We start from the raw sequence: 47,938 nt of genomic DNA on the forward strand, positions 1-47,938 counted from the left end.
CGCTCGCACCCTCTGTATTACCGCGGCTGCTGGCACAGAGTTAGCCGGTGCTTATTCTGTGGGTAACGTCCACTTAGCCCAGGTATTAACCAGGTAAGCCTCCTCCCCACTTAAAGTGCTTTACAACCAAAAGGCCTTCTTCACACACGCGGCATGGCTGGATCAGGGTTCCCCCCATTGTCCAATATTCCCCACTGCTGCCTCCCGTAGGAGTCTGGGCCGTGTCTCAGTCCCAGTGTGGCGGATCATCCTCTCAGACCCGCTACAGATCGTCGCCTTGGTAGGCCTTTACCCCACCAACTAGCTAATCCGACTTAGGCTCATCTATTAGCGCAAGGCCCGAAGGTCCCCTGCTTTCTCCCGTAGGACGTATGCGGTATTAGCATCCCTTTCGAAATGTTGTCCCCCACTAATAGGCAGATTCCTAAGCTTTACTCACCCGTCCGCCGCTAGCTCAGTTACCGAAGCAACCTCGCCCGCTCGACTTGCATGTGTTAAGCCTGCCGCCAGCGTTCAATCTGAGCCATGATCAAACTCTTCAGTTAAAATCATTTTGTCACTTTATTCGAAGTGACCAAATCTGGCTCATCAATTTTCTGACTTAAATTTCGCTCAAATAAACTTCGAGTAATTTAAACCAATCAATCAATGAAAATAATTTCGATCAATCAACCAGTAAAAATCCACACAAGTTGTTCTTCATAATCTCTTAATGATCTTATTTTCACTTCGTCAGTGAAAATATAACGCAAAACTTTCTCTGCAACTTAACCCTGTGAGCTAAGTTCGTAGGCTGTTTCGCGTCGGGATGGGTGCATTATAGGGCAATTTCCTACACGTGCAAGTGCTTTTAACTACTTGTTTTCACGAGTGTTGGATTTTTACGCACCATTTTGGTTCAAAAACACACAAAACTCATAGTAACCCTATAATTTTAAATTAAAAATATGTTTTTCATATTTTTGTAATCTAAATTCGCTTATTTTGTTGGAGCAGCCTCTTTCACTTTCACACTGAGTATTTTTACCGCTTGTTTCGGTACATTCTGGTGCATACCATAGTTTCCAGTGGGTACTTTCACAATCTTATCGACAACATCCATCCCTTTGATGACTTGTCCAAATACCGCATAGCCTGCGTTACGTGGACTTCGATTTAAGAAATTGTTATCTACCACATTAATAAAAAATTGGCTGCTAGCAGAATCAGGATGATTCATACGTGCCATCGCTAAGGTACCACGGGTATTTTTCAAACCATTACTTGATTCATTACGAATGGTCGCTTTGGTTGGCTTTTCTTGCATATTGGCATCTATACCACCGCCTTGCACCATAAAGCCCGGAATGACACGATGGAAAATCGTACCATTATAGAAGTTTGACTTAGCATAGTTTTCAAATTTCTTTGCAGAAATTGGGGCTTTGTCATTAAACAACTCGATTTCAATGTTGCCCATACTGGTTGTCATTTCTACCACGGTGTTGGCTGCCATGGTATTGAAGCTGATAAGCATTGCCGACATGGTGAACATACTTTGTTTTAACATTTGCTGACCAATCCATCAGTGTTGTATTTGCATTGCTCTATATTAATTAGATTATGTGAATAAATCAGTGGTTATTTTTTATCATGCTGGAAAACTTATGTATAAAAATAATTCAGATCAGATCCGACTGTGTCCCACACCTTGGCAACTGCAAGGTGAAGCCTATATTTTAGATTGTTGGCTCAATCCAGAATTTTTACAACAGGCATTATTTTTGGCTTAGCACCTTCTTTTTTTAGGTCGTCCTATTCAAGTCATGTAGGGACGTTACACGCTAACCCTATTGGTACTGATGATGAGCTGCTGATTTTAGATCATCCTTTATTTACGTAGCGTCGTTTATCTACCATTGCTAAAAATATTCGTTCCATCTGAGTCTTCTTTGTAACACAGACTGCAGCTTTGGGGCATTCCGAAAGAACTGCAAGCTTTGATTGGGATATCAAGATCGGCAGATGAGTTGCAAAATACAACACTCAACCTTGCAATTCGCCATTCAACTTAAAAATGCTTTCCGCAACGTAGCTTTCAGATGAATACTCGTTACATCCCTACTGCACTTTTAATAACAATTTAGCAAATATGGCAAAGGAAATCCTATCAATTTAATTCTTCTTTTCGCGGCATATTAATCCCGTTCAAACACGCGTCCTAGCAATAGAATCCAGGTTTCTTTCCTGATTTAATCAGGCACGCTTCATCAACGGTTTTTTACATACCTGAATTGGAGCTGACTTTTACCGAAGCAAAAATCGCTGCTCTAGTTTCATTGTTCCACGTGAAACAGCTTAAAACAGACAATCCAAGATTTAGCTACGTGGTCGATCCCAGAATTTTCTAAAGTTTTTGCACATTTCAATGCTGATTTTTTTAGCGCGTCGCGACACAAAGGTCATGCTAATAAAACCATGAGTTTGATCTAAATATTCTACATATTTTACCGTGACAGCATTCTGACGTAATTTATGTGCATAAATTTCAGCTTCATCATGCAACACATCATGCCCTGCTGTGACCACAAAGGTAGGTGGCAGTTTTTTCAATTTGCCATAAGTTGGTGAAATGATTGGATCATCCAAAGCGACCTGATGCTGTGCGACATAGTGTTGGGTGACAAAATCAATATCTTGTCCCGTCAATACTAAACCATCTTTATAAGCAAAAAATGAAGGATGTCGGCTCTTAAAATCTAAGGCTGGATAAATTAAAAATTGTGCGTCAGGTGCATAAGCTGAATGAGCACTACGCTGAGCAACCACCGCGGCAATATTGCCGCCTGCGCTATCGCCTGCCACCGCTATACGATTTTTTAAAATTTTCATTTCGCGACGATGTTGATACGCCCATGCCAAAGCATCTTCACAGACTTGAATAATCTGCTGTGGGCTGGCTTCAGGCGCGAGAGGATACGCTACACTCAATACTTGCGCATTGGCGTGCACTGCCATCAAACGGCAGAATTCATCATGGCTGTCTAAACCACCCACCACAAATCCACCACCATGATAAAACACGATTAAAGGCAATTTTTTATGGGGTGCAGGATGATAATAACGCGCTGCGATATTGCCACTGGCCAAGTTTAAACGGATTTCTTCAACCCTTTTGACCGCAGTTGGAGTACTCAGAATTGATTGCATTTGTCGATCAAATGCTTGTCTGGACTGCACAGGGTCAGCACCAATAAAACCTATTTTCCCTTGCTTTAATTGTGCTGCCATCATGCATTTAATAAATGGATCAAGGTCTGGATAATGATATGGATAACCCAAGGCGTGAGCCAAAGTATGATGCACTCGACTTGGTAACTTATTTAATGCACGTGCAGCAGCACCTTGTCTTTTGTGCAATTTATTTTTGAGAGAAGAATTCAAAATTTGCATGCCTATTCCTTTTTATATATCTGCATGATTTACCTAATGCTTCATAATTTCTTCATGATCAACAGTAAAGTGACCATTTTGTTATACAAGTGCTTCAATCGTTATACACATTCAAATTACCTATACGCTACCCTGCTTTTATGACGCTGTCATTGACAGTTTAGCTGACCATTATGCATGTTTCTTGCAAATTTATAGATTGGCTCAGGAGGTGGAACATGGCTAAAAAACTGATATTACTCTCATGCGCTACTGCTTTTTTAGCCGTAGGCTGTGTCGCATTTCCTGAAGATGGTTACTACGATGGTCGCTATGATCCTCGTTATGAACGTCGCCATGATTATGATGATCGACGTTATGACTATGATCGTCAGCGTTGGGAATATCAACAGCGCCAACAACGGGTAGAATTAGAACGTCGCAAGCGCGAAATTGAGCGTCGTGAATGGGAACAAAACCGACAAAAGCAATTGCAACGGCAAAAACACGAGCAAGAACGCCAGCGTTTAGCTGAGCAACGTAAACGACTTTCGGAACAACAGCGCAAGCAGCTTGAACAAAAACGTAAACAGCGAGTTGAAGCTCAACGTAAAAAACATGAGGAAGCACGTAAACGCTGGCAGGAAAATCGTAAAGACCGTGAACAAAGACGGGATCGTGATTAAGTCTTGCAGCTATGCTAAACAAATGAAGTAAAAAAAGGCTTATCTAGAGCTTGGATAAGCCAGAAAACACTTTTAACAATACACTAGAAACTACAGCAATATAGCATCTATGCACAAAGAATAAGCAGCGTATAAATTATTGTAAAAAAATAACTCTAAAATAATTTGTTTAGCTCTTACTTAACACGTCCTTAGCACGGCTATTCAATGAAAGCTAAAATAAAAATCCTGAGCTACAGGTCAATTCCCATATAAATCAAATGCTTTTTAGGCTTTAAATTCATTTTTTAGCACCAAAATGCCGCATCTTTTTGCTTTAAACTAGCCTTCACTTGCAACATTAAAGTGCAGCAAAATTGTTATTTTTAGTTAAAGTAAAAAGCAAATTAAAATTAATCTGCAAAGACGCTTGAATTTTATCTACCCTGCCCCGATTTCTTAACTAATTACGAACTTCTCGAACCATGGCAGTTCAGCAATAACGCAGTTTGCATTAGCACTGACGCCAAAGGACTGTACATGTTTAAAAACCCATTTAAACGGAGTAAATCAATGGCAACTGAGCAGAACGAACAAACTCAAGACCTTGAGCAAGCGCAAACGGAACAACAAACAGCGCAAGATACTGAGCAAGCAGAAGTTTCCGTTGAGTCTTTACAAGAACAACTGAGCAAACTTGAAGAAAATCTAAAATTGGAAAAAGCACGTACTGCCAATGCAGTTTACGAAGCTGAAAAAACCAAAGAGCGTTTAGAACGCGAAGCAGATACCGCTAAAAAGTTTGCTTTAGAAAAGTTTGCGAAAGAATTGTTAGATTCAGTAGACAACCTTGAACGTGCCATTGCCGCCAATGGTGATGAAAAAACGGCCTTGTCTGAAGGTGTGGAACTCACATTGAAATCACTACTGACCACTTTAGAAAAGTTTGGTGTAGTGGTGATTGATACAGCCAATGGTTTCAATGCAGACCTGCATCAAGCCGTAGGGATTGATCCAAATGCAAAAGCCAACGAAATTGGCAACGTATTACAAAAAGGCTACACCATACATGGTCGCTTACTCCGCCCTGCAATGGTGATGGTTGGCGCTTAAGCCATATAAAATTGAGAGTTGAAAAAAAATTTCATCTAAACAACTTGAAAAATTTTGATTGGCTCTCATATCGAATAACAAGTGAAAACATTACAAAAGAATTTTTGAGGAAACATCCAAATGGCTAAAATTATTGGAATTGACTTAGGTACAACTAACTCATGTGTAGCGGTACTTGAAGGCGACAAAGTTAAAGTAATTGAAAACGCAGAAGGTGCACGTACAACGCCATCTATTATTGCTTATAAAGATGGTGAAATTCTTGTAGGTCAATCTGCAAAGCGTCAGGCTGTAACTAACCCGAAAAATACATTATTCGCGATTAAGCGTTTAATCGGTCGTCGTTATGAAGACCAAGCGGTACAAAAAGATATCGGTCTTGTGCCTTACAAAATCATCAAAGCTGACAATGGTGATGCTTGGGTTGAAGTAAACGATAAAAAATTAGCTCCTCAACAAATCTCTGCTGAAATCTTGAAAAAGATGAAAAAAACTGCAGAAGATTATTTAGGTGAAACAGTAACAGAAGCAGTTATTACTGTTCCTGCTTACTTTAACGATGCACAGCGTCAAGCAACCAAAGATGCGGGTAAAATCGCTGGCTTAGACGTTAAACGTATCATTAACGAACCAACTGCTGCGGCACTTGCGTTCGGTATGGACAAAAAAGAAGGCGACCGTAAAGTTGCAGTTTACGACTTAGGTGGTGGTACTTTTGACGTATCCATCATTGAAATCGCAGACCTTGATGGCGACCAACAAATTGAAGTGTTATCAACCAATGGTGACACCTTCCTTGGTGGTGAAGACTTTGACAATGCCTTGATCGAATACTTAGTTGAAGAGTTCAAAAAAGAGCAAAACTTCAACTTGAAACAAGATCCATTGGCATTACAACGTCTGAAAGAAGCGGCTGAGAAAGCAAAAATTGAGCTTTCATCTTCAAATTCGACCGAAATCAACTTGCCATATATCACTGCAGACGCAACAGGTCCGAAACACTTGGTAATGAACGTGACTCGCGCGAAGCTTGAAGGTTTGGTTGCTGATTTAGTCGCTCGTACCATTGAGCCATGTAAAGTTGCCCTACAAGATGCGGGACTTTCGACTTCTGACATCTCTGACGTAATTTTGGTAGGTGGTCAATCACGTATGCCACTTGTACAACAAAAAGTACAAGAATTCTTTGGTAAAGAGCCACGTAAAGACGTAAACCCAGACGAAGCTGTAGCAATTGGTGCAGCAATTCAGGGTGCGGTATTGTCTGGTGACAAAACTGACGTATTGCTTTTAGACGTAACGCCATTAACGCTTGGTATTGAAACCATGGGCGGTGTGTTGACGCCAATCATTGAGAAAAACACCACGATTCCTGCGAAGAAATCTCAAGTGTTCTCAACTGCGGCAGACAACCAGCCTGCGGTAGACATTTCGGTGTACCAAGGTGAGCGTAAAATGGCTCAACAAAACAAATTGTTGGGCAACTTCCAATTAGGTGACATTCCACCTGCGCCACGCGGTGTGCCACAAATTGAAGTTTCGTTCGACATTAACGCTGACGGTATCTTGAAAGTATCTGCAAAAGACAAGAGCACAGGCAAAGAACAATCAATTCAAATTAAAGCAAACTCTGGTTTGAGTGATGCTGAAATTGAAGCGATGATTAAAGATGCTGAAGCGAATGCTGAAGAAGACCGTAAGTTTGAAGAACTTGCAAAAGCACGTAACGAAGCGGATGCTTTAGTTTCTTCTGCTCAAAAAGCAGTCAAAGATCTTGGTGAACAAGTGACTGCTGATGAGAAAACTGCGATTGAAACCGCAGTCACTGAGCTTGAAGCGACGACTAAAGAAAATGATGTAGATGCAATCAAAGCGAAAACTGAAGCATTGCAAAACATCATCATGCCAATCACGCAACGTGCGTATGAAGCTGCGCAAGGTCAAGGCGGTGCACAAGGTTTTGATCCGAATGCCTTTGGCGGTGACGCAGGTCAGCAAAAAGCCGATGATGGCGTTGTAGATGCTGAATTCACCGAAGTCAAAGATGACAAAAAATAATTTGTCGCTTTAACGCACATCAGAAACCGCGCTGCAAGCAATTGCAGCGCGGTTTTTCTTTTCAATACTCGTTACACTGACTTTAAGATTTAAATTAAAGAAAACAGACAATTACAAACTCAACCAAATACAGCAGACAAAATGATGCGCCAACCGCAAATCGATTGAGTTACTGCCCTATTTTCAGCTACAGTTAATCCAAAAGAGGATGTCACTAGCAATGCGTTTGTTTCTGTTGGGTGCAATCATACTATTTTCTATCTTGATAATTTATCAAAATATTCAGCATCCGCATACACGGCACAATACTGCACTGGATCGTTTGCAACACCCTTTAGATAATCGCTTACGTTATCGTATTGGAGAAGTCGATCCTCGTTTTGGCTTAAGCCATGCCGATGTACTACAACTGAGTCAGGAAGCCACCCAGATCTGGACACAAGGAACGGGACAGGATTATTTTGTATATGATCCAAATGCCAAGCTCACCATTCACTTGATTTATGATCAACGTCAAGATGAATCGAATCAACGTCAGCAACAACTTACAGCCATTCAACAACGCCAACAACACTGGAACAATCAAAACCAAAACATTCAAGTACTCAAACAAGAAATTGAAGATAAAAATCAACAACTAGATGCAAAAAAATTGTTATTTGAACAACAACTTGAACAATACAATCAACAAGTACAGCAGATTAACCAAAGTGGTGGGCTGCATCCCTCGCAACGGGAAATTTTTGCAGCCAAAAAACAAGAAATCCAGCAACACCTGAGGAGTTTAGAACACGAAATAGCGCAATTTAATCAACACATTCACCAGCTCAACCAACAAGTCGATGCGCTCAATCAACTCAATCAAGACATTGATGTATCCATCCAGCAATTTAATGCACGTTTTCAGCCACGTTTATTTGATAAAGGTAGCTTTGATGGTCAGGCTATTCGGATTTATGAGTTTCAATCTAAAGATGATTTACGCTTAACTTTGGCACATGAATTTGGTCATGCTTTGGGTTTAGCACACCATAACGACCCTTATGCCTTAATGTATCCGATGTTAAAAGAGCAGCAGTTGCAGAACTTCCAACTGCGCCCTGCCGATCTCGATTTACTCCATGCACGGCATTGAGCAAACTAGATTGACTCAAAGCCAGAATTCCTCTTAGCTCGTACGAGCGTTGCATAGCCATTACACGTGCAAAGGCAGCAAATTTACTCATTTCATGTTATTGTGAAGCTCTTGTATAACCCCGAACGATCTGTGGAGATTCATGTGAGTTACTACCATATCCTGATTGAAGTAAATGACCACATCAGCACGATTGAACAAAGCCGTGATATTGAAATTTTTGATATTGTTGAGCTTCAACCTTGTCTCCACTCGATTTTATTGCCGTATTTTAATGAGCAAGTAATTGAACTTGAAGATGAAAATATTGAATACAAAAATATTTTGCATCTTGAGGTTAGACAGACTCTACTGCCAATTGAACACCTGATTGAAGAAGAACAGCGTTTGCTACCCAGCGACACCGACATCACTATTTCAGCTTATGAAATTTTTAATAACAAAGAATTAAGCCAAGATGTGACGACTGTGATTTTTGATTTACTTGAAGCAGTGAAAATTGAACCCTAAACACCTGTTTTAAGACAAAAATTTAAAAGGTCTGCACATTTGCAGACCTTTTTATGCAATCGCGACAACTTATTGCATCATTTGTTTGGCCGCTTCATTACGGAATGCTGTTAAAATTTGCTGCCCTGCCCGACCTGTTGCAGCTAAGCCGAGTCGAATCTGTTCCTGACGAATCGCTTGACGGGTTTTGTCGCCAATTAAGCCATCCACTTCACCAATGTCATAACCACGACTTAACAAAAAGCGTTGAATTTCACGACGTTCTGCACGAGATGTACCTGCGTCATCGGTTGGCCAAGCGGTGTGAAATGCAGGCTGCCCCATTAAACGATCTGATAAATGTGCAATCGCCAAGGCATAACTTTCTGCGGCGTTATAGCTATAAATGGCATCGAAGTTTCTAAACACTAAGAATACAGGGCCATTCGCACCTGCAGGTGCCATCAAGCCTGCCTGACTACTGCCCGATAAATTGCCCTGAATTAATGCCGAACCATCTGCACGAGTCAATCCACGATTAACCCAACTGCTGAGAGATTTTTTATTGCGTCGTCCTTCACCACTAAAAGACATGCCTGTAGGCACTTTGACTTCAAAGCCCCACGGCTGCCCTGTTTGCCAGCCACGACGTTTTAAAAAGTTAGCGGTGGAAGCCAAAGCATCAGGAATACTAGATACTAAGTCACGACGACCATCACCATCAAAGTCGACCGCTAACTCATCATAGGTCGATGGCATAAACTGAGTATGCCCAAACGCTCCTGCCCATGAGCCTTTTAATTGTGACTCAGTGACATCACCACGTTGTAATAAACGCATGGTGGTAAAAAACTCACCACGGAAATAGCTTTGACGGCGTCCTTCACAGCTCAAGGTACCTAATGCTTGCAATAATGGATATGATCCTGAAATCGCACCAAAGTTACTTTCTACACCCCAAACCGCCACTACGGTTTCTGCAGGTACGCCATAGGCTGCTGCAACACGATTGAGCACATCACGGTGCTGTGCCAATTTCTGCTGCCCTGCTTGCACGCGCTCATCATCCACCAAGCCTGAAAGATAGTCCCAAATTGGCGTGGAAAATTCAGGTTGGTAATTTAAACGCTCAATGACGGAATAATCTGGACTAAGATTTTGAGTATAGCGATCATAACTGCTACCACTCACGCCTTTGGCAATGGCTTGACTGCGTAAATTGGCCAAACAAGTTTGAAAATGATTTTGTGGTTGAAAATTTGCAGATGTACTGACCGTTGGTGTCACGGTGACAGATTTTCCATTGATAATCAGTTCTGCCTGAACCTGAGTAGCTGCCATTGCAGCAGTCGCAAAAATCACAGCGAAACGATGCATAATACCCTTTGATGTGTTTTGAATTTAAATCTTGGCTTTACCATAACAGCTTCAGCCATAGAGATCAGATGAAAATCTGTAACTTTAAATTCATTTTTCAGTTTTAAATTCATTTCTGCTTTTTTAAATTCAAAACACTTATCCACAAGTGACATATTTTTTTATTTTTAAATTCAAATTGCAGTCAAACGATAGGTTTATAAATTTAAAGTTTGAATTCAAATTAAGGTGAGAAAAGTTATCCACAAAACTAGATATATATTGCATTTCCCGAAGTAATTGATTTGAATTTAAAAGCAGTTTTTTAAATTTAAAGACTACAACAACCAATATTTTTATTTAAATTCAAAACTATTTACCCATTTTTAAATTCATTTGCCATATTTAAATTCAAAGTTACACCATAGCTTTAAATTTAAAAACCGCCATTTGAATTTAAAGTTTTGAATTCATTACTACTGTCTTGGCCTAACAAACTTGTTTGTATTTTTATTGAGAACCACTGTTGGATACAGTTATTTTTGTTGCTTAGAACAAATCTATCTTAATCAAGCCAGAATTACAGGGTCAATTGGCTACTGATAAACGGTAGAAAGTATTGATATAGTAAGATTTAAAATTTGTTGCACTTCATTTGAGAATCTAAGAGATAAAAAAGCGCTCAATATTGAACGCTTTTTTATGATTTTTCGATTATGTATAGGCTTAGATGCGCATATCTTCACTGAGTGCCAAAGGATTTGGCAAAATTTTTGCCAATTGGCGGCATAAATCTGTCAATTCAGCAGCATCATTCGGCATTAAAGTAATATGCCCAATTTTACGACCTTCACGCTCAGTTTTATTGTACAAATGCAAATGTGCGCCATTCAATGCCAACACATCTTCAGTTTTTGGATGTTGACCAATAATATTGACCATCACCGTTGGACGTACCACTTCAGTTGAACCCAAAGGTAAACCTGCTACGGCACGAATATGATTTTCAAATTGCGAACACACGGCACCTTCAATAGACCAATGACCTGAGTTATGCACGCGAGGTGCCATTTCATTGGCATACAAACCTTGTTCGGTCACAAACAGTTCTAGCGTCAACACACCAACATAATTCAAGTGATTGAGTAGGCGAGTGATGTAGTCTTGCGCCACAGGCTGTAAGTCTGCGCTGTTTGGTGCAGGCACAATCGAGTGCGATAAAATACCGTTGTGATGATGGTTTTCTGCCAAGGGCCAAGTTTTAACTTCACCATTTTGACCACGTACCGCAATAATAGATACTTCACGTGAAAAAGTTACAAAACTTTCTGCAATCAAACTGCCTGCAGGGCCAAGTTCCACCCACGCTTGTTCAATCTGATCGGCACTGCGCAATACAAACTGACCTTTGCCATCATAGCCGCCCGTTGCGGTTTTTAATACAATTGGCAGACCAAGTTCAGCGACAGCAGCCTGTAAACTTTCTAGCGAGTTGACCGCTCTATACGGCGCAACAGGAATCGCCAATTCATCAAATAAGCCTTTTTCCAGCAAGCGGTTTTGAGCAATTGCCAAAGCCTGACGTGGTGGATGCAAGTCTTTCTGCTTAATCAATACATCAACATTTGCCAAAGGTGTATTTTCAAACTCAAGGCTGAATACATCGGCACTGTGTATAAAGTCTTGTAGGCTATTTTCGCTTTTGCTAGCAAAAACCTGACCTAAGGCTGCCGCAGGACAATCTGGAGTAGCTTCAAAAAAAGTACATTGAATATTTAAAGGTAAGGCCGCCTGCGCCATCATGCGACCCAATTGTCCGCCACCAAAAATACCGATGGTCTTATTCATAGTAATTGTCCCGCTTAAACCTGACCTGGAATATTGTTGCTGGAAACTTTTTCAGTTTGTGCGGCACGGAAATTGGCAACATTTTGTGCAATCTCTGGACGGGTTAAACCTAAAATTTGGGCCGCCATAATTGCCGCATTGGTTGCTCCCGCAGGACCAATGGCCAATGTACCTACTGCAATACCTGCAGGCATTTGTACAATCGAAAGTAATGAATCGACACCATTTAAAATTGAAGATTTCACTGGCACACCCAAAACAGGTAAATCAGTTTTGGCTGCACACATCCCTGGTAAGTGTGCAGCACCACCTGCGCCTGCAATAATCACCTGAATGCCTCGATCACGCGCTTGTTGAGCATATTCAAATAAGCGATCTGGGGTACGGTGTGCAGAAACGACTTCCGCTTCAAATGGGACACCAAGCTGCTTTAGCATATTGGCAGTGTGTTCGAGAGTTGCCCAATCCGATTGAGAACCCATGATAATTCCAACGAGAGGAGCGTCTTGTGCAGCGGCCGCGTTCATTACAAATATTCCAGAAACGAAACTAAGGAAAGAGAAATTCAGGCGAGAAAGCCAAGCTTGAATAAGAACACCACATTATAGACTGATTTTTCGACTTGTTAAAATTGAACAGGGCTACTCAAGCGACTTTTTTGATTATTTTTATCGGGTTATTTTAGAGAATTAAAAACAGTCAAACAAAATAGGGGAATCTTAAGCTATTCAAGCGAACCAAAACTCATCTTTAAGGTGTACGAAATACAAAATACACGCAACCACATAAACATAAGGCTGCCCATAAATAATCCAGTTTAAATGGTTGCTTAAACAGAAAAATCATAAATGGTACAAACACCAATAAAGTCACAACTTCTTGGGTAATTTTCATTTGACCTACCGCCCAGCCATGCTGCGCCAGCAAACGGGTGGCTGGAATCATCAAACTGTATTCAAATAGGGCGATCACCCAACTGAATAAAATTGCCTGCCACAGCGGCGCATCATGTGGTAAAAACTTGAGATGACCATACCACGCCAAGGTCATAAAACAGTTTGCAATCACCAAAAGTAAAAGTGCTGAAGACATTGTGTCGTACTATCTTAAAAATTCAGTTTTATTTTACGGGCTATTTGCCATGAAAAATGCAAGAGCAGCAATTTTTTCATCGTTGGGCGCAAATTCAGCACTGAAAAATCCCTGAAATGAGATACAAGAATCACTATCTTTTCGCCAAAACCCTTGCTATCGTTGCTTCAAATCAAATTAATCACGACAACAGCACAAAAAAACGTGATGTGTCTATAAAAGCAGTGGAGTAAGGCGGAATGCATCTGCATATTTTGGGTATTTGTGGCACATTTATGGGCTCTTTGGCACTTTTGGCCCGCGATTTAGGACATACCGTCACAGGTTCAGACCAAAACGTCTATCCACCAATGTCGACTCAACTAGAAAATGCAGGCATTACCTTAATGCAGGGTTATGACCGCAGCCATTTACAACCGCATCCAGATTTAGTGATTGTGGGCAATGCCATGAAACGTGGGATAGACGCGGTTGAATATATGCTGAATGCAGGTTTACCGTATATTTCTGGCCCACAATTTTTGGCCGATCATGTCTTGCAAGGCAAACACGTACTGGGCGTTGCAGGCACGCACGGCAAAACCACCACCACCACCATGTTGGCGTGGGTATTGGATCAGGCAGGCTTAGAACCGGGCTTTTTAATTGGCGGCGTTCCTTTAGGCTTTAGTGAAAGTGCACGTTTGGGTGCAGGCAAGTATTTCTGTGTCGAAGCCGATGAATACGACTCTGCGTTTTTTGATAAACGCTCCAAGTTCGTACATTACCATCCTAAAACCGCCATTTTAAATAACCTTGAATTTGACCATGCCGATATTTTTGATGATTTGGCCGCAATTCAAAAACAATTCCATCATTTGGTGCGTACCATCCCAAGTGAAGGGCGCATTATTGCCCCAATTACAGAAACCCATATTGATGAAGTGTTAGAAATGGGTTGCTGGACACCTGTGCTACGTACTTCGCTCAATGCAGACCCACAAGCGGAACTGTATGCAGAACAACTTGCAGCAGATGGTTCACATTTTAAAGTTCTGAAAAATGGTGTGCTACAAGGTGAAGTGCGCTGGAATATGACTGGGCAACACAGTGTCGCCAATGCCTTGGCAACCATCGCCGCAGCAGAGCATGTTGGGGTTGCAATTGAAACCGCATGTGCAGCGCTGTCCAATTTTGGTGGGGTGAAACGCCGTATGGAGTTATTAGGCACCATACGCGGCATTGAAGTCTATGATGACTTTGCCCACCATCCAACCGCAATTGAAACCACACTGGACGGCGCACGTAAGCGTTTGGGTGAGCGTAAGCTTTGGGCGATTATTGAACCACGTTCCAACACCATGCGCATGGGCAGTCATAAAGAGGGCTTGGCAGATTCAGCACGTTTGGCGGATGCTGTGATTTGGTATCAACCTGAAGGTCTAGACTGGGATTTACAGCCTGTGGTTGCGGCTGCTCGCAATCATGCGGTGGTGGCCAATACTTTGGATGAAATTATTCAAAAAATCGTGAGCCAAGCAGGTGAGGGCGATGCAGTGGTGATTATGTCAAATGGTGGATTTGGTGGTTTACATCAAAAACTCATTCAAGCGTTGCAACACACGGCTTAAAATCGCTTAAACTGATTTAAAACTCTTTCAAAAAAATCCCCTGTTTTTGGCAAAAAATAGGGGATTTTTATATTAATTACGCCAATCTCAACTTTAAATAAGCTTTTCAAATTGAATCGGCGAATAACCACATTTTTTATTCATAACGACGCAGACCGTATGTGACAAAATCTTTCTGATAAAACGATGCGATAAGTGCCATAAATCTCTTGCCCTTACTTTTTGAATATTAAAGCGATCAGTTAATTGACCAATGACCGTTTCAATTTTCCTTCGTGCTCTCATAAGCAACCTCATTGATTCTTGAGATCTAGAGTCCGGCATATTCTTTCTTAAAGGAGTTTGTAGATCAACATACTGAAATTTATAGTATTCTTTCAAGCTGGGTCTTAAGTAACCTTTATCTGCACCTAGTAACCCATGAATATTTTCTGTGATTTCTGGTGCAACATCACGCTCATCTACATTTGCTGGAGCGAAAGTATAGCCAGTAATCATACCCTCCAAATTAATTACAAGATGCCCTTTAAAACCATAGTATTTCTCTTGTTGTGCAGCACAATAACTAAAACCTGCATGTTCTTTGAAATTCTTGTGTCTTTTTGCTCGACTATAACGACAAACAGGTATAGGAAATCCATCAATAAAATGAATATGATCCTGACCATAATGTGCAGTTAATTGGGCTGTGATTTTTTGATGAACTTGCCATAAGTTTGCACAATGCTTACAAAAGTTAGGATATGAACCTAAATGAGGGAACCAACTTAAGTAATTGTTTTTAAAAAACATCCATATGCTTTTATCCGTATCCATTTTGAGACACTCACCAACAATTTGCATTGTGATAATTTCAATATCGGTTAAAGCAGGTGGAAAACCACGTTTTCTTAATGGTTCAGAGACTATAGTTGGGTAAATTTCCTCTATGATTAAATAGACAATGATGATAAATTCTTCAGTGGACATAACTGTAATTTTATTTTCATAGACGGATTTAAAATGAGGTTATGTCCTTTTTATTTCAATGACTTAAAAAGTTGAGATTGGCGTATTAATTATAAACTTATAGGACTTACGCATTGACGGATTCAAAAAAGTATTAAAATACTTTATAAAGTATCTGTGATCAGACGAATTAAACATGCTTCTACAGCAACTTGTACATTACCCATTTATATGGGCTTTCTCATGACAGAACCGAACTCTATTAGCTGCACACAACTTGCCGAGACTTATAATATCTCGCATGATAGTGTAAATCGCTTTCTAGAGCGTGAAGACTACACACCTCACGACCTATATCAAGAAGCAATTCAACATATTGATAATAATAAACTTATAGTCAGCATTGATGATACTGTTTTAGATAAACCATATAGTCAACATATGGACTTGGTTAGCTATTTTTGGTCAGGCAAACACCACCGATCCGTCAAGGGTATTAATCTCATTACCTTGTATGCGACAGATCAAAATGGTCAAAATATTCCAATTAATTTCCGAATTTATGACAAATCTGAAAGTAAAACCAAGAATGATTACTTTATGGATATGTTAAGTGAAGTACTCAGTTGGGGTGCAAAGATTCAATTTATTACAGGTGATAGTTGGTATTCATCGACTGGAAATCTAAAAACCATAAGAAAATATGGTATTCGATTTATGTTTGGTATCGACTGTAACCGTAAGGTTTCCCCAGAAAAAGGACAATGGTTTCAACTGCGTTTATTGCCAGATTTCCATCAGGGTCAAGTGGTCTGGCTCAAAGATTTTGGCTTTGTACAATTATTTAAGACTCAGTTAAAAGAACAGCAGAGGTTTTATATTGTGCATCAAGATGAAGATGATTTATTGTCCTTTGAGGGTTTTCATGAATTGCATTCAAGTCATTGGAAAATAGAGCAATATCACCGGGTGATTAAACAGGTTTGTCATATTGAAAAGTTTCAAGTAAGACGATCTAAACTGATTTTGAATCATATTTTTTCAGCCTTGATGGCCTACGTTGAGATACAAAAGAACCAGTTTGAGCGGATCTTTGAAAATGTATATCGTTGGCAGAAGAAATTATTTAGACCAGTTATCAAAAACTTCATTGATGACTTTATTCTCGATAAAAATCATCTGCTACCACAGAGAATCTATAAATAATAGTGCGTAAGTCCTAACTTATATATTATAATTATTAAAAGCAACAATACTGCTCATGAACTTGTCATCTTGACCTGTTACTTTAAAAAGATTACATCCTGCGAGCATGACGGTTGCTACAGGTTGGCTGCTGGATGTCTTTCATCATCATTACTAAGAAGGATGGTCATAATGTCAAAAACAATGAAAGCCATGGTCTACCACGGCGCCAATGATATTCGTTTTGAAGAACGCCCACGTCCAGAAATTTTACAACCAACAGATGCCGTGATTCGTCTCACCAAAACTACAATTTGCGGTACTGACTTAGGTATTTGGAAAGGTAAAAACCCAGAAATTCAAGACACTGCAGTTGCCAAGACAGGGCTATTTGATGGCCGTATTTTAGGTCACGAAGGTATCGGGATTGTTGAAGAAGTCGGTTCGGCAGTCAAAAATTTCAAAAAAGGCGACAAGGTCATTATTTCTTGTGTCAGCCGTTGTGGTACTTGTGAAAACTGTCAAAAACAACTCTATGCACACTGCCAAAATGAAGGCGGTTGGATCATGGGATATATGATTGATGGTACTCATGCTGAATATGTCCGTACTCCATTTGCAGACACTTCTTTATATTTGCTGCCTGAAGGTTTAAATGAAGAAGTTGCGGTTTTCTTGTCTGATGTATTGCCAACTTCACATGAAATTGGTGTGCAATACGGCAATGTTAAACCTGGTGATACCATTGCAATTGTGGGTACAGGTCCAATTGGCATGGGTTGTCTGCTTACCGCACAGTTCTATTCTCCTGCACAAATTATTGCAGTCGATATGGACGATAACCGCTTGGCGATGGCAAAAGAGTTGGGTGCAACCCATACCATTAACTCTGCCAAAGAAGATGCGGTACAACGTATTTTAGAGATTACAGGTGGTCGCGGGGTAGACTGTGCCATGGAAGCTGTAGGTGTCGAAGCCACTTGGGATATTTGCCAAAATGTCGTGAAAGAGGGCGGACATATTGCCAATGTGGGCGTACATGGTAAGTCGGTAAATTTTGAGTTAAACAAACTCTGGATTAAAAACCTGACCATCACTACGGGTTTGGTGAATACCAATACGACAGGTATGCTGTTAAAAACCTGCTGTTCAGGCAAATTACCTTTAGAAAAACTGGCAACGCACCATTTTAAATTCTCTGAATTTGAAAAAGCCTATGATGTGTTTAAACATGCTTCAGATGAAAATGCCATGAAAGTGATGATTAATTACGAATAATCTTGGCTTAACTATGTTACAAAAAAGCCAATCTACGCGCTGTGGATTGGCTTTTTTGGGCTTTTATAATATTTTCAAGAAAATTTTAGACTGCACGACAGACGAAGTCTGTATGCTGTTTTAATACCAACACATTAGATTATTTCAACGTAGAAAGACTTTTAAGCCACGACATCAGCATATTGTGTATCTGTTTCAAAAGCCGTCTCAATATAAGAGCACACGGGTACAATTTTTAGCTGCTTTTCACGTGCAAAGGCGACCAAAATATCTAATAGCTGACGGGCAACCCCTTGACCTCGTAATGTCAGATCGACCCAAGTGTGATCTGCTAAAATAGTGTGATCATCTTGATATTGATAAGTAATTTCAGCGATATGCCGACCATCTCGTTCAATAAAAAACTCGCCACCGCGTTGGGTTTTTTGATGTTGAATTTGCATAAGTCCACCTATCAAACTAAATCTATTTTTTCAATTTGCCACACTCTTTACGAAATATTGTGCTGAATTTGTACAAATTAAAGTGATTTACCATACAGAATAAATTGCACAACACTTAAAATTATGTAATTCTTTACGCAGATTTAGGCAGCGTCCTAATCCCAAATTATGTTGAACAAGGGGAGTAGCCTCCTCCAAGCGTTAAAATATAACTTTAACGTGTCAGCGTTTCGTCATTACACTTTGCAAAAAGTCGGACGCTGAGCATAGCGCACAGACTTGTTGACACAAGTCCGCTCTATGTAGGCAAGACCTTGATCATGTTGTTACAGATGTTTTGAAATCATCTGACAACGGGTCAAGTTTTTTTTATGGCCAATTGTCGGATGTGGAGATTATATGGAATCTATCGGCAATTTATGGCTATACCTGGTCTTTTTTGCAATTGTTGCAGTCATGCTCGCTATCGACCTCTTAGGCTTTAAACAAAAAGCAGGCGAATCGGTCAAAGTCAAAACCGCTGCGTATTGGAGTATCGCCTGGGTCAGTGTGGCAGCTTTATTTGGTGGCGGTTTATGGCTGTATCTGAAACACAGCGTTGGGCTAGAAGTCGCCAATACCAAAGTCATGGAATACTTTGCGGGTTATTTACTGGAAAAATCACTGGCGATCGATAATGTATTCGTGTGGATGATGATCTTCGCCGCATTCGCCATTCCACCGGGCTTACAGCGTAAAATTTTACTCTACGGCGTACTGGGCGCAATTATTCTCAGAACCATTTTTATTTTTATTGGGGCTTGGTTCATACAAGAATTCTCTTGGATTTTGTATATTTTTGGCGCATTTTTGGTTTATACAGGCTTTAAATTCTTAAAAGGCCCAGAACAAGAAGCCAGCAATATTGAAGATATGGCATTATTGAAATGGTTACGCAAACACATGCGGATCACCCCAACACTACAACAAGACAAATTCTTTGTTCGCCAAAATGGCGTACTTTGGGCAACGCCATTATTTTTAGTTTTAATTTTGGTCGAAGCATCTGACGTTATTTTTGCCGTGGATTCCATCCCTGCAATTTTTGCGGTGACTACCGATCCGTTTATTGTACTCACCGCAAATCTTATGGCTATTTTAGGCTTACGTGCCATGTTTTTCTTGCTCTCAGGCGCAGCGACTAAAATGCATTATTTGCCGTATGGACTGGGTTTAATTCTGCTATTTATTGGTTTTAAAATGCTGATGTTAGATGTGTTCCACATGCCTATCTGGATTTCACTCGGCTTTATTGTACTTGTACTGACAATCACTGCGTGGTTATCAATTCGACATAGTCGTAAACACCATGAAACCACATTATAAAATTTAACATTCCCCATCATCGTTGCAAGCCTTCTTTCGAGAAGGCTTTTTGTATTCATTACGCTAAGTTTTAATTGACCGTACGATAAATTTTATCGTACTGCTGCAAGCTACATTTAATGTACAATCTCTTGAAAAAATGAAAAATGTAGGTTGTTTATGCCATCTCCTGTACAACGCACCGCAATTCGTGGTTGCTTTCTTGATTTCAAAAACTGCGTCAGCCAAGCCGATCAAATTTCAGAACACGTCCGCTATATAGAGGATGGCTTGTTAATTTGTGAACAAGGCAAAATTCAGTGGTTGGGTTCATGGCAAGAAGGGCAGGCACAGCTAAACGCCAACACAGAGTTCCATCATTATCCTGATCATCTCATAGTGCCTGGCTTCATCGACACCCATATTCATTTTCCACAGACCGAAATGATAGGCGCGTATGGTGAACAATTACTGGAATGGTTGAATACATATACTTTTCCAACAGAACTGCAATTTGCAGATAAAGGCTATGCCGATCAGATTGCACAATTTTTTGTGCAGGAGTTACTTAAAAATGGCACCACCACAGCCTTGGTGTTTTGTACGGTACATCCTGAATCGGTAGATGCGTTATTCGAGGCGGCTGCACAACATCAAATGCGTTTAATTGCAGGCAAAGTGCTGATGGATCGGCATGCGCCCGAAGCATTGTGTGATAACGCAGACACAGGCTATGCAGACTCTAAAGCCTTGATTGAAAAATGGCATGGAAAAGGACGTAACCTCTACGCGATTACCCCACGTTTTGCACCGACTTCTAGCCCTGAACAACTGGCACGGGCAGGGCAACTTAAAACCGAATATCCCGATGTTTATGTGCATACCCATTTAAGTGAAAATCACAATGAAATTGCATGGGTGAAACAATTATTTCCAGAGCAAAATGGATATTTAGATGTTTATCATCACTATGGTTTAACAGGCTCACGTTCGGTTTTTGCGCATTGTGTGCATTTAGAAGAGCATGAGTGGCAATGTTTGCATCATACCGATTCTGCAATTGCCTTTTGCCCCAGCTCCAATTTATTTTTAGGCAGCGGTTTATTCCCATTACATAAAACTTGGGAGCGACAGGTGAAGGTCGGCTTAGGTACAGATATTGGCGCAGGCACTACGTTTAATGTACTGCATATCCTCAATGAAGCCTATAAAGTGCAACAACTGCAAGGCGCGAAACTCTCTGCTTTTGAAGCGTTGTATCACGCCACATTAGGCGCTGCCAAAGCTTTAGACTTAGACGATAAGCTGGGTAATTTTAAGGTAGGCAAAGAAGCGGATTTTGTAGTGCTCGATTTAAATGCCACAGCTTTACAACGCTTAAGACAACAACGTGCCAAACATCTTGAAGATGCACTATTTGCCCTCATTACTTTAGCAGATGACCGTAATATTCATGCGACCTATATTTATGGACAACGTGCCTACTACCAACCCGATCAAAACTCAGCAACAGGTGGCTAAACCTGCACAACCCACGTATATGAAAGCTATAGGATGGGCAATCCTGATACTCGGTTGTGCCTTGTTGTTACGCTCAGATTCTCATTCTGCACAAAAATGATGCTATTTTAACCATGCAAGCACGTGCAACATCACGCAAGATATATTAAAATTAGAGCATATTTTGAGGTGTTGCAGGTCAACACCTTTTTTATTTTTGCTTTTTAGGTATCTACCCATGACAGTTGAAATGCAGGTTTTGATTTCTGCAGAAGAAATCCAAACAAAAGTTCAGGAACTTGGTCAAAAAATTAATGCTCACTATGCCAATAGCGACAAAGAGTTGGTTTTAATTGGCTTATTACGTGGCTCTGTGTTGTTCATGGCAGATTTATGCCGCACCATTCACAAGCCGCATGAACTAGATTTTATGACTGTATCTAGCTACGGCGGGGGCACTGTATCATCACGTGATGTGAAAATTTTAAAAGATTTAGATGGTGAAATTCGCGGTAAAGATGTCTTGGTAGTTGAAGATATTATCGACTCGGGCAACACCCTAAATAAAGTCATGGAAATTTTGCAAACCCGCGAGCCAAATTCAATTGAGCTATGCAGCTTAATTAGCAAGCCATCACGCCGTGAAATTGAACTTGAAGTTAAATTTATGGGCTTTGAAATTGAAGATAAGTTTATTGTCGGTTATGGCTTAGATTATGACCAAAAATATCGTCATATTCCGTTTATTGGCGAAATTGGCTTATAAAACAAACACGCCTCGCTTTAAAAAGTGATCGTTTTAGATCACTTTTTTATGGCTAAAATTTGCACTTCATCTATCTAACAGGACAAAAACACAACATGCTGTAGCATTATTCGACTATTTTCCTTGGAATTTTTCAGCAAATATAAGTCTGAAACATGATGTAAAACATAAACAAAGATAACAAGGAGCTGCTCATGTGGTCATTAATTGTCGCAATTGTAGTGGGTTTTATTGCAGGTTTAATCGCTCGTGCGATTCATCCTGGAGATGACAAAGCAGGGTTTATTGTCACCACCTTACTCGGGATTGCAGGATCTTTATTAGCAACCTATGCAGGGCGCATGATGGGATTGTATGGTGATGGTTCTGCCGCAGGTTTTATTGCTTCCATCATTGGTGCGCTGATTATTTTGTTTATTTATAATACTTTTATGAAAAAATCACGTGCTTAAATAATATGTTAACGACTGTTATTTTTCTATCAAACACTGTTTATTCTCATATAAAAAAACCGCTTTAAAATTAAGGCGGTTTTTTTATATCTACTTTGCAATCACAAATTATAGGTTTGTTCTGAGATACACGTTATAACTGTAGGTGCCAATATCAGATCAAAATAGCCGTTCTTAAAGACCGAATTCTTTAAAAATCTGTTCAATTTGTGCCGCAGGATAAGCTCCCATGACTTTAAAGCCATTCGAGAAAATAATCGCTGGCGTACCGTTTACGCCTAAACGATGTGCTAAAGCCATGTTGCGTTCTACAGGGTTAGCACAACTGGTTTGACTTTTAGGCAATTGTGCTTTTGTGATCAGGTTTTCCCAAGCAAGTGCAGGGTTTTTCTCACAATACACCTGTTTAGACGGCGCGACAGATTGCGCTTTTAACGGCAAAATAAAGGTATAGATTGTAATGTTGTCCAGCTTTTTCAGTTCAGCCTCAAGCTGTTTACAATATGGGCAATTTGGGTCAGAAAAGATCGCAATCTGACGTTTTCCCGTACCTCGCACACTTTTAATCGCATCTTGTAACGGTAACTTTTTCCAATCCACACTATTTTGTTGAATCAATAAATCTTTGGTCAGGTTATGCTGATCCTTTAACCGAATCATGGAACCCGCCAAAATATGTTGCGCATCTTCATTCAAATACACCACTTGACCATCCATAGAGGCACTATAAATACCTTTCATTTCTGTGGCTTGAATATTGTCTAATTTCAGTTGCGGATGCTGTTGTTTGATATTTTTACTAACCGTTGCAACATCTGCCATGCTCACCGCACTGCATAATCCGATTAAGACAGCTAAACTGAATTGTCTAATCATATGTTTCATCTTAATAAAATAAATTTAGCCTGATTCTAAGCTGAAAGTTGTACACAATTCAGAATTTTTAAGCCAGAATTACGTAATTGCTACAACTCGTTTTTGCTATGCAACGCTTTAGGTTTCACGTGGAACCTTCAAGCCTGATGGCAGATTATTTTCTACTGAAATATGCACAATTTCTTCATGAATAGCGAGAGCAGTGCGGACTTGATCTGCGTCTAAATCGTGTGCAGTTTCCAATGCCAAAATACAGGAAAATTTACCCTGTCCAACTTTCCAAACATGCAAGTCTGTAATCATCACACTGACTGGTAACTCTGCAATCACTTCACGAATTTCTTCCGATGAACATGAAATGGAAGAATTTATGAAGTTGCTGAAACGCTATGCTTAACCACAAATAGGCTTGACCACATTCAAGGCTTGTCTTTACACTGAGTGATATATCTCACTATATGAGATTAAACTCAACAGTTTAGCCATCAATCGAGTTTTTTATGACTCAATCTCAATCTTGGCATCCTTTTGTGATGATCAGCCTCGCCCTGATTATTGGCACCATGGGCACGGCACTTGTAAGCCCGCTATATCCAATTTATCAGGAACTGTGGCAGCTTTTACCCAGCCATATCACCTTCATTTTTGTGGCGTATATGCTCGGTTGTTTGGCCACCTTGCTTTTTTTAGGGCGTACCAGCAACAGTATTGGCTTCTTAAAAACCCTAGAACTGGGTTTAGTCATCATCACCCTCGGACTAATTCTGTCAATGTTTGCCACTAATGCGCTTTAGCTTGCTTCGGGGCGTTTTGTGATTGGGATTGCTTCAGGTCTGATGACCACATCGGCGTTAATTGGCTTAATGTGGAGTATCCCCCAATCACATAAAGCGCATGCACCACAGCTCAGTTCAGTCATTACCGCAGTCGGATTTGGCTTAGGTCCTTTGCTCGGTGGTGGTGTGGCACAATTTTCAGCAGCGCCTTTGTTTAGTCCATATATTCCAGTCATTTTGGGTGCAGTACTGTGTTTTATTGGATTATTACGTTTAGCACCACCTGAATTTACGCCACAAACCTTCTCGATTGCCCCAAAATTAGAACGCCCAGAACCACGCTTTCATGCAGAATTTTATATTACGGGTTTAACCGCATTCTGTGTCTTTGCTGCATTTAGTTTATTTGCTTCGCTCTCTCCATCTTTTGTGCAAGTGATTATTCCGTGGCACGGGCCTTTAGTCAGTGGTTTGGCTATCACCAGTATTTTGCTGATTTCAGCATTGGTGCAGTATTTTTCCAAAGCTATTCCTGCACAAAAATGCCTAAATTATGGGCTGTATTTGCTGTTATTCAGTTTATTGGTACTCGGTGCATGCATGTATTTACATTGGAGTTTTCTATTTTTTGTCAGTGATGTACTGCTAGGAATAGGACATGGTTTGGCATTGATTGGCGCTTTTGGCTTAATTCATGCCATGACCAATCTACAGAATCGTGCGGCAGTGATGTCAACCTATTTATTTGTGGGCTATTTAGGCACAATTCTGCCAATTATTGCAGTGGGTTATTTGGCCGATCATTTTGGGTTAACCACTGCCGTGCTTAGCTTTTGTGCAGCCATCTGCTTACTATGTGGCTACATCATTATTTGGTATCGCCAGTTGCAGAACAAACCTGTTTTAGGATGAGTTTTTACCTAAACTAAAAGTTAAAATCAGGACAAGGTTTGAATCAGCTGAGTTTATTCAAACCTTGTAAAGAAATTGAACTATGTCTTCTGTTTTGATCTCAAACTCAGCAGCCATTATTTTTCATTGATGGCTTGATGCTCTAACTCTTTGGTCAAAAAATAATTCAAAAAGTTCGAATGACGGCAATAATCGCCAATTTAATCAGGCTATCTAAATCTGGATCTACCGTAGTGGCTAAAATATCTGTAGCTAACTGAAATTCAAGCGCCGTCGCAAGCCAATCCCCAAAACAATAACGTGCAGTACGCCCTGATTTTAATTAAACCAGCACCCATAAAGTTTTAAGCTGACCAATCACCACGCAAATCACAGAAATAGTTTCGAGTGACAATTGCAGAAAATGAACCGAAGAAATGAGTATTTCACGTAAAAAAGCCAGTTCAAACATCCAAAAACCTCCATCAGAGATTTCATCTCGTGCATTTAGGATTGAATTGAGCGCCAATTTTTGATTATTTTCTCATCATAGCTTTAAATGCTGTGGTTTAAAAAGACTGATGGGATTTGAACCAACGCTTGTGACTAAAAGGATACTAGAAAATTTGCAAAGTGCTTTTTTATAAAAATTTATATTAAATACCAGAAAAATAAAAAAAGCACTAAGCCACTAAAACTTAATGCTTTTTTATATCAAATCAGGAAGTAATCGCTAAAATCATTTTCCGATACAAAACGATCCAAAAATCTTACCCAACAAATCATCTGCAGAGAAATCGCCAGTGATCTCACCCAAAGCATTTTGCGCAAGACGTAATGACTCGGCCACCAATTCCCCCGCATGATAGACCACCAATTGCTCACGTGCCTCAGCCAAATACTGCTGCGTGCGCTTCATTGCATCTAAATGACGAGTACGTGCAATAAAGGTATCTTCTTCGGGCTGAAAGCCTGCATGCGCTGTAATCGCCTCTATGAGCGATTGAACACCTGTTTCTTGCTTGGCCGACACAGTAATATGTCTAAAACCATTAAAATCTGAGATTGCAGCTTGTACACCAGTTAAATCACATTTGTTGCCAATTAACATTAAGCGCTTCGGTTCAATATGATGAGCAAAATAATGCTGTGCCAATTGCAACGGATCTTCGTTTTGACTCAAGTCATAGACCAATAACAATAAATCTGCCTGTTCAATTTCTTTCATCGCACGGCGAATCCCTTCCTGCTCCACAATATCACCTGTTTCACGTAAACCTGCAGTATCAGTCAGGGTAATTGGTAAGCCATTCAAGGTAATTTTTTCATGCAATACGTCACGTGTAGTGCCCGCAATATCGGTCACAATCGCACGTTCAATGCCAGCCAAGGCATTGAGTAGGGAGGATTTACCCGCATTGGGTTTGCCTGCAATCACCACCTGTAAACCTTCACGCAACAATTGTCCCTGACGCGCAGACTGTTGCACAGCAGTCACAGAAGCAGCCACTTCATCTAGTAATTTGAGGATTTTCCCATCAGCCAAAAAGTCAATTTCTTCTTCAGGAAAATCAATGGCAGCTTCAACATGCAAACGTAAGTGAATTAACTGTTCCAACACGGTATTCACTTTGGTGGAAAAAGCCCCTTGAAGGGAGCGCACTGCAGAACGCGCAGCGGCTTGTGAGGTGGCATCAATTAAATCGGCAATGGCTTCGGCCTGCGCCAAATCTAACTTGCCATTTTCAAAGGCGCGCATCGAGAATTCACCCGCTTTGGCAGCCGTTGCGCCGAGTTCCAGTAAACGTGCCAATAAGGCATTTTGAATCACTGGTCCACCATGCCCTTGTAGTTCCACTACATCTTCGCCAGTAAATGAATGAGGATTTGGGAAACAAATCACCAAACCTTCATCCATAACTTCATCGGCTGCATCGAAAAAATGACGAAAACCTGCATAACGCGCTTTGGGCAAGTCTTTTTGAGTCAAGGCTGCGGCAATCGCATAGGCTTTTGGCCCCGACAAGCGAATCACCCCCACACCACCACGGCCAGGTGGAGTCGCGATTGCGGCAATGGTGCTGCGGTTATACATAAAATTCACCTAAAACTTTCAAAATACATGCAAAGAAAAATCCGCCTAAGATTACCATCTTAAGCGGATTTATTCAGCAGCTCAGCCATACTTAATTGGCTGGAGTTGTTTCTTCTCGTTTAGCGCGGTCTTTTTCAACACTTTTGTTGATCAAGCTTTGCTGCAAAATCGTAATCAAGTTGTTGACAATCCAGTACAGGACTAAACCTGCAGGGAAGAACAATAAGAACACGGTAAATACCACAGGCATAATGCGGAAGATTTTTGCCTGCATTGGATCTGTTGGCTGTGGGTTCAACATTTGTTGAACATACATGGTCACACCCATCAACAATGGTAAGATAAACCAAGGGTCCATTGCCGATAAGTCTTGAATCCAACCTAACCACGGTGCATGGCGTAACTCTACCGATTCCATCAATACCCAGTACAAGGCAAGGAAAATTGGCATTTGTAATAACAATGGCAAACAACCAGACAGTGGATTTACTTGTTCACGTTTATAAAGTGCCATCATTTCTTGCGAGAAACGCATCCGGTCTTCGCCAAATTCCTCTTTCATGCGCTGCATTTCTGGTGCAATCACACGCATTTTCGCCATAGAACGATAACTCTTAGACGATAACGGCCAAAGAATCAGTTTGACAAGAATGGTTAATAAGATGATTGACCAACCCCAGTTGCCCACTAAGCCATGGAAAAATTGCAAACCAATAAACAATAATTTTGCAATTGGCCATAACCAGCCATAATCCACAGTTTGGTTCAAACCTGTAGCCAAATCTTTCAATTCAGACTGAATTTTTGGACCAGAGTAGAAGGTCGCATCAACTTCTGCCACCGTACCTGCAGGCACATTAATGGTTGGCGAGGTAAAGCCAATAATGTTCATTTCATCGCTAGATTTACGTGATTCCAACTTTGCTGCATACGGTTGACCATCAGCCTGTGTCAATTTTAACTGACCCGGAACCCAAGCACTCACAAAGTAATGCTGAACTATTGCCACCCAACCGCCAGTCGCTTCAACATTCAATTTTTCATCATTAAAATTTTCAAATTTCAACTTGTTGTAGTGTTCTTCAGGTGTTCCCCATGCGCCGCCAAGGAAAGTCCCCAAGGTAAAAATACCTTGATCTGACTTACCAGGATCGTCTGAATTATCCCGTTTTAGCTGACCAAACATCTGACCTTGCCAGTTTTGGCTGCTGCGGTTAATCACCTTGTGATTCACCAGCACAGGATATTCACCTTCAGTAAAACTAAAGGTTTTGATGATTTCTACACCATCGGCAGTTTTATATACCATTGGGACAGTTAAAGTTTTAACTGTTTCACCCGCTTTATTTTTGCTTTCTTTGGCATCGGCTAAGCTATAAGTCGATTTTTCAATTTCATAGCTTGGGCGGCCATTACGGCTACTGTCTGGACCATTCAGCCCGATCAACCCAGATTGCGCGACATAGGTGCGCTTAGCATCGCTTTCCAGCATGACGAAAGGTTCGTCACTGTCTTTATTTTTGTCATGATTGAGTAATTCAACACGAACAATATCACCACCTTTCGGATTGATCCAAAGATGATAAAGGTCAGTTTGTACTGAAATAAGCTGCTGACTTACAGGTGCTGTGGCATCGGTTGTTTGCTGTGCAGGAATATTTGCTTGCGGTACATCAGAAGCTGCTGTAGCCGTTTGGCCATTCGGCAAATCTGCAGATACTTCATGCGAAACAACGGCAGTTTTTTGCTGCGGTGCTGTTTCAGCATTTCCATAATCTTTTTGCCACGCCAAAATGAGCAAATATGCGACGACAAACATGGCCCCGAGAATTGCAAACCTGGCCCATTGTTGCATATCTATTACCCCAAGTGGTTAGAGTGATTTTGGTTCAATAAACGATCACGAAAGGGTACATGAATGTGATGCGTTTGAGAATCTATTTGCTGAAATGAAATAAAACGAATGACTTTTGGCGGGACTGGATCATAGCCCGAACCACCCCACGGATGACAACGACAAATACGTTTTGTAGCCAGCCACACACCACGTACAGCACCATGCGTATGCACTGCTTCCAAAGAATATTGAGAACATGTTGGAATATAGCGACAGCGTGGTCCCAATAAAGGACTAATCGCGATCTGATAGAAACGTATCAACCAATGCAGTAAACGTACCATTGGCCATCTCTACTTTTGTGGGGAGGGAGCTATTTTTGAATGCTTTTTGGCAAGACGTTGCAACTTTTGCCAAGCAAATTGTAATTGCTGATGCAATTCCGCATTAGATACCGTATCTATCCCAACTTTGGGCATGACCACAATATCTAAGTCATTTAATTGCTGTTGGTGTAAGCGAAAACTTTCGCGAGCAAGTCGTTTTACTCGATTTCGTTCGTGTGCACGACGCACTTTCTTTTTTGCAACGACAAGCCCCAAACGGCTATTCGGCAGTTCGGAATGTTTTGCAAGAAATAAGAAATGGGGTTGATGCACTTTAAAAAGCGCACCATCAAACACACCTTTATAATCGGCAGCACAGCGTAATCTCAACTCTGTGCTGAAGCCATAAAGTGTTGTCATAACACCCAAGAGTCGATTCAGCGTGACTGTATTAAACAGTTAAGCTGTGACGACCTTTTGCACGACGGCGAGCCAATACTTGACGACCAGCTTTAGTAGCCATACGAGCACGGAAACCATGAACGCGCTTACGCTTTAATTCAGATGGTTGAAATGTACGTTTCATATCGAAACTCCAAAAATGATCTTTCTATAAAGGTCCGCGATTTTAGTGCTCATTGCTTGAGCTGTCAATGAAAAACACGGTTTCTTGCAAAATAAGCCTAAATTTTTCTCTCTCAGCAGGCTTGAGCTCAACGTACTGATTGATTGAACAAAACAAAGCATACACAAGATAAATGGTTGTTTATACTTGACTAATAAGTTATTAACAATATTATTCACACAATTATCCACAAGCTATGCTGTTTAATTTTAGAATTCTGAGTTTTGAATTTAAATTTAAACTCTGATTGAATTATCCACAGTTGCAGCGGCTCTTATAAATAAATTCAAATTTATAAATTTAAATTTATTATTATTAGGGAAGCGTTTTTCTGTTGAAAACCTATTTTTTACGTTATAAAACAAAATTTTGGATTGTGGATATCCATGTTTTTATGATTTTAATACTTTGTGGATAACTTTGTGCTATATTTTATCCACACCTTGCGGATAAACTTATCCACACCGCATTTAAATTTAAATTCAGGTTTAATGATTCCTTTTTTGAGCGATTTTGCTGATTTTGTCATGACAGATGTGGATAACTTGGTTAGAATGGCGACCCGCTCAGGCGGTCGAGAGATGCTTTAAATTTATAAATGGATTAGATAGGGGTTTCACATGCTTTGGACGGACTGCTTAAATCGCTTGCGACAAGAGCTCTCTGGAAATGTCTTTACAATGTGGATTCGCCCATTGGTGGCAGAAGAAGTTGAAGATACATTAAAACTTTATGCGCCTAATCCTTATTGGACGCGTTACATTCAAGAGCATCATCTGGAATTGATTACCATTTTGGCAGAGCAGTTGTCTGAGGGACGCGTGCGTAAGGTCGAGATTTTAGTCGATTCGCGCCCAGGTGCGATTTTATCGGCCAGTGAGCAACCTGCGACCACCACTGCTGCATTGGAATCTAGCCCTGTGCCTGTGGCCAAGCCTAAACGTGAAAAAGAAGAAAGTTCTGCCAAAAGCCGTAAACGCCAACTCAATCCGTTATTTACCTTTTCCTTATTTGTGGAAGGTCGATCGAATCAAATGGCTGCAGAAACCTGTCGCAAGGTATTAACTCAATTGGGAGCTTCACAGCACAACCCATTATTTTTGTATGGCCCAACAGGTTTGGGTAAAACTCACTTGATGCAAGCGGTGGGCAATGCTTTATTACAAGCCAAACCGAATGCGCGGGTCATGTACATGACTGCAGAAAGTTTTGTGCAGGATTTTGTCAGCTCTTTGCAGCAGGGCAAGGTTGAGGAATTTAAGAAAAACTGCCGCTCTTTAGATTTGTTATTGGTGGATGACATTCATTTATTGGCGGGTAAAGAAGCCAGTTTGGTCGAGTTTTTTTACACCTTTAACGCTTTATTGGACGAATCTAAACAAATTATTTTGACTTCAGACCGTTATCCAAAAGAATTAACCGAATTGGATGCACGTTTGGTGTCACGTTTTTCTTGGGGTTTATCAGTTGGAGTAGAACCGCCAGATATTGAAACCCGAATTGAAATTTTATTAAAGAAAGCTGAAAGCAGCGCCGTGGATTTACCACGCAACTGTGCTTTATTTATTGCCCAGCAAGTTGTGGCCAATGTGCGTGAACTCGAAGGCGCACTCAATAAAGTGGTGGCAATTTCCCGTTTTAAAGGCACACCAATTGATCTAGATGTGGTGCGTGAATCTTTAAAAGATGTCTTGGCAATTCGCGCTCGTACCATCAGTACCGAAAATATTCAGCGGGTGGTGAGTGAATATTTCCGTATTCCACTCAAAGAATTGGTGGGGCCAAAACGTACCCGTATTTATGCGCGTCCACGTCAGTTGGCGATGGGCTTGGCACGTGAACTTACAGGCGACAGTTTCCCTGAAATAGGTATGGCATTTGGCGGGCGCGATCACAGTACCGTAATGCATGCCTGCGAAAAAGTACAAAGCCTGCGTGAAGAAGATCCGATCTTTAACGAAGACTATAAAAACCTGCAACGATTGTTGCAAAGTTGAATGAATTTGCTCAAATTCTGTTCTTGCCATGCGGCAGCTTTTGCCGCATAGTACACTGCTAAAAAAACTATTTTATACTCCAATCTTCAGTTGTTAGAGGAATGTACCGTGCGTTTAAAAATCGCGAAAGAAAGCTTACTGAATGTTCTGTCACATGTCGTAGGAGCGGTTGAACGTCGCCATACCTTAAATATTTTATCCAATGTCAAAGTTCAAGTGACCGAGCAAGCCTTAACCATTACTGGTTCGGACTTGGAAGTGGAGTTGGTTGCCAGCACGAATCTGACAGAAGGTGCATGTTTGCAAGCTGGGGAAACTACGGTACCTGCACGTAAACTGATGGATATTTGTAAATCTTTGCCAAGCGCAGCATTGATTGATTTACAAATCACTGAAGATCAGCGCTGTATTTTAAAATCAGGCAATAGCCGCTTTGTATTGGGCACTTTGCCAGCAGAAGATTATCCATTATTGGCTACAGAAAATGCCCAAGGCACGCAAGTGACGGTCACGGAGCGTGAGCTGAAGCGTTTGTTTGAAAAAACTGCGTTTGCTATGGCGGTGCAGGATGTACGCTTTTATTTAACGGGTACTTTGCTAGAAATTGATGAAAATCAATTACGTGCTGTGACCACAGACGGTCACCGTTTGGCTTTATGTGAAACAGCAGCTTCTTCGACAACTACTCAATTAATTCAAGCCATTGTGCCACGTAAAGCAGTGGCTGAATTGCAGCGTTTGTTGAGTATTGAAGATGAGCAATTGGCATTGTTAATTGGCCGTGAACTATTAAATGTGACCATTCGTACGCCAAGTCGTGACAAAGAACAAGCGGAGATTACTGTGCGTTTTACCACTAAATTAATTGATGGTAAGTTCCCCGATTATCGCCGTGTGATTCCGCGTGGTGGCGATAAAAACGTGCTAATCGCACATGATGTATTTAAACAATCTTTACAACGTGTGGCGATTTTAAGTAATGAAAAATTGCGTGGCGTATTCCTGAATTTTAGTACAGACACCCTGCAATTACGTGCCAATAACCCAGAACAAGATGAAGCAATTGAAGATTTAGCGATTCAATATGCCGATTCACCGTTAGAAATGTCATTTAACGCACAATATTTATTGGACGTATTAGGGGCATTAGATGGCGATGATGTATCAATGACAATGACCGAAGCCAATCAATCGGTATTGGTACAAGATCCAGCACATCTAGATCAAACCTATGTTGTGATGCCTATGCGTGTTTAAGTGAGCGATTTATTTCAAGATTAAATCTAGCTGAATCATGCATATTACGCGTTTACATATCGAGCGTGTTCGGAACTTAAAAGCGGTTGCACTTCATGAGTTGCAGCCGTTTAACGTCTTTTATGGACAAAATGGTTCGGGTAAAACCTCGATTTTAGAAGCCATTCATTTGTTGGCAACAGGCCGATCTTTTCGCACCCATATTCCTAAAAATTACATTCAGAACAGCAGCCAAGATGCGATTGTATTTGCCCAGTCATTGACTGAAAAAATTGGTATGCAAAAAATGGCATCGGGTGAGCAGTTGATTAAGGTCAATGGCGACCCTGTTGCGACCCAAGGACAGTTGGCTAAAATTCTACCTTTACAATATATTGATCCACTCAGTACAGATATTATTGACCATGGTGCAAAACCACGGCGACAACTGCTGGACTGGTTGATGTTCCACGTGGAACCAGAGTTTTATCACGCTTGGCAATATTATTCACGTGCCTTAAAACAGCGTAATAGTCTGCTTAAATCACAGCGACATTTAAGTCTGTCAGATTTAGAACCGTGGAACAAAATGCTCAGTGATTATGGTGAGATTTTGCATCGGCAGCGTTTGGGAACAGTGGAACAATGGCAGCAATTTTTTACGCAAGATTTACAGTATTTATTGCCTGATTTAAACATTAGTTTGGAATACAGCGCAGGCTTTCATACCGAAACAGGCTTGTTGAATGATCTGTGCAATTATCATCAAAAAGATGTGGAACGTCGCTATACCGAATATGGGCCACACCGTGCCGATTTGCGCCTAAAAACCCCAATGGGCGATGCTGATGTGGTGTTGTCACGTGGGCAAAAAAAGCTATTGATTATGGCATTAAAACTGTCACAGATTGCAATGCTGCATGCGTCTAATAAGGAAACTGTGGTATTATTAGATGATCTGACAGCAGAATTAGATTTAAGTGCACAACAACGTTTAATTGAACGATTAAGCCAATTGGGTAGTCAAGTTTTTATTACCACTTTAGATCATCAATCCGTGCAACAACACTTACAAGCGTTGTCGATTCCTTATCGTTTGTTTCAGGTCGATCACGGAACGGTGCAGGCTGTTGAGCAATAATTTTTTATCTTTGGATAGACCTATTTTTCACTAGGGAGAAACCATGAGTTCAGAAGATCAATCTGTCTCTACTACAGAACAAACCAATGAAAAGGCTTATGATTCCTCTAGTATCAAAGTATTGCGTGGCCTAGATGCAGTTCGTAAACGCCCAGGCATGTATATCGGTGATACAGATGATGGTACAGGTTTGCATCACATGGTGTTCGAGGTAGTCGATAATGCTATTGATGAAGCTTTGGCAGGTCATTGTGATGAAATTTTGGTGACTATCCATGAAGATGAATCTGTCAGTGTATCTGACAATGGTCGTGGTATTCCAACTGATATTCACCCTGAAGAAGGTGTCTCTGCGGCAGAGGTCATTCTGACCATTTTGCACGCAGGCGGTAAATTTGATGACAACAGTTATAAAGTCTCGGGCGGTTTGCACGGCGTTGGTGTGTCAGTGGTCAACGCTTTATCGAGTAAACTTGAATTAACGATTAAACGTTCGGGTCAAATTTATGAACAGGAATACCGTCATGGTGATCCGCAATATCCTCTGAAAGTGGTCGGTGAAACTAATCAATCAGGTACGACTGTGCGGTTTTGGCCAAGTGCTGAAACCTTTAGCCAAACCATTTTTAATGTGGATATTTTGGCACGCCGTTTGCGTGAACTGTCTTTCTTAAACGCGGGCGTGCGTATTGTACTGCGTGATGAACGTGTCAATTTAGAACACATTTTTGACTATGAAGGTGGTTTGTCTGAATTTGTGAAATATATCAATGCAGGCAAAACCCATCTGAATGAGATTTTCCATTTCACCTCGCAGGCTGAAAACGGAATTACCGTAGAAGTTGCCTTGCAATGGAATGATTCCTATCAGGAAAACGTACGTTGCTTTACCAATAACATTCCACAAAAAGATGGTGGAACGCACTTGGCAGGTTTCCGTGCTGCGCTGACCCGTGGTTTAAATAACTACATGGAAAGTGAAAATATTCTAAAAAAAGAAAAAGTTGTAGTGTCGGGTGATGATGCACGTGAAGGTTTAACCGCAATTGTGTCGGTCAAAGTGCCAGATCCAAAATTCTCATCACAAACCAAAGAAAAACTGGTGTCGAGTGAAGTGAAGCCTGCCGTTGAGCAGGCCATGAATAAATCTTTCTCTGAATATTTGTTGGAAAATCCACAAGCAGCAAAATCTATCGCAGGTAAAATTATTGATGCAGCACGTGCCCGTGATGCAGCGCGCAAAGCCCGCGAAATGACGCGCCGTAAGAGTGCTTTGGATATTGCAGGTTTGCCAGGTAAGTTGGCCGACTGTCAGGAAAAAGACCCAGCATTATCTGAATTATATTTAGTCGAGGGTGACTCTGCAGGTGGTTCGGCTAAACAGGGTCGTAACCGTAAGATGCAGGCAATTTTGCCACTAAAAGGTAAAATCCTGAATGTGGAACGTGCCCGTTTTGACAAGATGATTTCATCGGCAGAAGTGGGTACTTTAATTACCGCTTTGGGTTGTGGTATTGGTCGTGAAGAATATAACCCAGACAAACTGCGTTATCACAAAATCATCATCATGACCGATGCCGACGTAGATGGTTCACACATTCGTACCTTGCTCTTAACCTTCTTCTTCCGTCAAATGCCAGAATTGGTCGAGCGCGGTCATATTTATATCGCACAGCCACCATTGTATAAGCTGAAAAAAGGCAAGCAGGAACAGTACATAAAAGATAACGATGCTTTAGAAACCTATCTAATTTCTAATGCGATTGATGAACTTGAGTTACATGTGAGTGCTGATGCACCTGCAATTCGTGGCGAGGCTCTAGCTAAAGTCATTGCAGATTATCAAACTTCACAAAAGAGTTTGAGCCGTTTAACGCTACGTTATCCTGCAAGTCTGTTGGATGGTTTATTGGAGTTGGATGCCTTTAAAATTGATCAAGCAGCAGATCAGGCGTATGTACAACAATGGGGAGAGCAATTACGTCAAACCATTGAGCAATTACAGCCAAGTTTGCGTCCTGAATTAAGTATAGAACAGTTTGAAAAAGAAGATGCAGATGGTCAAAAATCGGCAACGTATTGGCCACGAATCACGGTATATGTGCACAACTTGCCACATACTTATTTACTAGATACAGGTTTGCTGGGTTCAGCTGAATATGCACGTTTGCTGAAAAATTCAAAAAGCTGGTTTACGCTGCTTGAAGAAGGTGCATACTTGGAAAAAGGTGAACGTAAAATTTCGGTCAACAATTTCCATCAAGTGTGGCAACACATTTTACAGGACTCGCGTCGTGGCATGATGATTCAGCGCTATAAAGGTTTAGGTGAAATGAATGCGGAACAACTTTGGGAAACCACCATGGACCCAGAAAACCGCAATATGTTGCAAGTCACCATTGATGATGCCATTGAAGCAGACCGCATGTTCTCTTGTTTAATGGGCGATGATGTAGAACCACGTCGTGCTTTTATTGAAGAAAATGCATTAAATGCAGATATTGACGCTTAATTCCTCCAAAGCATTCTCATTATCATAAGCACTCTACGGAGTGCTTTTTTTGTGTTTGGCTTTTGTTGTTGTCATGATTCATCCAAATAACTTTTATAAAACTGACTTATTGTTCTGTCATGCTGTGCCACATTAAGCCAAAAATAGAAGAGAATCATTAAGATGGATAATCAATTAGAACAAGCACGTGATGCATGGGTGAATGCCTTTTTTACTGGCAATGTGGAGCTGTTAGCACACTATGAAGATGAGGATTTTAAAGTTGTTTATACGGCAGAATCATGTGTGGAAAATCGTGAAACACGTTATGCCAATATTCAGCATGCAGTGAATAATGGTGTCTGGAAACCGATCAAACCGAATGTTGATTCAGAAGAATATGAGTTCGATCGTGAGCAGGTTAATTGTCGGATTCAAATTGGTTTGGCGGATGATCAAGGGTATATTCAAGAAATCTGGCGCTATATTAAGGGCTGGAAAATACAAGAATTATGTATCAGTAAAGTAAAAGTGGCTGCTGAATAGCCGCGAATTTTTGTGAATCACTAAGATTCAATGACCCAAAGCAATCATCAAGGAATGTGCTGATTTGGCCATAACTGGGGTTTTGAATTTAAAATAATGGTTGGTTTAAGATGTGGATAACTGATTTTTTGCTTTTAAATTTAAATTTCAGTTTTTGAATTTAAAAGTTGTGCTGAGTTTTAAATTCAAACTTTCTTGCTTGGTGAGTATGTGGGCATACTTTTATTATGTATAGGTAGTGTTATACAACTATCGTGTGTTGCGGGATTGATAAGTGAAAATAAACAAACACAAGACGGCATGTAAACAACTTGAGCGATCAGTTACAGGACTTCAAGACACAAAACGCAACCTTGACCAAGCAACTACAAGCATTAGGGATGCAAGAATCCAAGTTAAAGAAATAAATGCGCCTAAAAAGAGTTATGGAATGAGATTTGGCAGATAACAATGTAAATTACATTTATTAAAGGAAATATTAAATAAAAACTTTAATATTTAATGATTAAAATTAAATAAGTGATAAAAAATGAAAAAACTATTCGCATTGAGTTTATTAGTATCATCGACATCAGTCTTTGCAGCTTTACCTCCGTTTACACCTCAAAACCTAGAAGGATTTAAAGGTGTTCAAAGAGATAGTATGTCTCGCTTGAGAGTTAATCTCACAGTTTCTAGTAATAATGATGCTGGAGAGATTAGTATTTCTATTTCACTTTATGTTCAGCAACTGCTTGTTGGAAAGCTGAGGTTAATAAGGATGTACCTGTTGTAAATAGCAGTACCACTAGAGGGCACCTAGTAGCAGATGTATTCATTCCAAAGAATGAACAAATTAGAGAAGTTTTCTTTGAATCGACTACAGCTAAACAGTCAATTGAAGTTGATTTAAAATTTAAAGAAGCAGTGAAAATTGATCCTGAATATCAAGGACAAAATTTATATATTGTTTTAGATAAAACTAATAAAGGAAATGGTGTATTCCGCTATTTTCCAGTAGCTAGTTCTGCGTTACCTTTTAACCCTGAACTAAAATATTATCTAATTGATCCAAAGTTTAATCAGTCAATTATTTTGAATAGTAAAAGTACCATTACTTTTCCATCTAAATTCTTGGCTCAACCTCAATTATTCACTATTGCAGAGCATAATGTAGGTAAAAAATTTCCAATGCTTGATATATATCCTTATATCAAGGGAAGTAATAACCTCAAGATTAAGTTAGCCGAAGTAAATAAAGGTAGTAATACTAATACAGCGAATCAGATAGCAAAATCATTAAATTTTTCGGAAATCGATTCTACTGAAACTCGTTTAATTGAGGGATCAGATACTCCAGTCGTGCCGCGCAAGAAGTCTCTATGGCTACGGCTGCTACAACTTGTGTCTCTACAATAAGCTCTAATTTAGCGAGTTATTGAAGCCTTTTGACAAGTACAGGGGGAGTAAAGATTTCAGCATGTGAAATTAATGACTCGGGTTTTTATGGTATGGTGATTGTGAAGCTAAACTAAATATTAAAAACTATTAGAAATGTGGTTTATGAGTATGCAACATACAGAATGCATCTTCTATCCAATATGATGAGATTTAACCCTATTTCGCATAGGGTTAAATCTCATCGATATGCTTATTCAAAACTGCTTTCGAGTTCTTCTAATTCCATCATCAATTCAAGCATGTGTTCTTCTGCCTGTGCCAATTTGGTTTTCAGATCATTTTGTTCATTCATGAGTTTGAGCAAATCATCTTTATGGTTGGCATCGTAAAGGGCAGGATCTGCCAGTTCGGTTTCAATTTCAGTCAGACGCGGTTGAATTTTTTCAATTTGCGCTTCGTATTTTTCAATATTTTTACGAATAGGGCGAGTTTGTTCACGGCGTTGTGCTGCCAGTTTACGTTGCGCTTCTTTATCTACTTTAGCAAGGTTGGTTTTGCTTTCAACCACTGGACTTGGATTGGATGGAGCTGTGTTAGATGAGCTTTGTTTAAGCATCTCTGCACGGGCTTGGCGTAACCATTGGGCATAATCCTGTAAATCGCCTTCAAACTCTGTGCATTGTCCTGCGTGAACCAAGAGTAAGTCATCACAGACACTGGCAATCAATTGACGTTCGTGTGACACCAATACTACTGCACCTTCATAATCCTGTAAAGCCATGGTGAGGGCATGTCGCATATCTAAGTCTAAATGGTTGGTCGGTTCGTCCAGAATCAGTACGTTAGGGCGTTGCCAGACAATTAAAGCCAAAGCCAAACGCGCACGCTCACCTCCTGAAAAACTTTCACAAGGTGTGTCCATACGTTCACCACTAAAGCCAAAACTGCCTAAAAAGGCGCGTAAAGTGGCTTCGCTGATTTTTTTATCGGCAATGCGTGATAGTTGTAGCATCGGGCTGGCAGTATCATCCAAAGCATCCATTTGATGCTGCGCAAAATAGCCAATATTGAGTAACTCTGAGGCTTTACGAGTACCTGACAATAATGCCAATTCACCCACTAAGGATTTAATTAAGGTCGATTTACCTGCGCCATTCATCCCCAATAAACCAATACGGCTGGTCGGAGTAATTTGTAGGTTAATTTTGCTGGCAATCACTTTATCTGCATAACCAATGCTGACGTGTTCCAAGGTCAGTAACGGCGAACTCATTTTGGTCGGTTCACGGAAACTGAAGGTAAATGGGGTATCTACATGTGCGGGGGCAAGCAATTGCATGCGTTCCAATTGCTTGATACGGCTTTGTGCCTGCCGTGCTTTGGTGGCTTTGGCTTTAAAGCGATCAATATATTTTTGTAAATGAGCACGGGTTTCTAATTGTTTTTCATACGCTTGTTGATGTTGTGCCAAGCGTTCACTGCGAGTGGTTTCAAAGGTTGAATAATTGCCTGTATATAAAGTCAGTTCGCTATTTTCAATATGTAAAATATGATCGGTAATCGCATCTAGAAAATCACGGTCATGGGAAATCAGCACCAAAGTTCCCGTATAGGCTTTGAGCCAGTCTTCTAACCATAAAATTGCATCTAAGTCTAAGTGGTTGGTTGGTTCGTCCAGTAACAATAGTTCTGAGCGACTCATTAAGGTGCGTGCTAAATTTAAACGCATCCGCCATCCACCTGAAAAACTACTGACAGCCAAGCTGTTTTGATGTTCCATAAAACCTAAACCTGCCATCAGTTGTGCGGCTTTGGCAGATGCGGTATAACCATGAATTTCATCAAAACGACCGTGCAAATGCGCAAGTTGGTCATTATTTAATTGTTCAGGATGTTGTAGTTGTTGTTGAATGTTCCAGTATTCTTCATCACCCGATAGCACAAAATCAATCGCAGGCAAATCCAACGCTTTGATTTCCTGTGCCATGTGTGCCACAGTCCAGCCTTGTGGACGGCTTAGCATACCTTCATCTGGAGTTAAGCTGCCCAAAAGCGCAGCAAATAAACTGGATTTTCCTGCACCATTGACGCCTGTAAGACCGACTTTCCAGCCTGGATGGATTTGCATAGACGCTTTTTGAAATAAAACACGTCCACCGCGGCGTAAAGAAACTTGGTCAAGTTGAATCATGGTGCTTACTGGTCACAACAAAAGTTGGGCATATTCTAATGTAAGCCCGCTAGAAAACAAAAATAAGCCTAGTTTTATTTGTGATTTGCGAAAAATCTCTTTTGTGATGCTTAAAAACTACGTTGCAGCAACAAAATTTTTTATAACTTTGTAAACAAGCGCAAAAGACGTGCATGTTGTAAACGATTTGATTTTAATCTAAATCTATAAAATATATGTGAATTATGGAATCAAAGTGATAGCTTAAATAAGGCAGTATAAGTTTTGGCAGAATTGACAGACGAAATTTGAGTAAATGCTCTATTTTTTTAATTTGAACTTGCTTAATATTTATTCCGTGTAGGGACACTCAAAAATAAAAAAATGTGTAGAAGGATCGTAACAATGAAAAAAACACTAGCAACCCTTACCACTTTGGCTGCAATCGGTTTCAGCGCGCAGGTGCAGGCAGCAAAAGTAGATGTGTGTGTCTTTGACTTACTGGGTAAGTCTGGCGAATCATTTCAAATGGCACAAGAGTGGGCCTTGGCTGCAAAAGGCTGGGGTGCAGAAGTTAATTTAATTCCGCGTCAAGATGAAGCGGTCGCAGACAATGATTTTAAGGCGGGTAAATGTGATGGGGTATTTATGACCGCCATGCGTGCCCGTCAGTACAATAAATTTGCAGGTTCAATTGATGCATTGGGTGGCGCACCAAGTAATGTCATTGCACAACGTGCCATCAGCTTTGCTTTAGATCAACGTAATGCAGCGAAAATGGTTACCAATTTAGGTGGCAAGAAATATGAAGTTGCGGGTATTTCACCTTTAGGTTCGGCCTTTATTTTTGTGCGCGACAAGAACATCAGCTCGATTGAAAAAGCAGCAGGGAAAAAGTTTGCGGTATTGGGCTATGACGATGCACAAAAAATTATGGTGCAGCGTGTAGGCGCGCAAGCCGTAATTTCAGATGTGTCTAACTTTGTGGCCAAGTTCAATAATGGTCAGGTAGATATGGTTGGTGCGCCTGCTTATGCTTATAAACCTTTAGAAATTTATAAAGGTTTAGGCAATAACGGGGCAATGTTTAATTTCCCTGTGTTGCAAGTGACAGCTGACTTTGTGATTCGTCCTGAACAATTTCCTGTAGGTTTTGGGCAAAAATCACGTGATTGGTTTGTAAAAAACCTACCTAAAGCGATGAGTATGATTAATCGTTTAGAAGGTGAAATTCCAGCCAAATATAAAATGAACCTGAGCGCAGAAGATAAAACCAAATATCAAAAAATGCTACGTGATGGACGTATGGATATGACCAAACGCGGCATTTATGACCCTGCTATGATGAGTGTGTTAAAACGTGCTCGTTGTTCTGTCGAAAAAACCAATTTTGAATGTTCACTGGGTGGTGAATAGATTGATTTTTAATAATAAACCTAGAAAATTCTAGGTTTTTTTATATTGAAAGATTTGTCAATTGAGCCATATCAGCCAGAGATTAAAATTCGTTAATCTTAGCTTGATAAGAAGAACAGTGATACTAAATTGAAGTTTAGATCAACTGTGCGCAGAAAAACAAATAAAAGAAGGAACTAGAAAATGAAACAATGGACGAATGCTTTATTATTTGGTGCAGGCTTGTCTTTAGCCGCCAGTACAGTGCAGGCCAAACAAGTGGTCTGTGTATTCGACTTGGTCGGTAAAAATGGTGATGTCTATAACTTAATGCAAGACTATCAATTGGCGGCCAAAAACTGGGGTGCAGAGATTGAGTTACGCGTAGGTCAAAACGAAGGCGTGATTGCAGAAGATTTTAAAGCAGGAAAATGTGATGGTATTAGTGTGACGGGCATGCGTGGTCGTCAATTTAACCATTTTACAGGCTCATTGGATGCAATTGGCGCGATTCCAGATTTAAAACTGGCAGTCAAAGTCATGCAAGGTTTGGCGAGTCCTGCTTTTGCCAAATATATGCGCAATGGTCAGTATGAAGTTGCAGGTGTCATTCCCGTGGGTGATGCCTTTTTGATGGTGAATGACCGCAGTATTAATAGTGTCGCGAAAGCTGCAGGAAAAAAAATTGCGGTTTTAGATTATGACCAAGCGCAAAAAATTATGGTACAGCAAATTGGTGCGCAAGCAGTAAGTGCCGATGTCACCAATTTTGGCAGTAAATTTAACAATGGTCAGGTTGATATTATTGGTGCGCCCGCTGCGGTATTCCGCCCTTTGGAACTCCATAAAGGTTTAGGTACTAAAGGTGCAATTGTGAATTATCCAATTTTACAAGTCACGGGCAATATTATTATCCGTCCTGATAAATTCCCTGCAGGATTTGGTCAAAAATCACGTGATTGGGTGAAAGGGCAGTTACCACGTGCCTTTGGTATTCTGGGTAAAATGAAAGCTGATATTCCAGCAAAATATTGGATGCAAGTGCCTGCAGCAGATCAACCGGGTTATCAGAAAATGATGCGTGAATCGCGGATTGACTTAACCAAACGTGGTGTTTATGACAAACGCATGATGAAATTATTATGGCAATTCCGTTGTAAACAAGCGCCAACCAATTTTGAATGTGGTTTGCAGGACGAAAATTACAAATAATTGGAGAATCTTGAGGTAAATACTCAGAATTCACTTTAATTCTGCATCACTGTCCCAATATTGAGTATGCTATACTTGATAAGCGGTCTTTTTGCAGAAAAGACATCTGAATTGTACCTGAGGAAAATCCATCATGAATGCCCAAGCACTTGAGCTCACCGACAACGCTGCTAAAAAAGTTCGCCAATTGCGTGACAGTGAAGGTAATCAAGACTTAATGCTACGTGTATATGTGACGGGTGGCGGTTGTTCAGGCTTTTCTTATGGCTTTAACTTTGCAGAAAGCCAAAATGAAGATGATGCAGAATTTGTGAATGGCGATGTAAAAATGCTGGTCGATTCGCTCAGCTATCAATATTTAGTTGGCTCGGTCGTGGACTATATTGAAGGCTTGGAAGGTTCGCGTTTTGTGGTACAAAACCCGAATGCAACTACGACTTGCGGTTGTGGTTCTTCATTCTCAATCTAAGTGAAATTTAAATATTTTTGAGTATCAGCATCTGAAAAAGTAGATTGATGCGCTCAAAATGATCAAAGCCTTTCCTATATAGAATAGGAAAGGCTTTTTTGTTCATGGTTTGGTTTAAAAGAGTAAACTTAAACCAAAGTCATGGTACCTAAAATACGATCACCTTTTGCCCCTGTGACCGCAGGTAAATTGCCACTTAATTGCTGACAAAAACGCATCGCTAACCAAGCAAAGGCGGTAGCTTCGACCCATGTCGGGTTTAATCCTAAATCGGCTGTGCTTTGTACTGTCCATTGATGTTTACGCAAACGCCAACGTAATTGTTCGAGCAAATAAGAATTATAGGCACCACCGCCACACACATAGACTTCACCTGTATCCATGCCTGAACGATAAATGGCTTTTTTAATCGCGCGGGTGGTGAGCTTTAATAAAGTCGCCTGAATATTTTCAGGATTATCTTCTAGCTCGTCATATTCCACATCATTACGCCAATCGGCAACCTGTTCATCTAACCATTCCAAGTTAAAGTCTTCGCGCCCTGTACTTTTGGGTGGTTCTTTAGAGAAAAAAGCATGCGCTTGCAAACGGTCTAACAAGCTGCGAATCGGATGACCATACGCCGCCCAATTGCCATTTTCATCATATGGTTGTCCTGTGTAACGCTCACACCAAGCATCCATTAAAATATTGGCAGGTCCAGTGTCAAAACCTGACACTGCTTCAGGCTGTCCTGCGGGCAACAAACTGACATTGGCAATACCACCTAAATTTAAAATTACCCGATGGATACTGGGATGTTGGAATAAATTTTGATGGAACGCGGGCACCAAAGGCGCACCTTGTCCACCTGCAGCCATGTCACGACGACGAAAATCTGAAATTACAGGAATTTGAGTAATTTCGGTGATGATGTTCGGATCACCAATTTGTAAAGTAAAAGCATGTTCAGGACGATGACGAATGGTTTGACCATGCGAACCAATCGCTTTAATTTGAGATTTATCCAGTTTATTTTTTTCAATCAGGCTGTTAATACCATGTCCAATCATGGTGGCTAAAGCCACATCTGCCTTACCCATGCGGTCAATTTCATTGTCACCTGGCAAAGTCAGTGCCATAAGTTCGTCGCGTAAATCGGGATCAAACGGCAAAGTCAGGGTAGCGTGGAGTTGCAGTGGATCAAAAGAAGCAGCAACAAGATCGACACCATCCATGCTTGTGCCCGTCATTACCCCAATATAGATCGCTGTCATGGTTATTCTATAGCCTGCAATATGCTGAAAAAGTGTTAGTATATCGCACAAATTGAATAACTGATGTGTTTGGATTTCGTGATGTCAAATTTCCTGTCGGCTGAAGAACAACTTGCTCTCATTCAACGAGGCACGCATGAAATTATTTCTGAAGAAGATCTTCTAAAGAAATTAAAAGAGAATCGTCCTTTAAAAATTAAGGCGGGGTTTGACCCGACTGCACCTGATTTACACTTGGGGCATACGGTATTAATCAATAAATTAAAAGTATTCCAAGACTTAGGTCACGAAGTCTTTTTCTTGATTGGCGATTACACCGCCATGATTGGTGACCCAACGGGTAAAAGTGCAACACGTCCGCCGTTGTCACGTGAAAAAGTCTTAGAAAATGCCAAAACTTATCAGGAACAAGTTTTTAAAATTCTTGATCCAAATAAAACCAAAGTGGTGTTTAACTCAGAATGGTTTGCAACGAAAACTGCAGCAGATTTAATTCAATTGGCATCGCAGCAAACCGTAGCGCGTATGTTAGAACGTGATGACTTCACCAAGCGTTATAACAATCAGCAACCAATTGCGATTCACGAATTTTTGTATCCGCTGGTACAAGGTTATGACTCGGTGGCATTACGCGCCGATGTAGAGTTGGGCGGTACAGACCAGACTTTTAACTTATTGATGGGACGTACCTTGCAAGGTCGTTATGATCAGGAAGCTCAGGTTTGTATTACTGTGCCAATTCTTGAAGGTTTAGATGGCGTGAATAAAATGTCTAAATCTTTAGGCAACTATATTGGCGTGTTTGATGCACCGGGTGCGATGTATCAAAAAGTCTTGTCGATGCCAGATAGTCTGATTGAGCGCTATTTTGAATTACTCAGCTTCAAGTCGATGGATGAAATTGAAGTGTTGCTCAAAGAAATGGCAGAAGGTCGGAATCCTCAAGAAATCAAAAAGATTTTGGCACTCGAATTGGTTGAACGTTTTCATGGCAGCGAAGCCGCAGCCAATGCCCATAAAGGTGCGGGTAATATCATTACTGAAGGTGAATTACCTGAAGGTACGCCAGAAGTAACGATTTCGCGTGCTGACTTTGGTGGTGAATTATTTATTGCTTCTATTGTACGTGCTGCGGGTTTAACTAAAAATGCCGCACAAGCCAAAGATGCTGTGGCGCGTGGCGCAGTGAAAGTAGATTGGAATGTAGTCGATGCGAGTTTTTCGGTCAAAGAAAATGCAACACACATTATTCAGGCAGGTAAAAAAGCAATTGCCAAAGTCACATTCACGGACTAGGTCTATTCTAAGTGATTGAAATAAAAGCAGGCTTCGGTCTGCTTTTATTTTTTGTTTGGTATATTTATTATATCAATAAGCAAATTCAAAAAAAACCTTATAAAAACAACACTTAAATTTTGCCAAATATCTTGCAATTTTGCTCAGTTATGTATAAGATTCACCCATCTAGACACAGTGTACAAAACAGATCTAGAGGGTACTTATAACGATAGCTCCACAATTTACAAGTCCCTTCCCCAAGGGACTCTTTTTTTCGTATAACTATAATAACGATATATGGATCGCATATAGATTCAACTCCGAGGGAGAGATTTTGGGAGAGATCTCTTTCTTTTTTTTGCCTTTGGTTTTGTTGTGGTTTATATCTAAAGGTAAAATGTAAAGCTCCTTCTCTTTGTTTTATAAAATATTATTAGGCCTCTTGCGAAAGTATAGTTTATCTAATTTTTGAATTGGCTAAAACCTGATAAAATATAGCTTTCAGCTATTTAAAACTTGACTAACACAAGAAGTCTATTGAAGTTTTAAAACCTGATTTGAATTTTAAGGCTACATTTATAAGTAAAACCTCTTGTAAGCGGTGCATATAGATGGGTCGATCCACATTTGCTGAACACCAACTTTTAATTAGCGGTAAAACCACCACACGGGTATAAAATCAATGATAAATATACGCCGTATGTACGAATGTGATTTGGGACCATGCAAAAGAATTTTTAACTGAAATGTAAAATTTTTTAGATGTCGAAAGACGAAAAGAATCGTATACATTGGCAATCGTTGATTACAGCATGAAAAATTTGACTGATTTGAGTCCACAAAAATATGGATAAAAACATTCTTTGTATTTTGTAGATGTGAGTTTTTATTAAAATTTGATGAAAAAATAGCTAAAAAATTAAAAAACCAAGCAATTTTGTAGAAAAAAAATACATACGTGAAAAATATTCTAATTTAGGGCTTGCAAAGATTTTGAAATCCCCTAGAATGCACTCATCCCGACGCGAAACAGCCTACGAACTTAGCTTACAGGGTTAGGTTATTAGAAGAGTTTTGCGTTAAAATTTCTACTGACGAGGTAGAAATTGAGATCATTAAGAGATTATGAAGAACAACTTGTGTGGATTTTTACTGGTTGATTAATCGAAATTATTTTCATTGATTGATTGGTTTAAATTACTCGAAGTTTATTTGAGCGAAATTTAAGTCAGAAAATTGATGAGCCAG

General features: G+C 40.4%; 41 protein-coding genes, 1 rRNA gene and 3 pseudogenes. 25 read left to right on the plus strand and 20 right to left on the minus strand.

Translation table 11 applies throughout. The annotated features are described in order from the left end of the window. Together CF596_RS08045 and CF596_RS08050 are read right to left on the minus strand one after the other, a co-directional pair. Positions 1-545 (minus strand): 16S ribosomal RNA (locus tag CF596_RS08045); the annotation flags it as partial. A 434-nt stretch (positions 546-979) separates the two neighbouring features. Continuing rightward, the gene (locus CF596_RS08050) at positions 980-1,549 is read right to left on the minus strand and encodes a peptidylprolyl isomerase (RefSeq protein WP_096901982.1); all 570 of its coding nucleotides are present in this window, start codon (positions 1,547-1,549) and stop codon (positions 980-982) included. A 97-nt stretch (positions 1,550-1,646) separates the two neighbouring features. On the opposite strand from CF596_RS08050, the gene CF596_RS15000 reads away from it, so the two are divergent. After that, positions 1,647-1,772: a hypothetical protein gene (locus CF596_RS15000; RefSeq protein ID WP_277948951.1), complete on the plus strand. Its 126-nt coding sequence runs from the start codon at positions 1,647-1,649 to the stop codon at positions 1,770-1,772. Positions 1,773-2,358: 586 nt separating this feature from the next. On the opposite strand, the gene CF596_RS08055 is transcribed toward CF596_RS15000, so the two are convergent. Beyond that, the gene (locus tag CF596_RS08055) at positions 2,359-3,432 is read right to left on the minus strand and encodes an alpha/beta hydrolase (RefSeq protein WP_096901983.1); all 1,074 of its coding nucleotides are present in this window, start codon (positions 3,430-3,432) and stop codon (positions 2,359-2,361) included. 218 nt (positions 3,433-3,650) lie between these two features. Between CF596_RS08055 and CF596_RS08060 the strand changes: the two genes are divergently transcribed. From CF596_RS08060 to CF596_RS08080, 5 genes are all read left to right on the plus strand, one after another. Continuing rightward, positions 3,651-4,097: a hypothetical protein gene (locus tag CF596_RS08060; RefSeq protein WP_096901985.1), complete on the plus strand. Its 447-nt coding sequence runs from the start codon at positions 3,651-3,653 to the stop codon at positions 4,095-4,097. Between the two features lie 519 nt (positions 4,098-4,616). After that, positions 4,617-5,189 carry a nucleotide exchange factor GrpE gene (grpE, locus tag CF596_RS08065; protein WP_277948952.1) on the plus strand — a complete coding sequence of 191 codons (573 nt, stop codon included), beginning with the start codon at positions 4,617-4,619 and terminating at the stop codon, positions 5,187-5,189. 120 nt (positions 5,190-5,309) lie between these two features. Further along, positions 5,310-7,247 (plus strand): molecular chaperone DnaK, encoded by a 1,938-nt coding sequence (dnaK, locus tag CF596_RS08070; RefSeq protein ID WP_096901986.1) that lies wholly within the window; start codon positions 5,310-5,312, stop codon positions 7,245-7,247. A gap of 220 nt (positions 7,248-7,467) precedes the next feature. Next, positions 7,468-8,382, plus strand: coding sequence for a matrixin family metalloprotease (locus CF596_RS08075; RefSeq protein ID WP_096901989.1), 915 nt, complete (start codon positions 7,468-7,470; stop codon positions 8,380-8,382). Positions 8,383-8,514: 132 nt separating this feature from the next. After that, a complete protein-coding gene (locus CF596_RS08080) occupies positions 8,515-8,892 on the plus strand; it encodes a hypothetical protein (RefSeq protein WP_171324915.1) in 378 nt (125 codons plus the stop codon). 69 nt (positions 8,893-8,961) lie between these two features. On the opposite strand, the gene CF596_RS08085 is transcribed toward CF596_RS08080, so the two are convergent. The 4 genes from CF596_RS08085 to CF596_RS08100 all read right to left on the minus strand — a co-directional run bounded on the left by CF596_RS08085 (position 8,962) and on the right by CF596_RS08100 (position 13,167). Beyond that, positions 8,962-10,248 (minus strand): lytic murein transglycosylase, encoded by a 1,287-nt coding sequence (locus tag CF596_RS08085; RefSeq protein ID WP_096901994.1) that lies wholly within the window; start codon positions 10,246-10,248, stop codon positions 8,962-8,964. A gap of 705 nt (positions 10,249-10,953) precedes the next feature. Then, entirely contained in the window at positions 10,954-12,075 is a 1,122-nt protein-coding gene (locus CF596_RS08090; protein ID WP_096901997.1) for a 5-(carboxyamino)imidazole ribonucleotide synthase, read from the minus strand. Between the two features lie 14 nt (positions 12,076-12,089). Further along, positions 12,090-12,602, minus strand: a complete 513-nt coding sequence (gene purE / locus CF596_RS08095) for a 5-(carboxyamino)imidazole ribonucleotide mutase (protein WP_096901999.1) — start codon at positions 12,600-12,602, stop codon at positions 12,090-12,092. A 223-nt stretch (positions 12,603-12,825) separates the two neighbouring features. Beyond that, a complete protein-coding gene (locus CF596_RS08100; protein WP_096902002.1) occupies positions 12,826-13,167 on the minus strand; it encodes a DMT family protein in 342 nt (113 codons plus the stop codon). A gap of 239 nt (positions 13,168-13,406) precedes the next feature. Between CF596_RS08100 and mpl the strand changes: the two genes are divergently transcribed. Next, complete coding sequence (gene mpl / locus CF596_RS08105; RefSeq protein WP_004969796.1) at positions 13,407-14,777, plus strand: UDP-N-acetylmuramate:L-alanyl-gamma-D-glutamyl-meso-diaminopimelate ligase; 1,371 nt, start codon at positions 13,407-13,409, stop codon at positions 14,775-14,777. Between the two features lie 93 nt (positions 14,778-14,870). Here mpl and CF596_RS08110 read toward each other — a convergent pair whose 3' ends face one another. Next, positions 14,871-15,746: an IS982-like element ISAba825 family transposase gene (locus CF596_RS08110; RefSeq protein WP_000102417.1), complete on the minus strand. Its 876-nt coding sequence runs from the start codon at positions 15,744-15,746 to the stop codon at positions 14,871-14,873. Between the two features lie 156 nt (positions 15,747-15,902). Here CF596_RS08110 and CF596_RS08115 point away from each other — a divergent pair, with 156 nt between their 5' ends. Then, entirely contained in the window at positions 15,903-16,931 is a 1,029-nt protein-coding gene (locus tag CF596_RS08115; RefSeq protein ID WP_096902004.1) for an IS701-like element ISAba11 family transposase, read from the plus strand. Positions 16,932-17,102: 171 nt separating this feature from the next. Further along, a complete protein-coding gene (locus CF596_RS08120) occupies positions 17,103-18,188 on the plus strand; it encodes a zinc-dependent alcohol dehydrogenase family protein (protein ID WP_096902007.1) in 1,086 nt (361 codons plus the stop codon). Between the two features lie 161 nt (positions 18,189-18,349). Here CF596_RS08120 and CF596_RS08125 read toward each other — a convergent pair whose 3' ends face one another. Beyond that, complete coding sequence (locus tag CF596_RS08125; protein WP_096902010.1) at positions 18,350-18,631, minus strand: GNAT family N-acetyltransferase; 282 nt, start codon at positions 18,629-18,631, stop codon at positions 18,350-18,352. A gap of 399 nt (positions 18,632-19,030) precedes the next feature. Here CF596_RS08125 and CF596_RS08130 point away from each other — a divergent pair, with 399 nt between their 5' ends. The 4 genes from CF596_RS08130 (at position 19,031) to CF596_RS08145 (ending at position 22,693) form a co-directional block, all read left to right on the plus strand. Then, on the plus strand, positions 19,031-19,996 hold the full coding sequence (locus CF596_RS08130; protein WP_019836202.1) for a TerC family protein: 966 nt from the start codon (positions 19,031-19,033) through the stop codon (positions 19,994-19,996). 159 nt (positions 19,997-20,155) lie between these two features. Beyond that, entirely contained in the window at positions 20,156-21,496 is a 1,341-nt protein-coding gene (gene guaD, locus CF596_RS08135) for a guanine deaminase (protein WP_096902012.1), read from the plus strand. A gap of 217 nt (positions 21,497-21,713) precedes the next feature. Next, on the plus strand, positions 21,714-22,241 hold the full coding sequence (hpt, locus tag CF596_RS08140) for a hypoxanthine phosphoribosyltransferase (RefSeq protein WP_096902014.1): 528 nt from the start codon (positions 21,714-21,716) through the stop codon (positions 22,239-22,241). A gap of 194 nt (positions 22,242-22,435) precedes the next feature. After that, positions 22,436-22,693: a GlsB/YeaQ/YmgE family stress response membrane protein gene (locus CF596_RS08145; protein WP_004969785.1), complete on the plus strand. Its 258-nt coding sequence runs from the start codon at positions 22,436-22,438 to the stop codon at positions 22,691-22,693. 174 nt (positions 22,694-22,867) lie between these two features. On the opposite strand, the gene CF596_RS08150 is transcribed toward CF596_RS08145, so the two are convergent. Then, on the minus strand, positions 22,868-23,569 hold the full coding sequence (locus tag CF596_RS08150) for a DsbC family protein (RefSeq protein ID WP_096902047.1): 702 nt from the start codon (positions 23,567-23,569) through the stop codon (positions 22,868-22,870). Positions 23,570-23,686: 117 nt separating this feature from the next. After that, positions 23,687-23,911 (minus strand): annotated as a pseudogene (locus tag CF596_RS08155) (cation transporter); the annotation flags it as partial. Positions 23,912-24,069: 158 nt separating this feature from the next. On the opposite strand from CF596_RS08155, the pseudogene CF596_RS08160 reads away from it, so the two are divergent. Continuing rightward, positions 24,070-25,257: pseudogene (locus CF596_RS08160) on the plus strand (MFS transporter). Positions 25,258-25,423: 166 nt separating this feature from the next. On the opposite strand, the pseudogene CF596_RS14905 reads toward CF596_RS08160, so the two are convergent. From CF596_RS14905 to rpmH, 7 genes and pseudogenes are all read right to left on the minus strand, one after another. Then, a pseudogene (locus CF596_RS14905) lies at positions 25,424-25,507 on the minus strand (DUF1622 domain-containing protein); the annotation flags it as partial. A gap of 72 nt (positions 25,508-25,579) precedes the next feature. Next, the gene (locus CF596_RS15005; protein ID WP_277948953.1) at positions 25,580-25,708 is read right to left on the minus strand and encodes a hypothetical protein; all 129 of its coding nucleotides are present in this window, start codon (positions 25,706-25,708) and stop codon (positions 25,580-25,582) included. A 267-nt stretch (positions 25,709-25,975) separates the two neighbouring features. Then, a complete protein-coding gene (gene mnmE / locus CF596_RS08170) occupies positions 25,976-27,331 on the minus strand; it encodes a tRNA uridine-5-carboxymethylaminomethyl(34) synthesis GTPase MnmE (RefSeq protein ID WP_096902016.1) in 1,356 nt (451 codons plus the stop codon). Positions 27,332-27,422: 91 nt separating this feature from the next. Further along, entirely contained in the window at positions 27,423-29,186 is a 1,764-nt protein-coding gene (yidC, locus tag CF596_RS08175) for a membrane protein insertase YidC (RefSeq protein WP_096902018.1), read from the minus strand. Between the two features lie 5 nt (positions 29,187-29,191). After that, on the minus strand, positions 29,192-29,512 hold the full coding sequence (yidD, locus tag CF596_RS08180; RefSeq protein ID WP_096902021.1) for a membrane protein insertion efficiency factor YidD: 321 nt from the start codon (positions 29,510-29,512) through the stop codon (positions 29,192-29,194). Positions 29,513-29,521: 9 nt separating this feature from the next. Beyond that, positions 29,522-29,914, minus strand: coding sequence for a ribonuclease P protein component (gene rnpA, locus CF596_RS08185; protein ID WP_096902024.1), 393 nt, complete (start codon positions 29,912-29,914; stop codon positions 29,522-29,524). A gap of 31 nt (positions 29,915-29,945) precedes the next feature. Continuing rightward, positions 29,946-30,080, minus strand: a complete 135-nt coding sequence (gene rpmH / locus CF596_RS08190; protein ID WP_000831329.1) for a 50S ribosomal protein L34 — start codon at positions 30,078-30,080, stop codon at positions 29,946-29,948. 659 nt (positions 30,081-30,739) lie between these two features. On the opposite strand from rpmH, the gene dnaA reads away from it, so the two are divergent. The 7 genes from dnaA to CF596_RS14915 all read left to right on the plus strand — a co-directional run bounded on the left by dnaA (position 30,740) and on the right by CF596_RS14915 (position 38,928). Further along, a complete protein-coding gene (gene dnaA / locus CF596_RS08195; protein WP_096902026.1) occupies positions 30,740-32,116 on the plus strand; it encodes a chromosomal replication initiator protein DnaA in 1,377 nt (458 codons plus the stop codon). Between the two features lie 108 nt (positions 32,117-32,224). Continuing rightward, positions 32,225-33,373: a DNA polymerase III subunit beta gene (gene dnaN / locus CF596_RS08200; protein WP_096902028.1), complete on the plus strand. Its 1,149-nt coding sequence runs from the start codon at positions 32,225-32,227 to the stop codon at positions 33,371-33,373. A 37-nt stretch (positions 33,374-33,410) separates the two neighbouring features. Continuing rightward, on the plus strand, positions 33,411-34,493 hold the full coding sequence (gene recF, locus CF596_RS08205; protein WP_096902030.1) for a DNA replication/repair protein RecF: 1,083 nt from the start codon (positions 33,411-33,413) through the stop codon (positions 34,491-34,493). A gap of 43 nt (positions 34,494-34,536) precedes the next feature. Beyond that, positions 34,537-37,005, plus strand: coding sequence for a DNA topoisomerase (ATP-hydrolyzing) subunit B (gene gyrB, locus CF596_RS08210; protein ID WP_096902032.1), 2,469 nt, complete (start codon positions 34,537-34,539; stop codon positions 37,003-37,005). Positions 37,006-37,167: 162 nt separating this feature from the next. Further along, positions 37,168-37,530, plus strand: coding sequence for a hypothetical protein (locus tag CF596_RS08215; RefSeq protein WP_096902035.1), 363 nt, complete (start codon positions 37,168-37,170; stop codon positions 37,528-37,530). A 529-nt stretch (positions 37,531-38,059) separates the two neighbouring features. Then, entirely contained in the window at positions 38,060-38,305 is a 246-nt protein-coding gene (locus tag CF596_RS14910; protein ID WP_242439138.1) for a hypothetical protein, read from the plus strand. 131 nt (positions 38,306-38,436) lie between these two features. Continuing rightward, positions 38,437-38,928: a hypothetical protein gene (locus tag CF596_RS14915; protein WP_242439139.1), complete on the plus strand. Its 492-nt coding sequence runs from the start codon at positions 38,437-38,439 to the stop codon at positions 38,926-38,928. Between the two features lie 232 nt (positions 38,929-39,160). Here the strand turns inward: CF596_RS14915 and CF596_RS08225 are convergent, their stop codons facing one another. Next, positions 39,161-41,101 carry an ATP-binding cassette domain-containing protein gene (locus tag CF596_RS08225; protein ID WP_096902037.1) on the minus strand — a complete coding sequence of 647 codons (1,941 nt, stop codon included), beginning with the start codon at positions 41,099-41,101 and terminating at the stop codon, positions 39,161-39,163. 384 nt (positions 41,102-41,485) lie between these two features. On the opposite strand from CF596_RS08225, the gene CF596_RS08230 reads away from it, so the two are divergent. The 3 genes from CF596_RS08230 (at position 41,486) to erpA (ending at position 44,156) form a co-directional block, all read left to right on the plus strand. Then, positions 41,486-42,496: a putative solute-binding protein gene (locus CF596_RS08230; protein ID WP_096902039.1), complete on the plus strand. Its 1,011-nt coding sequence runs from the start codon at positions 41,486-41,488 to the stop codon at positions 42,494-42,496. Between the two features lie 183 nt (positions 42,497-42,679). Then, entirely contained in the window at positions 42,680-43,687 is a 1,008-nt protein-coding gene (locus tag CF596_RS08235; protein ID WP_096902041.1) for a putative solute-binding protein, read from the plus strand. A 133-nt stretch (positions 43,688-43,820) separates the two neighbouring features. Then, positions 43,821-44,156, plus strand: a complete 336-nt coding sequence (erpA, locus tag CF596_RS08240; RefSeq protein WP_004969742.1) for an iron-sulfur cluster insertion protein ErpA — start codon at positions 43,821-43,823, stop codon at positions 44,154-44,156. Between the two features lie 128 nt (positions 44,157-44,284). Here erpA and CF596_RS08245 read toward each other — a convergent pair whose 3' ends face one another. After that, the gene (locus CF596_RS08245; RefSeq protein WP_004969740.1) at positions 44,285-45,412 is read right to left on the minus strand and encodes an anhydro-N-acetylmuramic acid kinase; all 1,128 of its coding nucleotides are present in this window, start codon (positions 45,410-45,412) and stop codon (positions 44,285-44,287) included. A gap of 63 nt (positions 45,413-45,475) precedes the next feature. Here CF596_RS08245 and tyrS point away from each other — a divergent pair, with 63 nt between their 5' ends. Continuing rightward, positions 45,476-46,708, plus strand: a complete 1,233-nt coding sequence (gene tyrS, locus CF596_RS08250; RefSeq protein WP_171324918.1) for a tyrosine--tRNA ligase — start codon at positions 45,476-45,478, stop codon at positions 46,706-46,708. Positions 46,709-47,938 lie beyond the last annotated feature (1,230 nt).

The sequence above is a fragment of the Acinetobacter sp. YT-02 genome, from assembly GCF_002412355.1.
Taxonomy (GTDB): Bacteria; Pseudomonadota; Gammaproteobacteria; order Pseudomonadales; family Moraxellaceae; genus Acinetobacter; species Acinetobacter towneri.

Bases quoted from the DNA above. Each gene is read 5' to 3' on its own strand.
- CF596_RS08100 (WP_096902002.1), bottom strand. From the start codon at position 13,167: ATGTCTTCAGCACTTTTACTTTTGGTGATTGCAAACTGTTTTATGACC.
- dnaA (WP_096902026.1), top strand. From the start codon at position 30,740: ATGCTTTGGACGGACTGCTTAAATCGCTTGCGACAAGAGCTCTCTGGA.
- CF596_RS08145 (WP_004969785.1), top strand. From the start codon at position 22,436: ATGTGGTCATTAATTGTCGCAATTGTAGTGGGTTTTATTGCAGGTTTA.
- CF596_RS08075 (WP_096901989.1), top strand. From the start codon at position 7,468: ATGCGTTTGTTTCTGTTGGGTGCAATCATACTATTTTCTATCTTGATA.
- CF596_RS08090 (WP_096901997.1), bottom strand. From the start codon at position 12,075: ATGAATAAGACCATCGGTATTTTTGGTGGCGGACAATTGGGTCGCATG.
- CF596_RS08225 (WP_096902037.1), bottom strand. From the start codon at position 41,101: ATGATTCAACTTGACCAAGTTTCTTTACGCCGCGGTGGACGTGTTTTA.
- hpt (WP_096902014.1), top strand. From the start codon at position 21,714: ATGACAGTTGAAATGCAGGTTTTGATTTCTGCAGAAGAAATCCAAACA.
- CF596_RS08245 (WP_004969740.1), bottom strand. From the start codon at position 45,412: ATGACAGCGATCTATATTGGGGTAATGACGGGCACAAGCATGGATGGT.
- rnpA (WP_096902024.1), bottom strand. From the start codon at position 29,914: ATGACAACACTTTATGGCTTCAGCACAGAGTTGAGATTACGCTGTGCT.
- CF596_RS08120 (WP_096902007.1), top strand. From the start codon at position 17,103: ATGTCAAAAACAATGAAAGCCATGGTCTACCACGGCGCCAATGATATT.
- CF596_RS08230 (WP_096902039.1), top strand. From the start codon at position 41,486: ATGAAAAAAACACTAGCAACCCTTACCACTTTGGCTGCAATCGGTTTC.
- purE (WP_096901999.1), bottom strand. From the start codon at position 12,602: ATGAACGCGGCCGCTGCACAAGACGCTCCTCTCGTTGGAATTATCATG.
- recF (WP_096902030.1), top strand. From the start codon at position 33,411: ATGCATATTACGCGTTTACATATCGAGCGTGTTCGGAACTTAAAAGCG.
- CF596_RS08060 (WP_096901985.1), top strand. From the start codon at position 3,651: ATGGCTAAAAAACTGATATTACTCTCATGCGCTACTGCTTTTTTAGCC.
- CF596_RS08125 (WP_096902010.1), bottom strand. From the start codon at position 18,631: ATGCAAATTCAACATCAAAAAACCCAACGCGGTGGCGAGTTTTTTATT.
- CF596_RS08110 (WP_000102417.1), bottom strand. From the start codon at position 15,746: ATGTCCACTGAAGAATTTATCATCATTGTCTATTTAATCATAGAGGAA.
- CF596_RS08215 (WP_096902035.1), top strand. From the start codon at position 37,168: ATGGATAATCAATTAGAACAAGCACGTGATGCATGGGTGAATGCCTTT.
- CF596_RS14910 (WP_242439138.1), top strand. From the start codon at position 38,060: ATGAAAAAACTATTCGCATTGAGTTTATTAGTATCATCGACATCAGTC.
- yidD (WP_096902021.1), bottom strand. From the start codon at position 29,512: ATGGTACGTTTACTGCATTGGTTGATACGTTTCTATCAGATCGCGATT.
- CF596_RS08055 (WP_096901983.1), bottom strand. From the start codon at position 3,432: ATGCAAATTTTGAATTCTTCTCTCAAAAATAAATTGCACAAAAGACAA.
- gyrB (WP_096902032.1), top strand. From the start codon at position 34,537: ATGAGTTCAGAAGATCAATCTGTCTCTACTACAGAACAAACCAATGAA.
- CF596_RS08235 (WP_096902041.1), top strand. From the start codon at position 42,680: ATGAAACAATGGACGAATGCTTTATTATTTGGTGCAGGCTTGTCTTTA.
- guaD (WP_096902012.1), top strand. From the start codon at position 20,156: ATGCCATCTCCTGTACAACGCACCGCAATTCGTGGTTGCTTTCTTGAT.
- yidC (WP_096902018.1), bottom strand. From the start codon at position 29,186: ATGCAACAATGGGCCAGGTTTGCAATTCTCGGGGCCATGTTTGTCGTC.
- CF596_RS08050 (WP_096901982.1), bottom strand. From the start codon at position 1,549: ATGTTAAAACAAAGTATGTTCACCATGTCGGCAATGCTTATCAGCTTC.
- dnaK (WP_096901986.1), top strand. From the start codon at position 5,310: ATGGCTAAAATTATTGGAATTGACTTAGGTACAACTAACTCATGTGTA.
- mnmE (WP_096902016.1), bottom strand. From the start codon at position 27,331: ATGTATAACCGCAGCACCATTGCCGCAATCGCGACTCCACCTGGCCGT.
- CF596_RS08085 (WP_096901994.1), bottom strand. From the start codon at position 10,248: ATGCATCGTTTCGCTGTGATTTTTGCGACTGCTGCAATGGCAGCTACT.
- grpE (WP_277948952.1), top strand. From the start codon at position 4,617: ATGTTTAAAAACCCATTTAAACGGAGTAAATCAATGGCAACTGAGCAG.
- CF596_RS08130 (WP_019836202.1), top strand. From the start codon at position 19,031: ATGGAATCTATCGGCAATTTATGGCTATACCTGGTCTTTTTTGCAATT.
- mpl (WP_004969796.1), top strand. From the start codon at position 13,407: ATGCATCTGCATATTTTGGGTATTTGTGGCACATTTATGGGCTCTTTG.
- CF596_RS15000 (WP_277948951.1), top strand. From the start codon at position 1,647: ATGTATAAAAATAATTCAGATCAGATCCGACTGTGTCCCACACCTTGG.
- erpA (WP_004969742.1), top strand. From the start codon at position 43,821: ATGAATGCCCAAGCACTTGAGCTCACCGACAACGCTGCTAAAAAAGTT.
- CF596_RS15005 (WP_277948953.1), bottom strand. From the start codon at position 25,708: ATGTTTGAACTGGCTTTTTTACGTGAAATACTCATTTCTTCGGTTCAT.
- tyrS (WP_171324918.1), top strand. From the start codon at position 45,476: ATGTGTTTGGATTTCGTGATGTCAAATTTCCTGTCGGCTGAAGAACAA.
- CF596_RS08150 (WP_096902047.1), bottom strand. From the start codon at position 23,569: ATGATTAGACAATTCAGTTTAGCTGTCTTAATCGGATTATGCAGTGCG.
- rpmH (WP_000831329.1), bottom strand. From the start codon at position 30,080: ATGAAACGTACATTTCAACCATCTGAATTAAAGCGTAAGCGCGTTCAT.